The following is a 57344-nucleotide window of genomic DNA, read 5'->3' on the forward strand; positions in this document are numbered from 1 at the left end:
GGGGGGGGGGGGGGCGGGGGGGGGCGGCGGCGGGGCGGCGCCGGCGCCGGCCGCCGCCCGGGGCCCCGCCCCCCCCCCTTCGCCCGGGCCCCGGGACTCATTGGTTGTACGAGCGTGCAGGCAACGTATGGCGAACGACAAACAGCGAACAGCGCATGACGAATGGCCGGACCGATTCCACTCGGTCCGGCCATTCACCGTTCGGTGAGGCGATCTGAGCCCTCACCCCTTGTTCAGACGGATGGGGGAAGGAGATGGCGGTGCGGTCGGTTCGGCGCGGGCGCTTTTCCGCTCAACGGCGGTGCGACGCCCCGGTCGTAGCCGATCGGCTCTTCTGCGGCCGCTCTGCGCACCGTTTCGGAGTCCCGTCCTTGCTGTGATTGCGGACGGCTCCCGCCACAGTTCCCCGCTGAGGCTCAATCCATGGGAGCCATCTGGTCGCCGGCGGGCACCGATGCCTTGTTGTTGCAGGTAATTGAGGGCCCGACCTGAGTGGTTCCCGGATTGAGCAGTCCGTGCGCCGGAATCGTCACCGGCGTTGTCGGCACGCAGCTCTGCGTCTGGTCGAGGGTGTACCTGCCGTCTTCGTTAGCCCCGGTGGTTCTCTGGAGGCAGGTGACATTTCCCTGGATGTCGCGGGTGCACAGTCCCGTGGTGTCGGCGGCGTGTGCTTGGGGGGCAATGACGCCGGCCGCGGTGAGGCCACCCATCAGTGCCACGATGGCTGCGATCTTCTTCCGACTGAACATGTACTGCATTCCTTTGTGATCGATGCCCCGGCGCGATACACCGCGAACGGGCCCGCGCCCGAGCCCTGAGAATGCCGAAAAGGGTTCTGGTGCCCGGACCCGAAGGCCGGACACCAGAACCCCACCCAGCTACTTGCCGATGGAGTTGTTGCAACCGATACCCGAACCGATCGGGGTGGCCTGCGCGCCCGCCGAACCCTCTCCGTTGATCAGGTTGCTCGCCAGGCCGTTGAGGATGCCGACCTCGCCGAGGACGTCGACGTTCAGGTCGTGTGAACGGCACTGGGAGCCCTGGCCGGCGCCGAAGCCTCCCGCCCCACCAAGGGCGTACGAGGTGCCAGCACCGAAGAAGCCAACGCTGCCCAGAGCGACGGCCACGACAGCAACCTTGTGAAGCTTGCGCATTTCTTCTCCATGTGAGCGGAAGCGATCGAATACCGATCGATTTCGTGCAGTTGCTGGATAGTTAATACGAAAGATTCGCGGTTGCTGGGAGACGCGCCGGATGTTAGACGTTCACGAACGGACTTGACCCTTGTAACGATGGCAAGTTCCTGGTCAGTTGGGCATTCAACGGGCCGAGAGAGGCTCAAGCACTTCAGGGCGAACCACCCATTCGGCCGCACAGGGGCGACCCAATTGTTCAGACACAAACAAACGGGCCCTTCGGGAGGACATTCCCGAAGGGCCCGCGATCGATGTCGAATATGGTTGCCCGGCCGGCCTGGCCTTACCTTGCGAAGGCGTGATTGAACTGGCCGCAGGTGGTGCCCCAGGTCTCGGGAACGGCGAGCACGCCGATCGGGAGGTTGGCCTCGGCAAATGTCTGCGGGCTGCACTCCTGGTACGGGCGGAAGAGTTCGTTCTTGTGCAGCCTGCCGCCATCGTGAGCGTAGGCGGTACCGACACCGGCGCCGACGGCGGACAGACCGCCGGCCGCCGCGGCGACGATCATGACCTGCTGGAACTTACGCATGGAACCCTCGACCCTTCGTACCTCAACTTGAGCCCTAATTGCTGGCTGTGACTGCGCGCACACTAGCAGTAGCCAATCTGGGGGTTCCACTCCGTTGCGCGTCTTGTGTCGGAAGGCGAGGAAAGGCGTGCGAAGGAGCCCGAGTTCGCCATGTCGTTGCCGTTCCCATCCGCCTTAAGGGAACCCTGATAGTCACACCAGGGAAGACCGACCGGGTCGACAGGAACGCCGCCCGCATCGCATTGACGCCGACCCGGCGAGCGACCTCCCCGAATTCGTCGGCGGCGCCGACAGTAATGGCAAACGGGTGACTATCGGCCGCCCCCCGTACCCCTGCCGGGGGCCCGCCTCGTTCTTTCCCCGGAGAGGACGGAGAGGCGTGCGGCAGCAACGTCAACCAGGCCGCTTCACTGCCCACCGGACATGCCTTCGTTGTGCTCTATCGATCTCAAGTGGCTTGCTGCATTGGCTTGTTGAGAACCTTCGGGCGAATGTCCGGAGCGGTCCATGAGAGTTCGTCACCCATTGCCCGGGGCGCCGGAGCGCACCGCTAGCACCCCGTCACGGACGTAGAGGAGAGGGCCTCCTCTTGCGAGAACGACACGAAAAGTGTAGAGGGCGAAATGCGCGCTTGATTACGTTGAGTGTGCATATCCTCACACTTAGTAGTCGCGGCATCTTCCCCGTCCACGCAATCAAGGATCAAAGGTTCCATGCGCACACTTCAACGAGTTGCCATCGTCGTCGCAGCAGTCGGCTGCCTCTCCACCGCCGGGGCCGGAATCAGCTTCGCTGACGGGTCCGGCGGCCCGCAGGCCACCGCCTGGGCCGTCTCGGCCGCCGGGGCCTCTTCGTCCGGCGGTGAGCGCGGCGGCCAGGAGGCCGCTCCGCAGGCCGCCCCCCAGGCCGCTCCGCAGGCTCCTGCTCCTCAGGCCGCTCCGCCGGCGGCCGTTCAGCAGGCGCCCGCCCCTCAGGCCGCTCCGCCGGCGCCCGTTCAGCAGGCGCCCGCCCCTCAGGCCGCCCCCCAGATGCCGGTCCAGCAGGCACCGGCTCAGCTGGCGCCGGTCCAGCAGGCGCCGGCCCCGCAGGCCGCCCCCCAGGCGCCTGTTCAGCAGGCACCGGTCCAGCAGTCTTCCGAGAAGCGCCACGAGGACGTGAAGATCGGGCAGCACACCATGTGCCGGTCCCATGACCTGAACGTCGACGTCCTCGGCCAGGTCGGGCTGCTGAACGGTGTGTTGGGCAATGCGCTCAACGGCGAAGGCTCACCCGGCAACCAGGAAACCCGCCAGGGCTCGCACATGGGCTGCGACAACGCCGCCGCCCTTCGTAAGTAATAACCGCGGGGTTCTGGTGTCCGGCCTTCGGGTCCGGGCACCAGAACCCTTTTCGGCATTCTCAGGGCTCGGGCGCGGGCCCGTTCGCGGTGCATCGCGCCCGGGCATCGATCACAAAGGAACGCAGTACATGTTCAGTCAGAAGAAGATCGCAGCCATCGTGGCACTGATGGGCGGCCTCACCGCGGCCAGCGCCATCGTCCCCCAGGCACACGCCGAAGGAGGGAGCCATTGCAGCCGCGGCGTCGCTGGCGACAGATTCTGCGTCCACAAGCACGAGGCCGCCTACCGCACCAAGGACGGCGATCGCATCATCATCAAGCAGACGCAGCGCTGTTCGACCGCCGCCCGGCAGCGCGTGGTGTGGCCGGAGAGCGGCCTGCTGAGCAGGGGGACCACGGACATCGGCCCGCACATGAACTGCTCCAACCACTTTCCGCCGCCCAAGGGGTTCAAGCGGCCGCACGCCGACTTCTGAGTTCCACACGCTTGTTGACCGAGGAGGGGTAGCCCTGTCCCGGTAACGACTCCACGGGGTCGGCTCGCCCACCGGCGGCCGGCCCCGCTTTCGTGCGTTGGCGCTCTCGGCTTCGCCCGTTGGCGCTCTCGCTTTCGTACGTCAGCGCTCTCGCTTTCGCGGGTGGGCGCTCTCCGCTGCCTACCGTGCGGCAAGTGTGAGGGCTGCGGGCAGAGGGCTTCTGCTGCCTAACGTCGTTGGGGCTGCTGACTGTTGGGGCCCCGGCCCGATTTCCCGGTGCAGACATGAAAGAGTCCCGGCATCCACTTCGTCGAGTGGACGCCGGGACCCTTCCCGTTCCGGTTACTTGCTGAATGCGCCGTTGCTGCAGCCCATCGACGAGCCCATGTGGGTGGACTGCGCACCCGGCGAACCCTCGCCACCGAGCAGGTTGCCGCCGAGGCCGTTGGCGATCCCGACCTCGCCAAGGACGTCGACGTTGCTGTCGTGAGACCTACACGAGGAGCTCTGCTTGATGTCGAAGCGGTTTCCGCCGCGGCCGCCCTCCCCGCCGTCGGCCATGGCGGTGCTGACGCCGAGGATGCTCACGCTGCCGAGGACCGCAGCCACGACAGCAGCCTTGTGAAGCTTGCGCATTTCTTCTCCGGTGGATCGAACGGTTGAGGTCGTTATTTAACGACTTCGTACTGCCAGGGAGGCTAATAGGAAATGTTCGTCAAGTCGCGGAACGACGCGCCGGATTGTATAATCGTGGATTTTTCGCGAATTCCCTTGCCCTGCATGGGACTTGTGACGTCAACAGCCGGGATCCGGAGCGCATTCTCGGCAGGCATACCACCCATTCGGCCGTATTCCCTTGGACAAATTCTGCGAACCGCGGCATCGGCTGTTTTTCGGGGTTCCGGCGTTCCGACATTGCGGCGCTCCGGCGTTCCGCGCCTTGTGCGCGCATACCGCAATCGCGCGATCAGGTGATCGCTTGGCGTGGGCGGGGAAGTCTGCGAAGCGCCGGTGCCAGGGTGGCCTGTGCCAGTTGCCCGTCAACACGACGAAATGGAGCAGGAGCCGCTATGCGCCGTGCCCTTGCCACCCTTCTGGGAGCCCTCGCTCTCACCGGGGTTCTCTCCGTACCCGCCCACGCCGACGGAAACGACCCGGGGGTCGGTGGATTCCTCGGCAACCCCCTGAAGGTCGCCAGCGATATCGGTCCTCTGCATGTGGGCCGACTCCCGCTGCTCGGCTGATTGCCGGATTCTGGTCAGGGCGCCCCGATCCTGCTGCATTCGCAGGCGGTCCAGGGGCGCCCTACCAGAGGCGTGTGCAGGTCGCCTCACGACGCGATCCTCGCGTCTTTTCGGATTTTCTGATTCCGGGTTTTCGCGAGTTCAATTGGTGCACCGAGCCGGCTTTCTCCGGCTATTTTCCCGTGACCCGCTCATCGTGTGAGGCGCATCGCCATACAAACGTATCTACCTCCTCTCTCCACCGAGTAGGCATACACATCAAGCTGAAAGAGTGATCGAAATGGTGCATTCGGAGCTTTCTGCGTTCAGCGTCGTTGTGTGTTGTGCGGTCCGCGGATGTGACCGCACTGTCAAGGAGGAGTCACGTGATCAAAAAGGTCATTGCCGCTTCGGTTGCCACGGGCGGCCTGCTGCTCGCAGGAGCGGGAGCGTCCGCGGCCGACGCCGGAGCGGGGGGCACCGCTGCCGGATCTCCGGGTGTCATTTCCGGTAACCAGATCCAGGTGCCCGTTCACATCCCGGTCAATGCGTGCGGCAACACGGTGGACGTGGTCGGAGCGCTCAACCCCGCCTTCGGCAACCGCTGCGTCAACGTGTCGAAATCCCACGCGCGGCCCCACCACAAAATGAAGGAGCACAAGCCCCAGTTGCGCCGCGAAACCCCCGTGGTTCAGCACCATTCGCCGGCCGCTCCGGCCCCCGCCGCTGAGCACCGGCAGCACATGCAGCACATGCAGCACCCGCAGCACCCGCAGCACCGCCACATTCCGGTTCGCCCCCAGCTGGCACAGACCGGTGGTGCGGAAACCGGCATGGCGATCGCGACCAGTGCCGGGCTGCTGATGGGGGGCATCCTGCTCTACCGCCGGGGCCGCCGCACCGCTCGCAACTGAGCGGGAACAGCGGGAACCACCCGGAATCGCGGCGGTTGCGTACCCGTGCCGAGTGCAGCGCTCGGCACGGATGCAGATCTCGTCGCGGTACGGATCGCGGACGGCCGCCTCGTGCCGCACGAAGGCACCGAGGGGCGGCGCGTGTTCAGGAAGCGGAGCACGCGCAGGTAGCCCGGCCGTTCAGGGAGTGCCGGCCGCAGCCCGGGTCCTCGTGGCCCGGGCTACCGCTGGTCTTCGTCGGCAGTTCACCGCCGTCGGCGGTGAACTGCCCGTCAGCGGGCGTTCCGCTCGCCTCTCGCGCTGCTGACTAGGGCGGAGAGCGCCCGGCTCGGCGACGGAGCGTCAGTTGACGCCTCGATCGAGCCCGGCCCAGTAGGGCTGCCGCAGTTTGAACTTCTGGATCTTGCCGGTGGCGGTGCGCGGAATACTGTCCCGGAACTCCACCGAGGTCGGGGCCTTGTAGCCGGCCAGGTGCTGCTTGCAGTGGGCGATGATGTCGGACTCCTGGGCCGTCGCGCCTTCGGCGAGGACGACCAGGGCCTTGATGGTCTCGCCCCACTTCTCGTGCGGTACGCCGATGACGGCGACCTCGGCGACGGCCGGGTGGCTGAAGATGGTGTCCTCCACCTCGATCGACGACACGTTCTCGCCGCCGGTGATGATGACGTCCTTCTTCCGGTCGGAGATCGTCAGATGGCCGTCGGACTCGTCGAAGGTGCCGCCGTCGCCGGTGTGGAACCAGCCGTCCTCCAGTGCCTCCGCCGTCTCTTCGGGCTTGTTCCAGTACCCGTCGAGCACCGTGTTCGAGCGGGCCAGGACCTCGCCGGCGTCCGAGATCTTCAGTTTGACGCCGAGTGCCGGCACTCCCGCCCGGGAGAGTTTGCGGGCCCGCTCCTCAGCGGGGAGGGCCGCGTCGGCGGGGCGGGTGCGGTTGAAGGTGAGCAGCGGTGAGGTCTCGGTGAGGCCGTAGAGCTGGATGAACTCCCAGCCCAGTTCCTCCTCCACGCGCTGGATGGTCCTGGTGGGCGGCGGGGCGCCCGCGCAGACGATCCGTACGCGGTCCCGGCCGGGGATCTCGCCCGTCCAGGTCGCCGCCGCGTCCAGCACCATGTTCCAGACGGCCGGGGCACCGCACATGAGGGTGACGCCGTGTTCTTCGACGCGGCGGAGGATCTCGGTGCCGTCGACCTTGCGGAGCGCCACCTGCTTCACGCCCAGGCCGGCCATCACGTACGGCATGCCCCAGCCGTTGCAGTGGAACATCGGCAGCGTGTGCAGGTAGACGTCGCGTTCCCAGGCGCGGGTGTGCAGGCCGAAGGTCATGCCGTTCACCCAGATATTGCGGTGGGTCAGCTGCACGCCCTTGGGGCGGGCGGTGGTGCCCGAGGTGTAGTTGATCGTCGCGGTGGCGTCCTCGTCTGGGTGCGACCAGGGGCGCGGTTCCACGCCGAACCGCATCAGTTCGGTGTCGGTCTGCGTACCGAGGACGAAGCGGTGGCGCACCTTGATGTCGGAGAGTGCCCCGTCCAGTTCCGGGTCGACGAGGAGGACCGAGGAGCCGCTCTGCTCCACGAGGTAGGCGACCTCTTCGGGCTTGAGCCGGAAGTTCACCGGGACGCAGACGCGGCCGCTCATCGGTACCGCGAACAGCAGCTCCAGCAGGCGTGCGGAGTTGTGGCTGACCACCGCCACCCGCTCGCCCTCGCCGACGCCGAGGGCGTCCAGACCCGCCTGCCAGGCGCGGATGCGTTCGGCGAACCGCCCGTAGGTCGTCTCGGGCACCGGCGGGGCGGGCTGATGCGGTTCGTCGACCACTCCTGGACTGTGGCGGAATCCCCACTCCGCCCGGTCCAGGAAGTCCGCGATCGTCATCGGTGTCCGCATGCTCTCTCCTGTGCTCGATGTACCCGGGACAAACACGTCTGCAAGGTGGAACGGAGTCTGGCAGTTGTGGCCGCTGGCAGGGGTTCCAGCAGCGGTTTTTCGTCAGGAAACGATCATGTGGGCGGCCGGGAGGGGCGTCGTGCGTCGCCCGTGGTGCGGGGTCGGGGCGTGCGTCGTCGGGGCGTGCGTGGTCGCGGCTGCCAGGTTCGTCGTCCGTCCGCTGTCGTCTGCCGTCCTCCTCGTTGCTGCGATGTCAGGGGCCATCGTGTAAGCGGGGGCGGAGGTCTCACCACCCCCTGTTGGGGGGGGAAGCGGAGGCATCGGTGTGCGGCGCGGGTCGGGGGCGGGTGATTCCCGGTGCGGTGGTGGCGGGGTTGCTGCCGTGATGCCACCGGGCCCGCGGGGGGGGACGTGCCGGGTGGGTCAGCGGCAGACGGCCGTCGTGCCGCTCTCCCCCGCGGCCGCGCAGGCCCGCAGCAGCAGGTCGACGCCGTCGGGCGGGTCGGCGCGGCGGACCACGAGGGAGGTGGTCAGCTCCATGCCCGGGTTGCGGAACGGCAGGTACGTCACGCCGGGCGCGGGCAGCCGCCGGGCGTAGGTGTCGTAGACGACGGTCCACATCCCGGCGGCCGCGGTGCAGGCGCCGATCGCGGTGAGGGCGGCGTCCAGCGAGCCGTGCCAGGGGCCCGGTACGGGGGTGAAACCGGCGTCGTGGCAGGCGGTGGCGACCAGGTCGACCAGCGGCGGGTTGTCGCGGCGGTCGGTGAGGACCAGGGGGACGTCGGCGAGTTCGGCGAGGCTGAGGGTGCCCGGGGAGGCGGCCAGCGGGTGCCGGGCCGGGACGGCCGCGACCAGGGGGTCCTGCCAGAGCGGGACGTGGCGGAGCCCGTCCCGGGCGGCTCCGGGGGCCGGGCCGCGGACGAACGCGGCGTCCAGGGCGCCGGACCCGACCAGGGCCGGCCGCTCCGGGGCCGGTGCGGTGACCGGTTCGACGGTGAGCTGCGGGGCGGTCCGGGCGAGCGCGGCCAGTACCCGGTCCAGGCGCCCGGCCAAGCCCGGGCTGGTGCCCAGGCGCAGGGTGCGGGCCGGGGTACCGGGGGTCGCCGCGACGGCGGTGCGGTGCGCGAGCACGGCGCGGGCGCGTTCCTCCGCGGCGAGCAGCACCCGGGCCTCCGGGAGGAACCGTTCGCCGGCGGCGGTCAGTCGCGGCTGCGGCAGCGCGGGGTCGAACAGCGCGGTCCGCAGGTCGCGTTCCAGCCGGCGGATCCGCTGCTCCACGGCCGACCGCACCAGGCCCAGGCGCTCGGCGGCCCGCCCGAGCTGGCCTTCCTCCGCGACCACGACGAAACAGCGCACCTGTTGGAGTTCCACGCCCGCCCCTCCCCGGCCCTTCGGGCCACGGCGCCCGTGTGCCACCGGCTCCAACAGTGGCGGCGCCGGGTCAATTCCGTTGCCGCGCCGGCCGCGGCGCGGCAATCATCTCCCCATGATCGATGCCACCGCCCTCTCCGAGAAGCCGGTCCTCGAAGGCGACCGGATCCGACTGGTCCCGCTGTCCGACCGGCACGCGGACGCCTTCCACGCCACCTTCCAGGACCCGGAGACCAGACGGCTGACCGGTGCCCATCACGACTGGACCCGGGCGGAGATCGGCGCCTGGATCGCCGAGTGCACGGGCCGCTCCGACCGACTGGATCTGGCCATCGAGGACCGGAACACCGGCGGTTACCTCGGCGATCTGGCGCTGAACCGGATCGACCGGGACAACGACCACGGCACCTTCCGGATCGCTCTGACCTCCGCCGCCACCGGCCGCGGCCTGGGCCCGGAGGCGATCCGGCTGCTGCTCGGGTACGCCTTCGACCGGGTGGGCCTGCACCGCGTCCAGCTGGAGGTCTTCGCCTACAACGAGCGGGCCCGGCGCGCCTACGAGGCGTGTGGTTTCGCGGTGGAGGGCCGGCTGCGCGAGGCGCTGTACTGGGACGGGGCCCGGCACGACGTGCTGCTGATGGCGGCGCTGCGACCGGCGCGACCGGCCCAGCGGACGGCTCAGCAGTCCTCTCAGTAGTCCTCCCCGGTGAACGGCAGCCGCTCGGTCTCCAGGGCGGCGTCCAGGCGGCGGACCGCACTCGGCGTGTGCTCGTCGGCCAACCCCGCCCGGACGAGCCGGCGCAGCGGGACCCCGCCCAGGTAGCAGGCCGCCAACTCCCGTACGTCCAGCCCGACATCGGCGGTGTCGGTGGTCGGCGTCCAGGTGGCGGCGGTGCCGGGCCGTCCGGCGGTCAGTCGGAACCGTCCGTCGTTGGCGGGCAGGACGGTGTCCCGGACGTCGAGGACGAGGTCCACCGGGGCGGCCCAGGAGCGGGCGGTGAGGGCGGCGCCGATGTCCACCAGCCGCAGCCACAGGCAGGGTTCCTGGCGGGTGACCCGCACCTGGTCGCGGTCGGCGACGAAGAGCAGCAGGGGGTCGTCGACGGGCCGGGCGTGGGCGTGGACGGTGGTGGTCAGGTCGATGCCGGCGAGGTAGGTCCACAGCGCGGCGGCGGCCGGGGCCGAGGTGGCCGCCAGTTCCTGGACGTCGACCGCGCCGGGGCCGTGGTCGTCGGCGCCGCGGGTGCGGTAGAGGGCGTAGCCGCCGGGCGGCTCGCCGGCGGCGCCCAGCACCACCACCCGCAGTGGGCCGTAGTCGTCCTCGTCGTCCTCGGAGTCGTCCAGGCCGAGCACGTGGGTGCGCCACCACTCCGGTTCACGGCCGAACTGCCCTGCGCTCAGGGACAGTTGTGTTTCGTGGAACGGTCCTAGCACGGCCGGCGCCTCGGCCGGGTCGAGCAGTCGCAGCGGGCGGCCGTCGGGGGTGATGCGGAGCGCCAGCGGACGGCTGGAGTCGATCTCCAGGCGGTACGCCTCGGTGGCGGCGCCGAAGCCGAACCGGCCGTAGATCGCGCTCTCCGAGGCCCAGAGGCAGGCCAGCGGCAGTCGTTCGGCGGCGCACCGCCGCCACATCTCGTCGAGCATCGCGGTCAGGGCGCCGCGCCGCCGGTGGGTGGCCGCGACGGAGACGAAGTCCAGTGCCGCGCAGGGGAGTTGGGTGCCCGGTACGGCGAGCCGGAGGCGGTGGGCGGCGGCCATACCGGCCAGCGTCCCGCCGTCGTAGGCGCCGATCCGGACCGCGCGGCGCAGCACCTCGCGCTGGTGGGCGCGGCCCTTGCCGTCGAACTTCAGGTGGAAGGAGAGGGCGGTGAGCTCGACCGCCTGGTCGAGGTCCGCGTCCGGGATGTCGCGGAGGGTCAGTTCCGTACGGTGATCCGTTGTCACGGGGGGACGCTAACCGGGCGGGTCCGCCGCCCTCATCCCGTTTTCCGCGGCGGCGGTGCGTTTCGGCCCCGTATCACCGCTTCGCCGACGCGTCCCCCTCCTCGTCCCCGTCGCCCATCAGCAGGTCGCCGCGCTCGGTGCGCCGGTACACCACCCGCCGTCCGACCCGCGTCCCGACGACCAGCCCGGCGTCCCGCAGGACGGCCAGGTGGCCGCCGACGGTGCCCAGGGACTGCTGGAGCCGGGCGGCGAGTTCGGTGCTGGTGGCGGGCTGCCGGAGGGTGTGCAGGAGGCCGGCGCGGCCGGTGCCGACGAGGCGTTCCAGGGCGCGGCCGGGGCCGGTGGCGGTCGTCGGAGAGGCGGTCGCGGCGGGGGTCGCGACGGCGGCGCCGCGGGCCGGGTAGACCTGGGCGTAGTGGCCGGGCGGGCCCTCGCAGAGCCAGGTGCCGGTGGCCAGGCTCACCGGCACGAAGAGCATGCCGGTGTCGCCGATGACGCGGTCCGGGCCCGGGCGGTGGCCGAAGCGGATGGCATCCGGGCCCACCCAGGTGCTGTGACGGCTCATCTGGTCCAGGGCGCCGGGCCAGCCCCGGGTGGCGAGCAGTCCGGCCCGGTGGGCGATGTCGCGTTCGAGGAGGGTGCGGCGGCGCGGCCAGTCCGGGGCGATGTGCGCGGTCCACAGGGCGTGCAGCAGGTCGGCGGTGCGGGCGGCCCAGTCCTGTCCGGTGAGCCAGGGCAGGTCGTGAGGGCGGCGGTGACGGGCGGCGTACCGGGGGTGCGGGTGGGCCAGGGACGTCTCCAGTTCGGCGCGGAAGTCGGCGTCGGGGACGGCGCGGACGGCAGCCAACTCGCCGGCGAGGGTGGTGCGCAGGCCGTCCGGCGGGGGAATCGCCACGAAGCGGGGCAGCCAGGTCGTGGAACTGACCAGTCCGATCAGGCCGGCGGCGAACGGGTCGACGTCCAGGGCGGCGGTGAAGGCCGGGAGTCGGCGGGCGTGCCAGGCCGCGTGCCAGGGGGCGGGTCCGGGCCGCGCCAGCGCGATCACCGTGCCGAGGGTTTCGGCCAGCGGTGACAGCGCGAAACGGGAGCGGGAGAGGGCGAGGGGGGTCAGGCGCAGTACCGCCATCCGGTTCCACCTCCCTCCGGGCCGTGCGTGTGCGGTCGTCACCGGACCGTCTGTGTGCGGTCGTCACCGGGCCGTCCGGATGTGGTCGTCGCCGGTCGGCCCGTGCGCGGTCGTCGCCGGGCCGGGCCGAGTGCCGGCGGGCCGGACGTCGCCGGGCCGCGTCAGGTCGGGCCGGCCGTCGCCGGACCTTTCGGCTCCGACCGAAAGCATAGGTTTCCGCGTCGCGCCCCGCAGACTCCCGCCCATGGACTCCGCCCCCGCCTCCGCCCCCGTTCCCCGGCCGGGACCACCCGCCCGGAACCCCGCACCGCCCCTCTCCCACCCCGGTTTCCGCTGGTTCCTGGCCGGTCAGGCGGTGTCGCTGCTGGGCAGTGCGATGGCGCCGGTGGCGCTGGCGTTCGCGGTGCTGGACGGCTCGGGCGGCCGCCCCGGCGACCTCGGGATCGTACTGGCCGCCCGGATGCTGCCGCTGCTGACGTTCCTGCTGGTGGGCGGGGCGACCGCGGACCGGTTCCGGCGCCGGACGGTGCTGGTGGCCGCGAACCTGGGCTCGGCGGCCGCCCAGGGCGCGGTCGCCGGGCTGCTGCTGACCGGGCACTACGCGCTGCCGTCGGTCGCCGGACTGGAAGTGCTGGGCGGGGTGTGCGCGGCCTTCACCAGCCCGGCGTTGCGCGGTCTGGTCCCGGAACTGGTCGGGACCGCGGCGCTGCGGCCGGCCAATGCGCTGCTGAGCACGGTGCGGAACGCCGCCAAGGTGCTGGGGCCGAGCCTGTCGGGACTGCTGGTGGTGGCGGTCGGCAGCGGACCGGCGATCACCTGCGACGCGGTGAGCTACGCGGTCGCCGCCGGATGCCTGGCCCGCCTGCCGGGCGGCGCGGGTGGGCACGCGCGGGTGCCGGTCGCCCTGTGGTCCGGGATCCGCGATGGCTGGCGGGAGTTCCGGCGGGTCCGGTGGGCGGGGCCGGCGACGCTGTCGTTCTTCGTCATCAATCTGGTGCAGACCGGGACCTGGCAGATCCTGGGCCCGGCACTGACCGAACGGACCGCCGGCCGGGCCGCCTGGGGGCTCGTGCTCAGCGCCCGCGGCATCGGGCTGCTGGTGAGCGGGGCGGTGCTGTACCGGCTGGCGGTCGGCCGACTGCTGGCGCTGGGGCAGGCGGCGAGCGCGTTGGGGGCGGTGCCGCTGCTGGTGCTCGGCGCGCGGTGGGACGCGCCGTGGTTGATCGCGGGCGGTTTCGCCGCGGGACTCGGGGTCTGTGTGACGGGCATCGCCTGGGACACCTCGCTCCAGGAACACGTTCCGGCCCGTGCGCTGTCCCGGGTCGCGGCCTCCAGCGAACTGCTGTCGTACGCGGCGATCCCGGTGGGGCAGCTGTGCGTGGGGCCGCTGGCCCGGGCGTACGGCGGGTTCCGGGTGGTGGCGGTCGCCGGGGTGGTGTCCGCGGTCGCCGCGGTGCTGCCGCTGGCGTCGGGGGCGGTGCGCGGGCTGCGGCACGCCCGGCCGGCCGGGAACGGCGAGGGCCCCGTGACCGCGGCACCCGGCGCGTAGGACCGGGTGCCGCGGGCACGGGGCGCCGGCGCGGATCAGCTCACAGCCACTCGTCGAAGCGGCGGATGTACCACCGCTTCACCCCCTGGGTGAGCAGGCAGTACGCCGCCAACGTCGCGGCCAGCCACGGGAAGTAGGCCGACGGCAGCGCCTGCATGCCCAGCGCCCCGGCCAGCGGCGAGAACGGCAGCCACAGGCCGACGCCCATCACCAGCACGGTCATCAGCAGCACCGGCCAGGTGGCCCGGGACTGGACGAAGGGGATCCGCCGGGTCCGCAGCATGTGGACGACCAGGGTCTGGGTCAGCAGGCCCTCGACGAACCAGCCGGACTGGAACAACGCCTGGTGGGCCTCGCTGTCGGCGCCGAAGACGTACCACATCAGCGCGAAGGTGGTGAGGTCGAAGACGGAGCTGGTCGGGCCGAGGACGAGCATGAAGCGGCGGATGCCCCGGGCGTCCCACTTGCGCGGGGTGCGCAGGTAGGCGGCGTCCATCCGGTCCCAGGGCGTGGCCAGTTGGGAGATGTCGTAGCAGAGGTTCTGTACCAGCAGTTGGAGCGCCAGCATCGGCTGGAACGGGATGAACGCGGAGGCGGCGAGCACCGAGAAGACGTTCCCGAAGTTCGACGAGGCGGTCAGCTTCAGGTACTTGATGGTGTTGCCGAAGGTCAGCCGGCCGCGCAGGACGCCCTGGCCGAGGACGGTGAGGTCCTTCTCCAGCAGGATGATGTCGGCGGACTCCTTGGCGATGTCGACGGCGGTGTCGACGGAGATGCCGACGTCGGCGTCGCGCAGCGCGGCGGCGTCGTTGATGCCGTCACCGAGGAACCCGACGGTGTGTCCGTCGGCCTGGAGGGCGCGCACGATCCGGGCCTTCTGGACCGGGTTGACCTTGGCGAACAGCGTTGCCGTACGGGCCCGGGCGAGCAGTTCCAGGTCGTCGAGGGCGTCGATCTCGGCGCCGGTCACGGGAGTGCCGGGGTCGATGCCGACCTGCTCGCAGACCCGGGCGGCGACCAGTTCGCCGTCGCCGGTGACGACCTTGACCGCGACGCCGTTGTCGGCGAGCGCCCGCAGCGCCTCGGCCGCGTCCCGCTTCGGCGGGTCGAGGAAGGAGAGGAAGCCGATCAGGGTGAGCTCGGCCTCGTCCGCGACGGTGTAGCCGGTGGGGTCGCCTCCCGTGCCGTGGGGGACGGTGGCGGGCACGGTGACGGGCACGGTGCGGGTCGCCACCGCCAGCACCCGCAGGCCCTGCCGGCTGTGGTCCTCGGCGGTGCGCAGCACGGTGTCCCGTAGCGCGTCGGTGAGTTCGACGGTGTCGCCGGCGTGGACGACCCGGTCGCATCGGTCGAGGACCTCCTCGACCGCCCCCTTGGTGATCAGGAGGTGTTCGGCGGCGGGGCCGTCGAGGTCGTTGCGGCGCAGCACGACCGACATCCGACGGCGCGCGAAGTCGAAGGGGATCTCGTCGACCAGCGTGAAGCGGGCGTCGACGACAACCTCCTCGGCCTCGTGCATCCGGTCGATGACGGCCTGGTCCATCAGGTTGCGCAACCCGGTCTGGAAGTGGCTGTTGAGGTAGGCGTGTTCGAGGACCTCGGTGTCGGACCGGCCGTGCACGTCGAGGTAGCGGTCCAGGACGATCCGGTCCTCGGTGAGGGTGCCGGTCTTGTCGGTGCACAGCACGTCCATGGCGCCGAGGTTCTGGATGGCGTTGAGGTGCTTGACGACGACCTTGCGGCGGGACAGCGCGACCGCGCCGCGCGCCAGGTTGGTGGTGACGACCATCGGCAGCATCTCGGGGGTGAGGCCGACCGCGACCGCCACCGCGAAGGTGAACGCCTCCGCCCAGTCGCCCTTGGTGAGCCCGTTGATGAGGAACACCACCGGGACCATCACCAGCATGAAGCGGATCAGCAGGAAGCTGACCTTCCTGACGCCGATGTCGAAGCTGGTCTCCGGGCGCTCGCCGACCAGCGAACCGGCCATGGAGCCGAGGTAGGTGTCCGCGCCGGTGGCGACGACGACCCCGGTGGCGGTGCCGGAGGTGACGGAGGTGCCCGTCAGGACGAGGTTGTCGGCCTCGACCGGGTCGCGGGTGGAGTCCTGGCCGCGGTCGGTGGCCAGCCGGGCGTCGGCCTTCGCGACCGGCAGCGACTCGCCGGACAGCGCGGCCTGACTGACCATCAGGTCCTTGGCGGTGAGCAGCCGCAGATCGGCCGGGACCAGGTCGCCGGCGGCCAGCTTGACGAGGTCGCCGGTGACCACGTCGGCCATGGGGACCTCGATCGCGGCGGGCAGCCGGCCGCGGCCCGCCCGGCGCTGCACCGCGGTGGTCGTGGTGACCAGGGCGCGCAGCGCGGCGGCCGCGGCGCCGGAGCGGTGCTCCTGCCAGAACCGCAGTCCGGCGCTGATCAGCACCATCGCGCCGAGGATGGCGACCTTCGGGTCGAACGGCTCGGTGTCGGCGACCTGAAGCCACTGGCCGTACATCACGGCGACCAGGACGACGAGCACCAGGATGAACGGGTTCCAGAACGCCTTGGCGAGCTGCATGTACCAGCGCGGCGGACGCTCCTGGGCGATGGCGTTGGCACCGTTGCGCTCCCGGCGGTCCGCCGCCTCGCGGTGGGTGAGGCCGGCCGGGGTGCCGCGGAGGTCATGGAGGACCTGCTCGGCGGGGCAGGCGCTGAACTCGGCGAGCCGGCCGGCGATGCGCCGGGTGCGGGCCTCCAACTCAGCGGCCCGGCGCTCCCGGCGGGGGCGCCGGCCCGGAGGAGCGAGGCTCTCGGGGGTGGGCGGTGTGGTCGGCGTAGGCGGTGTGGTCGGTGTGGTCGTCGTGGTCATGACGAAGCCTCCTGACGCGCATGCGGGCAGGCCGGACCGACCGCCGTCGAACCGCGAATACAGGAATACGGAAATCTCGGGTTCGGCGACGGAATTGTTTTCGGGCAGGCCGAAATGGCCGGTGCGCGCGGGCGCTGAGAATTACGGAAAATTACCGGAAAATACCGAGAAGAGGAACGCACCGGCAAAAAGGCGGCACGGAAGGGCCGTTAAGGAAATACGGTTCGACCCGGTCCGACGGGCGGCATGAAGCGCCCGGGAATCACCGGTGAGTGCGCACAGCAGTGCGGAGAATAGCCGCGATCACGCGGAGCACAGAGGTGATCGCGCGATCAGCAGAAAGCAGCGCTGCGGCAAGGACTTCCTTCGGGACTCATCCCGATCACCTCCTCGCTCGCGCGGACATCGCCGGGCACCTCTCAGAAGGGCGCCCTCGATGCCCCATCCTGCCATACGTTCACCGGTCGCCCGTCATTCTTTCGGCCCATTCCGTCAATTCGGAGTGTGAGGTGCGTCGCGTCGTTCCCGGGCGATCCGTTCGTCATAAGCGGACCGGGCCACGGCAATTTCGTTTTGGTGTTCCTCGGTCCAGGTGACCAGGGACTGAATGGTGTCGTGCAGGGTCGCGCCCAGCGGCGTCAGTTCGTAGTCCACCCGCGGCGGAACCACCGGGTGGACGGTGCGGCGGACCAGGCCGTCGCGCTCCAACTGGCGCAGGGTGACGGTCAGCATCCGCTGGCTGATGCCGTCGATCTCCCGGCGGAGTTCGGTGAAGCGCAGCACCCGCCGGTCGAGCAGGGCAATGGCCAGGAGCGACCACTTGTCCGCGACCCGGTCGAGGATCTGGCGGACCTCGCAGCCCTCGCGGACGTCCCACTGGCGGGCGTCGTAGTCGCATTCGCCGTCATCAACACCGCCATCGACACCGCCATCGACACCTACACCGATGCCGGCACCGGCGCAGTCGGCGGGAGCGGTGGCCGGTTTCCCGCCCATGGTTCCTCCGGAGTAACCGGGTGACTTCACAGTGCCTTCTTCCATGATCCCCCACGGTGCCGCACGATGCGGTCAGTAACAAGAGGTAACCGGCACGGCACGCGTCATGGTCATGTGAGGAGCACCGCTATGTCCCGGTCCCCGGCAGCGTCCCGGGCGCTGCTGCTCGTCCTCTGCGGGGCGATCTTCCTGGAGGGCATCGACATCGGCATGCTGAATGTCGCCCTGCCCCCGATCCGAGCCGAACTGGGGCTGTCCACCGGCGAGTTGACGTGGGTGATGAGCGCGTACGTGCTGGGTTACGGCGGGTTCATGCTGCTCGGCGGGCGGGCCGCGGACCTGTTCGGGCGGCGCCGGATGTTCCTGGTGCCGCTCGCGGTGTTCACGGTCTTCTCGGGGCTCGGCGGGCTGGCGACCGAGGGCTGGACGCTGATCGGGGCGCGCTTCGTGACCGGGGTGTGCGCGGCGTTCATGGCCCCCGCCGGGCTGTCCATCATCACCACCGGATTCCCGGCCGGGCCGCGCCGCGACCGGGCCCTGCTGATCTACTCCGGGACCGCCGGCGGCGGATTCTCGGCCGGACTCATCGCGGGCGGGCTGCTGACCGCCGTCGACTGGCGCTGGGTCTTCTTCGCGCCGATGGTGCCGGCGCTGCTGGTGCTGATCGGCGGGCTCCGCCTGGTGCCGCGGGACGCCGTGCGCGACGGCGCCCGGCCGCCGGTCGACGTGGCCGGCGCGCTCACCGTGACCGGTGCGGTGCTGCTGCTCGTCCTCGGCGTCGAACAGGCCGCGCACGCACCGGTGTTGCGCACCGCGGCGGTGCTCGCCGCGGGGGTGGCGCTGCTGACGGCCTTCGTGGTGATCGAGCGGCGGTCCGCGGCACCGCTGGTGCGGCTGGGCATCCTGCGCTCCTGGCCGCTGGTCCGGGCGAACGGGATGGGGCTGCTGTTCACCGCGGGGTTCTTCGGCTTCCAGTTCGTCGCGGTGCTCTACTTCCAGGAGCTGCGCGGCTGGTCGGCCGAGCGGACCAGTTACGCGATGCTGGCGATGGGCGCCGACGCGGTGCTGGCACCGGTGCTCACCCCGCGGCTGGTGCGGCGGTTCGGGCACGCCCGGGTGATCGTCACGGGCCTGCTGTGCGCCGGGGTGGGCTATGCGCTGTTCCTGCCGGTGCGGGCGGACTGGCCGTACCTGGCGATGTTCCCCAGCATGCTGCTGATCGGCGTCGCCTTCGCGCTGGTCTACGGGCCGCTGACGATCGTCGCGACGGACGGTGTCGCGGCCGCCGAACAGGGCCTGGCCGGTGGCCTGTTGTACACCTCGTTCCAGTTCGGTGCGGCGTTCGGGCTGTCGGCGGTGACCGCGGTGACGGTCGCGGCGACCGGGGCCGGCGGCACGCCCGGCGCCGTGCTCGCCGGCTATCACGCGGGGCTGACCGTCCCGGCCGGGTTGGCGGCGCTGGCGCTGCTGGTGGGGGCGGTCGGACTGGCGCGGCATCGTCCCGCCGCGCCGCCGGACCGTCCGGACGGCCCCGGCGGGCGGCCGGACGCGAACCGGCACGGGCGCGGCCCCCACACTGCACCGCGCCCGTGCCGTGGCGAACCACAGGTCCGCCCTCCCTCGGGTCCGGCGGCGTCAGGTACGCCGGTCCCGTAGGTCTGGTAAATCCAGTAGATCCAGATGACCGTCTTGGGTCTCGTAGGCCCCGTCGACCCCGTCGGTCTTGTGGGCCCCGTCGACCCCGTAGGTCTTGTCGGTCCCGTTACGGCTCGGGGGCGGTGTCCCGCGCACCAACAGGCGTCGCGTACACCGACCTTGACGGACCGTCAGGCCACTTCCCCGATCCGTCCAACCGATCGGGGCGACTCGTGGTGGATGGGGGTGTGGGCGCCGGTCAGCGGGGCGCCGGTGCCGCCGCGGCGGTTGGCGACGATCTCGGCGGCGATGGAGAGCGCGGTCTCCTCGGGCGTCCGGGCGCCCAGGTCCAGCCCTATGGGCGAGCGCAGCCGGTTCAGCTCGATCTCGGTGAGTCCGATGTCGCGCAGCCGCTGCTGGCGGTCGAGGTGGGTGCGGCGGGAGCCCATCGCGCCGACGTAGGCGACCGGGAGCCTGAGCGCCCGCTCCAGCAGGGGGACGTCGAACTTGGCGTCGTGGGTGAGGACGCAGAGCACCGTACGGGAGTCGAGCTGCTGGGAGTCGAGGTAGCGGTGCGGCCAGTCGATGACGATCTCGTCCGCGTCCGGGAAGCGGGTCCGGGTCGCGAAGACGGGGCGGGCGTCGCAGACGGTGACGTGGTAGTTGAGGAACTTGCCGACCCGGACCAGCGCGGACGCGAAGTCGATGGCACCGAAGACGATCATCCGGGGTGCGGGGACGGAGGATTCGACGAGGAGGACGACCGGCTGACCGCACTGCGAACCGTCCGCGCCGATCTCCAACGTGGTGGTCCGTCCGGCGTCCAGCAGGGCGCAGGTCTCCTCGACCGCGGTGCGGTCCAGGGCCGGGTGGCCGCCGAGGCTGCCGGTGTGGCTGCCGTCGGGGCGCACCAGGAGGGCGCGGCCGAGCAGGTCGGCCGGCCCTTCGATGATCCGCGCGACCGCCGCCGCCTCCCCCGAGGAGGCGGCGGTCAACGCGGCGGCGAGCGTTGCGGCGTTGCTGTCCACCACGTCCCCCGCGGGGCCGCCGGCGGCGGCGCCGGGGGAGCTCGCCCGTACCGGAGCGATGAAGATGTCGATGATTCCGCCGCAGGTCAGACCCACCGCGAAGGCATCCTCATCGCTGTACCCGAAGCGCTCCAGGACCGGCTGGCCGGTCTCCAGGGCCTCCTGGCACAACTCGTAGACCGCCCCCTCCACACATCCTCCGGAGACCGAACCGATCGCCGTACCGTCACTGTCGACGGCGAGCGCGGCGCCGGGCTGGCGGGGTGCGCTGCCGTTGGTGGCCACGACGGTGGCCACCGCGAACGTGCGTCCCTGCTCCACCCACCGGTTCAGCTCTTCGGCGATGTCCAGCATGTCGGTCTCCTTACGGACGGATGGGGGTCCCCCCACTCCGAGTAAAGCCGAGAGTGGGGGGAGGCGGGCGTTACTTGACGCCCAGCCACTGCTCGATCGGATGGAGCGAGAAGTAGACCAGGAAGATGCCGGTCAGCACCCACATGAAGGCACCGATCTCGCGCCACTTGCCCTGGGCCGCCTTGATGGCGGTGTAGGCGATGACGCCGGCACCGACGCCGGTGGTGATCTGGTACGTGAACGGCATCAGAGCCACGGTGAGGAACACCGGGATCGAGGTCGCCCGATCGCTCCAGTCCACATGGCCGGCCACACTCATCATCATCGAACCGATGACGACCAGTGCGGCAGCGGCCACCTGGGCCGGCACGAGCTGGGTGACCGGGGTGAAGAACAGGCAGGCCGCGAAGAGCAGACCGGTGACGACGGACGACAGTCCCGTACGGGCACCCTCGCCGACGCCGCTGGCCGACTCGATGAACACGGTCTGGCCGGAGCTGCCGGTGAGACCACCGATGGCTCCGCCGGCGCCGTCCACGAACAGCGCCTTGGACAGACCCGGCATCCGGCCCTTGTCGTCGGCCAGCTTGGCCTCCGTGCCGACGCCGATGATGGTGGCCATGGCGTCGAAGAAACCGGCCAGCACCAGGGTGAAGACGATCATGCCGACGCTGAGGGCGCCGATGGAGCCCCAGCCACCGAACTGGACATGGCCGAAGAGCCCGAAGTCCGGCATCGACACCGCGCTGCCGTTCAGCGCCGGAGGCGTGCCGCCCCAGTCCTTGGCGGTCAGGCCGCCGAGCTTGGTGGCGGCGATGGAGAACACCGAGCCGACGACGATGCCGATGAGGATGGCGCCGGGGACCTTGCGGGCCTGCAGCATGAAGATGAGCAGCAGGGTGAGGCAGAAGAACAGCACCGGCCAGCCGGAGAGGTTGCCGGTGGCGCCGAGGGTGACCGGCGTGCCGATGCCCTTGCCGACGAACCCGGCCTTCACCAGGCCGATCAGGGCGACGAACATGCCGATGCCCATGGTGATCGCGTGCTTGAGGGCGAGCGGGATGGCGTTCATGACCATCTCCCGCAGGCCGGTGACGACCAGCAGGCAGATGACCACGCCGTACATCACGCACATGCCCATGGCCTGCGGCCAGGTCATGTTGGGGACGACCTGGGTGGTCAGGGCCGCGGAGACGTTCAGGCCCGCGGCGAGCGCCAGCGGGACCTTGCCGATGAAGCCCATCAGCAGGGTGCATATCGCGGCGCCGAGCGCGGTGGCGGTGACCAGGCCGGCGTGCGCGAGGGTGTTCTTGTGGATGTCCTGTACCGAACCCAGAATCACCGGGTTGAGCAGCAGGATGTAACACATGGCCATGAAGGTGGTGATGCCGCCGCGCATTTCCCGCGCGATGGACGACCCTCTGTCGGAAATGTGGAAGTACCGGTCGAGCCAGGACCGGCCGGCGGGCTGACGCGAGCCGTCGCCCGCGTCTTCCGCCGTCGTCGTCGTCGGCTCAGTGGACTGCTGGGTCATGGTGCCTTACTCCCAAGGTTCACAGGGGCACTCGCTCGGGGGCGAGATTTGGGATGGAACTTCGGCTGCACGACCCGGGGGACGGCCCGAGACGAACGGGGTGCTGCCGGCCCCTTGCTGGAGCAGGTCAGCTACTGCGTGGTGCGGGGAGAACTCCGGGCGATGCGCTGAGGAGGACGGACAGGACACCCCTTGGTGCGCACCGCCCGGAGGATTTGGGGGCCTGGGGAGGCGGCCCCCAGGCGGTTCTCCGTTACGTACCTGTCAGGTGCTCAGGGCGTACCGGAGTCTTGTTGAGCTCCAACCCGGTCGCGTTCCGGATCGCCGCGAGGACGGCCGGAGTTGACGACAGGGTGGGGGCCTCGCCGATGCCGCGCAGCCCGTAGGGGGCGTGCTCGTCGGCGAGTTCGAGCACATCGACCGGGATGGTCGGGGTGTCGAGGATCGTGGGGATCAGGTAGTCCGTGAAGGACGGGTTGCGCACCTTCGCGGTCTTGGGGTCGACGATGATCTCCTCCATCACCGCCACGCCCAGGCCCTGGGTGGTGCCACCCTGGATCTGGCCGACGACGGAGAGCGGGTTGAGCGCCTTGCCGACGTCCTGGGCGCAGGCCAGTTCGATGACCTTGACCAGGCCCAGCTCGGTGTCCACCTCGACGACCGCACGGTGCGCGGCGAAGGAGTACTGGACGTGGCCGAAGCCCTGGCCGGTGGTGAGGTCGAACGCCTCGGTGGGCCGGTGCCGGAACTCCAGCTCCAGGTCGATCGACTCGCTCTCCAGGACGTCGACGAGATCGGCCAGGACCTCGCCGCCGTCGGTGACGACCTTGCCGCCCTCCAGCAGGAGTTCGGCGGTGGCCCACGCGGGGTGGTACGTGCCGAACTTGCGGCGGCCCAGCTCCAGGGCCTTCTCGCGCACCGCCTCGCAGGTGTTCTTCACCGCGCCGCCGGTCATGTACGTCTGCCGGGAGGCGGAGGTGGAGCCGGCGGAGCCGACCTGGGTGTCGGCGGGGTGGATGGTGACCTGCTCGACGCCCAGCTCGGTGCGGGCGATCTGGGCGTGGACGGTGACGCCGCCCTGGCCGACCTCCGCCATCGCGGTGTGCACGGTGGCCACCGCTTGGCCGGCGATGACCTCCAGGCGCACCCGGGCGGTGGAGTAGTCGTCGAAGCCCTCGGAGAAGCCGACGTTCTTGATGCCGACGGCGTAGCCGATGCCGCGGACCACGCCCTCACCGTGGGTGGTGTTGGACAGGCCGCCGGGCAGCGCCCGGACGTCGGCGCCCTCGCCGGCCGCCAGCCACTGCTGCTCGGGCGGCAGCGGCATCGCCTTGATCCGGCGGAGCAGTTCGGCGACCGGGGCCGGGGAGTCGACCGGCTGGCCGGTCGGCATGATGGTGCCCTGCTCCATGGCGTTGAGCTGCCGGAACTCGACCCGGTCCATCCCGAGCTTGTCGGCCAGCTTGTCCATCTGCGCCTCGTAGGCGAAACACGCCTGGACCGCGCCGAAGCCGCGCATCGCGCCGCACGGCGGGTTGTTGGAGTAGAGCGCGATGGCCTCGATCTCGACGTCGTCGATCACGTACGGGCCCATCGAGAGGGACGAGGCGTTGCCGACGACGGCCGGGGAGGCCGAGGCGTAGGCGCCGCCGTCCAGGACGATCCGGCACTTGGCGTGCGTGATCTTGCCGTCCTTGGTGGCGCCGTGCTCGTACCAGAGCTTCGCCGGGTGCCGGTGGACGTGCCCGAAGAAGGACTCGAACCGGTTGTAGACGATCTTGACCGGCTTGCCGGTGCGCAGGGCCAGCAAGCAGGCGTGGATCTGCATCGAGATGTCCTCGCGGCCGCCGAAGGCACCGCCGACGCCGGAGAGCGTCATCCGGACCTTCTCCTCGGGCAGGCCGAGGACCGGGGCGATCTGCTTGAGGTCGGAGTGCAGCCACTGGGTGGCGACGTAGAGGTCCAGGCCGCCGTCCTCGCCGGGCACCGCGAGACCGGACTCCGGGCCGAGGAACGCCTGGTCCTGCATGCCGAAGACGTACTCGCCGGAGACGATGACGTCGGCCTTCTTGGCGGCCTCGTCGGCGTTGCCGCGGATGATCGGCTGCCGGTGGACGATGTTGGGGTGCGGGACGTGGCCGATGTGGTGGTCGTCGCGGCCCTCGTGGATCAGCGGCGCGTCCGGCGCGAGCGCGCTGGCCTCGTCGGTGACGACCGGCAGCAGCTTGTAGTCGATCTTGATCTTGGCTGCGGCGCGGCGCGCGGTCTCCGGGTGGTCGGCGGCGACGATCGCCACCGGCTCGCCGTGGTGCCGCACCTTGCCGTGCGCCAGAACCGGCGTGTCCTGGATCTCCAGGCCGTAGTTCTTGACGTCGGTGGGCAGGTCGTCGTAGGTGAGGACGGCGTAGACGCCGGAGGTCGCCAGCGCCTCGGAGGTGTCGATGGAGACGATCTCGGCGTGCGCCTCGGTGGAGCGGAGCGTGAAGCCCCACAGCATGTCCTCGTGCCACATGTCCGAGGAGTAGGCGAACTCGCCGGTCACCTTGAGGGTGCCGTCCGGGCGGAGCGTGGAGGCGCCGATACCGGCGTCGGTCTTGCCGCCCTGGGTGAGGTTGGTGGGTGTACGGGTGGCACCAGCCATGATCAGGCCCCCTGTCCCGCGGTCTGGTTCTCGCCGCGGGCGGCTGCCAGCCGGACCGCGTCGAGGATCTTCTCGTAGCCCGTGCAGCGGCACAGGTTGCCCGACAGTGCCTCGCGGATGTCGGCGTCCGACGGGGAGGCGTTGCGCTCCAGCAGCTCGTCGGCGGCGACCAGCAGGCCCGGGGTGCAGAATCCGCACTGGACCGCGCCGGCGTCGATGAACGCCTGCTGGATCGGGGCGAGTTCGCTGTTCTCGCCGGTCTGCGAGTCGGCCGGCTTGGACTGCCACTGCTTGGCGGCGTCCAGGGTGGTGCCGCAGGCGCCGCTGGCGCAGCCCTCGGCGCGCTGCTTGGCGAAGTCGGCCAGGCCCTCGACGGTCACCACCTCGCGGCCCTCGACCTGACCGGCCGCGACCAGGCAGGAGCACACCGGCACCCCGTCCAGGCGGACCGTGCAGGAGCCGCATTCGCCCTGCTCGCAGGCGTTCTTGGAGCCCGGCAGGCCCATCCGCTCGCGAAGGACGTACAGCAGGCTCTCGCCTTCCCAGACGTCGTCGGCCTCTTGCTTGCGGCCGTTGACGGTGAAGTTCACGCGCACTGTGCGCCTCCCTTTGTGCCATGGGGGTTACCGCGGTAGGACTCCCAGGTCCAGCCGAGGGTGCGGCGCGCCATGATGCCTACGGCGTGCCGGCGGTACTTGGCGCTGCCGCGCACGTCGTCGATCGGGTTGCAGGCCCCGGAGGCAAGCTGCGCGAACTGCTTGGCGACGGACGGCGGGATGATGTTGCCCGACTCCCAGAAGCCGCCCTCGTCCAGCGCCGCGGCGAGGAACTGCTCGGCCTCCTTAGCCCGAACGGGGGTGGGTGCGGCCGAACCGATGCCGGTGCGGACCGTTCGGGTCTCGGGGTGCAGCGCGATACCGAAGGCGCACACCGCGATGACCATCGCGTTGCGGGTGCCGACCTTGGAGAACTGCTGCGGGCCGTCGGCCTTGGGCAGGTGCACCGCGCGGATCAGCTCGTCGGCCTGGAGCGCGTTGCGCTTGACGCCGAGGTAGAACTCGTCGATCGGGATCATGCGGACGCCGCGCTCGGCGGACTCGACCTCGACCTCGCAGCCGGAGGCGAGCAGGGCGGGGTGGGCGTCACCGGCCGGCGAGGCGCAGCCGAGGTTGCCGCCGACGCCGCCGCGGTTGCGGATCTGCGGGGAGGCGACGGTGTGCGAGGCCAGGGCCAGGCCCGGCAGCTCGACCCGCAGGTTCTCCATGATCTTGGTGTACGGGACGGAGGCGCCCAGGCGTACGGTCTTCTCCCCGACCTCCCACTCGCCCAGGTCACCGATACGGTTCAGGTCGAGCAGGTACTCCGGGCGGCGGTGGTCGAAGTTGATCTCGACCATCACGTCCGTACCGCCCGCGATGGGCACAGCGGTAGGGTGCTCTGCCTTGGCGGCGAGCGCCTCCTCCCAGCTGGCGGGGCGAAGGAAGTCCATGGTTGGCCTCTTCTACTTCTACGAAATCGGGTCGTTCGCTGCTCATGGTCGGGACCTCGGGCCCTCGTCGCCATGGCGCCGTTCATGTCTTGTTAACGCGGTTGGGCTTAGTGAACGCGCTGTGGGCCCGCCCGGTGCAGTCACCGAAACCATGAAGCGGTTGGCTGGCCACGGTGTGCGTCTTGTAGATTCGAACGAAAGACGAGGGATCAAAACCTCGCGGTATTCCACCGGCAACACGAGACAGCACAGAACGGCGGGCGAGGTCATGCGGCTCCGCGCACTCCTGGACACACACTCTCTGGGCCTGAAGCTCCTCGGGGGCGAGGAGGAGCTGGACCGTACCGTCCGTGGCGTGATGACCACCGACCTGCGGGACCCCAGCCGATACCTCACCGGCGGGGAACTGGTCCTCACCGGCCTGGCCTGGCGCCGGGAAGCGGAGGACTCCGAACGGTTCGTCCGCATCCTGGCCGCCGCCGGCGTCGCCGGGCTCGCGGCCGGCGAGGCCGAGCTGGGCGCCATCCCCGACGACCTCGTCCTGGCCTGCTCCCGGCACCGGCTACCACTGTTCTCGGTCGACGAGACGGTCTCGTTCGCCTCGATCACCGAGCACGTGGTCCGGCAGGTCTCCAGCGAACGGGCCGGCGACCTGGCCGCCGTGGTGGACCGGCACCGGCGGATGATGACCTCCGGACCGGCCGGCGGCGGCCCCGAAGTGGTCCTGGACCTGCTCGGCTCCGACCTGGACCTACGGGCCTGGGTGCTCTCCCCCACCGGCCGGCAGATCGCCGGCTCCAGCCTGGCCGGCGCCGGGCCGGAGCTGCCCCCGGAGCTGGGCGCCCGGCTGGCCGGCGAGCACCTGGCAGCCGCCCGCAGCGGCCGCCGTGGCCCGCACCGGATCGCCCTCGGCGGCGCCACCTACTCGCTCTTCTCGATCCGCTACGAGAGCCGTGACCTGCGGCAGACGCTGCTCAGCGACTGGCTGCTGGCGGTCGAGGCGGACGCCGGCGACTGGTCCGAGGAGCGGCTTGACCTGCTGCACGGCGTCACCCAGCTGATCGCCGTCGAACGGGACCGCCGGGACGCCGCCCGTACGGTCCGCCGCCGGCTCGCCCAGGAGGTCCTGGAGCTGGTCCAGACGGGTGCGCCGCCGGCCGAGATCGCCGCCCGGCTGCGGGTGGCCGCGCCGGTCCTGCTGCCCGGTCTGGGCGCCGCCCCGCACTGGCAGATCGTGGTGGCCCGGGTCGAGTGGGAGGGCAGCGACGTGCCCGGCGGCCCGGTGGCGCAGAGCCTGCTGGAAGAGGTGCTGGTCGACCCCGGCACGTTCGGCCCCGAGCCGTCGGACCGGATCGCGGTGGCGCACACCGGCGACGAGGCGGTGGCGCTGGTGCCGCTGCCCGCCGTCCTTGAGGACTCCGCCGACACCGCCACGACGGACGGCCTGCACGCCGAACAGCTGCTGCGCATCGTCCAGGAACCGCTCGGCCGCGGGCTGGCCGACGACGGCCGGCTGACCGTCGGCGTCAGCGCCTCGGTGCACTCGGCCGAGGGGCTGCGCGGCGCCCTGGAGGAGGCCCGGCACGCCCGCCGGGTCGCGGCCGCCCGCCCCGGCCGGGTCTGCGCCGCCGGCCACGAGGAGCTGGCCTCGCACGTCCTGCTGCTGCCGTTCGTCCCCGACGACGTCCGCCGGGCCTTCACCGCCCGGCTCCTGGACCCGCTGCGGGACTACGACCGCCGCCACCGCGCCGAGCTGATCCCCACCCTGGAGGCGTTCCTCGACTGCGACGGCTCCTGGACGCGCTGCGCGACCCGCCTGCACCTGCACGTCAACACCCTCCGCTACCGAGTGGGCCGGATCGAGCAGCTGACCGGCCGCGACCTCTCGCGCCTGGAGGACAAGCTGGACTTCTTCCTCGCACTGCGGATGAGCTGACGATGAGCGGACCATGACCTGACGACCCATCAGGTCGACTTAAGGCCGGGCCCGGTGCGGATTCCGTACCGGGCCCGCGCGGTGCGCGACCACCGCCGGCCGCACACCGGCCGTACGCCGTCCGGGGTACCCCGTTCGAGGGGCGTCACGTCAACGGCGTTGCCGCACCGGGCGATCGGACCGCCCCGCACCACGGCCGAACCACCGCATACCGGCCACCTGGACCGCCCCGCGCGATTGTGAAAACTTTCACCCATCCCCTTGGCCCGGCGACGGGATTCATGCTGAGATGCGCCCACAGCATCCTGCATTCCCGTCTCAACGGCGCGCTCGGGGAGGGCACTGTGGCGGATACCGCCATGTCCGGATCCGCGGAACCCGCGGATTCCATGAGGTCCGCGGATCAGCTACCGGTCCCGGCACCACGGCCGGGATCCGCACCGATGGCAGCCGGCCCCGCAGGGGACGACCCCCTCGACCGCGCCGTGTGGCGGCTGCGCTCCCGCGGCTGCTGGCTCGACGCGGCCGCCCTCCTGGAGCCACACGCGACCCGGCAGGCGTCCGCCGCCCTGCGCCGCGCCGCACTGCTGGTCGAGCGCTGCATGTTCACCGCCGCCGGCTGGGCCGAGGCCGAGGACGCGCTGCGCACCGCGGAGGCGCTCGCCGGCGACGACGACGAACGCGGCGGCGCCGCCTGCGAACGCGGCCAACTTGCTTACACCTCAACGGTGTTGGGCGTCCGCGACCGGGCCGACGAGGCACGTTCGGCGCTGGGCCGGGCCGCCGCGCTGCTCGCCCCCGGCACCGCCGGCCGCCCGCTGCTGGACTTCCGGCGCGGCCTGATGGCCGAGCACGTCGCCGACAGCCCGGACGCCGCCCGCGCCGCCTACCGCCGCGCGCACGCCGGCGCCACCGCCCACGGCGACGCCCTGCTGCTCTCCTTCACCTGGCGCCACCTGGCCGGACTGGCGCTGCGCGACGGGGAGTTGGCGGAGGCCAGGCACGGTTTCACGGAGTCCCTGCGGATCCGCGAGGAGCTGGGTTTCCTGGTCGGTACCGCCCCGGCGCTGGCGGCCCTGGCAGACGCCGCCCCGGAGGACGAGGCGGTCCGCCTGCGCACGGAGGCCGCCCGGCTGTTCCGCCTCATGGGCGGCGTCCCCACCTGGCTCGCGGGCCAGCTCCCGCCGCCCCTGCCGGAGGAGACAGCGGGGGCGGAGGCGACGGCGGGCTAGGGCCGGCCTGTCCGACCTTGATCCACCGGGCGGCCCCTAAGGTCCGTCCGGCGCCCGGGGCCGGGCCCCGGTCGGCGGGCCGGCCGTCAACCCCCCGACCTCGGCCATGCCGTCCCCCCGGCCGAATGGCCGGATCCGGGCCCTGCCGACAGCGGATCGGCCGGGCCGCGGTGGCTGCCCCGGGCGGCCGTCCGCCGACCGGTCGGTAGCGCCTCACCCCACCTGCCCCGAGAATGGCCACAAGTCGCACTGCGGCCCGGCGGCGCGGCCTGGATGCTGGTCCGCGACCAGCTCCCAATGGCAGAGCCTTCAGGAGGCCCACCGTGGCAGGAGTGACCCACACCAGCACCGGAACCGACTGGGGCAAGGCGCATTTCGAGGCGATCTACAACTGCCCTGATCCGCGCCGGTACTTCAGCACGCTGCAACCCCTGGAGTACCAGATCCCGCACCACGGCCAGGCGGTGTTCCGCGCGCTGGCCGACACCCTCCAGCGCCACCGCGGCGACCGCCCACCGCTCCGCGTCGTCGACCTCTGCTGCTCGTACGGGGTCAATGCGGCGCTGCTCAACCACGACGTGACCCTCGACGACCTCTACCGCCGCTACACCGGAAGCGGGCCGGACGCCCCCGAGGGCGACCGCCTGGCCCACGCGGACCGGGCCTTCTACGCGGCCCGCCGCCGGCCCGGAGCGGCCCGGGTGACCGGTATCGACGCGGCGGAGCACGCGGTCGGCTACGCGGTGGCGGCCGAACTCCTCGACCAGGGCTTCGCGGAGAACCTGGAGGCCGACGCCGCCAGCCCGGAGCTGTGCCGGGCACTGGCGGGCACCGACCTGATCACCGTCACCGGCGGCGTCGGCTACATCACCGCACGCACCTTCGCCCGGCTCTTCGACTGCGTCACCGCGCCGCCCTGGGTCGCCGCGTTCGTGCTGCGCACCGTGTCGTACCGGCCGGTCTCCGCGCTGCTGGCCCGGGCCGGGCTGGTGACCGAGCGGCTCACCACGCGGTCGTTCCGGCAGCGGCGGTTCGCCGACGACGCCGAGCGGCGGGCGGCCTTCGAGGCACTGGCGGCCCGCGGACTGACCGTCGGCGGCAAAGAGGCCGACGGCTTCTACCACGCCGAGCTGTACGTCTCCCGGCCCGCCGCCGACGTCGCGGCGCTGCCGCTGGCGGAGCTGCTGCCCGTCTTCTGACCCCGCCCGGCCGCTCCCCCGACGGCCGCCGCACCGCCTCAGTGCCGGTGCCGCGCCGTCTCAGTGCCGGTGCCGGGCCGCCGACAGGTGCGTGCGGGCGATCCGTTCGACGACCGCGTACTCCTGGGCGATCAGCGCGTCGAGCAGGGCGGTGTGCTCGGAGGCGTCGGCCAGCAGATCGGCCGTGCGGGGCCGTCCGCCGCCGCCCGCCGACCACTGTGCGCGGCGCAGCAGATCACCGGTGACCTGGGTGAGCCGTCGGTTCCCGGTGAGCGCGATCAGCGCCTGGTGGAAGGCGTGGTCGGCCTCGGCGTAGCCGGCCCGGTCGCCCCGGGCGGCGGCCGCCACGCCGTCCTCGGCCAGCGGGCGCAGTTCCTCCCAGCGCTCCGCGGGCACCGCCCGGGCGAGCCGGAGGAGCGCGGGCAGCTCCAGCATGGTGCGGACCTCGGAGAGCTCGGCGAGGTCGCGGGAGCTGCGCTCGCAGACCCGGAAGCCGCGGTTGGGCGCGACCTCGACGGCGCCCTCCCCCGCGAGCTGCTGCATGGCCTCACGGACCGGGGTCGCGGAGACGCCGTACCGCTCGGCGAGGACCGGTGCGGAGTAGACCTCGCCGGGGAGCAGTTCCCCGGCGGTCAGCGCCCGGCGCAGGGCGTCCAGGACCTGGCCGCGCACCGAGTGCCGGCGCGGCCGTGGTCGGGGCGGCCGGGCGCAGGGCGCGGCCGCCGCCGGGACGCCGTCGTGGTCCCGGGCGCCGTACGGCTCGGCGGAGGCGGCCTGCGCGGGCAGCCACATCCGGGTCTCCGGCTGCGGCTCCGCTGTGCCCTGCTCCATGACGCTTCCTCCTGCTGACGGCTGCCAGCACCATAAGCGTCCGCAGCGTCGGTTCACACCTCCGCCGGCACGGGTAGGGATGTCGGATAAGGTAAGGCTTACCTGCTAACGATCGCGATTCGGTGGTCTCCCGCATGCCCCCTGCCGTTGCTGCCGCGCCCGCCGCCCCCGCCGCCCCCCACCCCGCCGGGGACGCCTACGCCCGGCTCGCCGAGGTGTTCCCGGACCTGCGGGTGACGCTCTGGGACCCCACACCGCCCGACGGCGACGGCTGGTTGGACGCGGCCGCGCTGGCCGCCGCCGGGCCGGCACTGGACGCCTTCCTCGCCGACGAGGCGGCCCGGATCGCCCGGGACTACGGGCAGACCGCCCGCCCCGACGTGGTCGCGAGCTTCGCGCTGCACCGCTACGCCTGGCCGGCCTGCCTGCTGATCACCGTCCCGTGGTTCCTGCACCGCCGGGTGCCGCACCTGTCCGCGGGGGACGTCCGCTTCCACCGCGAGCTGGGCCGGATGGCGGTACGCGCGAACTCTTTCGGATGCCTCCCGGACGATCCGGCAGCCGCCCTGCCCGGCGCCCGGGTGGTGCCGGACGAAGAGGCCCTGCGCGCCGAGGTCCGCACCGCGGTCGCCGACCACCTGCGGCCCGTCCTGGACGGCTTCCGCACCCGTATGCGGCGCGGTCCGCGGGCGCTGTGGGGCATGGCGTCCGACGAGATCGTCGAGGGGCTCTGGTACATCGGGCACCTGCTCGGCGAGGAGCGGCGGGCGGTGACCGAGCTGACGCGACTGCTGCCGGGCGCCACCGCGCCGTACGCGGCCGGCGCCGGGTTCCGCGAGCTGACCGGGCCGGACGGCGCCGCCCTGCCCACCCGGGACCGGGCCAGCTGCTGCATGTACTACACCCTGCGCCCCGAGGACACCTGCGTCACCTGCCCGCGCACCTGCGATACGGAGCGCATCAGCCGCCTCACCGCAACCTCCTGACCCGTCCGCCACCCACACGGGCGACCGCGCCTCGTACACAACCACCCCGCACAGCAAGGCAGTTCGAACCCCGGGTCATGCAACTGCCCACCCCGGTACCCCTTGGCGTTCTCTTGCTCCGAAACCCCCTGCGGCCAGGGCCGGTTCCGCCAGGATGGCGCGCGCACTCGCGAATCCGCGAAAGTGCCGCAACTGAGCAAGGGATCCCGGAATGAGAATGACCGACATATCGCTGAACTGGCTGATTCCGGCGTTTCTGCTGCTCGCCGGGGCCATGACCACCGCCGCCCTCGTGCGGCGCGGCCGCCGCACGGACCGGCGGGCCGGCGCCGACGACTCCTGGGAACGCACCGAGGAGCGCCGCCGCCGCAAGGAGACCGTCTTCGCCTCGGCCTCCTACGTGCTGCTGTTCTGCTGTGCCGCGGTCGCCGCGGCGCTCTCCTTCCACGGCCTGGTCGGCTTCGGCGTGCAGAACCTCGGCCTCACCGGGGGCTGGGAGTACCTGGTGCCGTTCGGGCTCGACGGCGCGGCGATGTTCTGCTCCGTCCTGGCGGTGCGCGAGGCCAGTCACGGCGACGCGGCGCTCGGCTCCCGGATGCTGGTGTGGACGTTCGCCGGCGCCGCCGCGTGGTTCAACTGGGTGCACGCCCCGCGCGGCCTGGACCACGCCGGCGCGCCCCAGTTCTTCGCCGGGATGTCGCTGTCGGCGGCGGTCCTCTTCGACCGGGCGCTGAAGCAGACCCGCCGGGCGGCGCTGCGCGAACAGGGCCTGGTACCCCGCCCGCTGCCGCAGATCCGGATCGTTCGGTGGCTGCGGGCGCCCCGCGAGACCTTCGCGGCCTGGTCGCTGATGCTGCTGGAAGGCGTCCGCACGTTGGACGAGGCGGTCGAGGAGGTCCGCGAGGACAAGCGGGAGAAGGCCCAGAGCCGGCTCCGCAGGCGGGAGCAGGGCAAGCTCGACCGGGCCCGCATCAAGGCCCTCAACCGGCAGCACCGCTCCTGGGGCAAGAGCCGCGGACATCAGATCGCCGTCACGATGGGCACACCGGCGGTACCCGCGGCACCCGCCGCGGAGGCGGCCCCGCCCGCCGGTCCGGACGCCCCCGGACCGGCCGACCCGGCGCCCCGGCACCACGGCGACCCGACCAAGCGGCCCCGGCCGGCCCTCAAGGCCGTGACCGGCGCCGAGCCCGAAGGGGCCGCGCCCGGCCGTCAGGGCTCCGTCGACCTCGCCGCCGAGGACGACACCCAGACGACCCCCCGGCTGGACTCCCTGGAGGAGAAACTCGCCGAGATCGAACGGCAATTCGGCTGACCGGTGGCGGACCGCGCCGACCCACACCCCCGGCTTCGCGTCAGGCCGGTCCGCCGCCCAACTCGAACCACACGCACTTGCCGACCCCCTCGGACCGGATGCCCCACGCGTCCGCCAGGGCCCGGACCAGCGTCAACCCCCGCCCCGACGTCCCGTCGACCGACGGCGCACGCGGCTCGGGACATCGTGCGGCGAAGTCCCGCACCTCCACCCGCAACCGGTCGGTGACCCGCGCCGTCACCACCGCCCCGCCCTCGGTGTGCAGCAGGGCATTGGTCACCAACTCGCTGGTCAGCAGCGCCGCCACCTCCGGATCCGCCGGTGCCCCGCCGTCCGGCGGCGCCCAGCGGCCGAGTAACTCCCGCAGCTCCCTGCGGAGCTCGCCGACGGCCTGGAGATCGGCCTGTCGCACCTTCCGTTCCAGCACGCCGGGTGCCCGCACCGCGACCGCCCCGCGCTCGTTCCCCCCGTCCGCTCGCTGCCGTCTGTTCCGGTCCTCGCGTCGCACAGGCTGACGCATGCTCTCCCCCGCCCCCAACGAACCACCGGCGCCCTGCCTCGAACAGCCTCACGGTCAGCATTCCCATCGGGCCCGCCGCCATGCTTCCGCTTGCCGTCCACGGCCGGGCGGCCGGCACCGCGGGCCGGGCGGGGCGGTCTGCGACACCCCCGCGGAACGGGCCCCGACGGGCCGGGGCGGGTACACGTTCCGCGACCGCCCGGAGCGGACCGGTCCGCGGGCCGGCGCCGGTCCGCGGGCCGTACGAGCGTGAGGAGCCGCCGTGCACGACGACCGACTGCTGGTGGAGGGGCGCCTCACGCGGGCGCTCGGGCAGCGCATCCGGCCCGCGCAGTACGCGGCGCGGCGGCCGCTGCGGCTGGAGGTGTGGCACGTACCGGGCGAACCGCGGCCGGCGGCCGAGGCGCCGGCGGCCGCGTACGAGCCGTTCGCGGTCGGGGACGTCTGGGGGCCGCCGTGGTCGACCAGTTGGTTCCGGCTCGCCGGTGAGGTGCCCGCGGAGTGGGCCGGGCGCCGGGTGGAGGCCGTCATCGACCCGGGCTTCACCGGCGACGGGCCGGGCTTCCAGGCGGAGGGGCTGGTCCACGACGCCGCCGGCGTGCCCCTCAAGGGCATCCACCCGCGCAACCGGCACGTTCCCGTCGCCGCCCCGGCGCGCGGCGGCGAGGAGGTCCGGCTGCTGCTGGAGGCCGCCGCCAACCCCGCCGTGCTGCGGGACTCCCGCCCCACCGACCTCGGGGACGTCCGTACCGCCCCGCGCCGGCCGCTCCACCGCTTCGCGGCGGCCGACCTCGCGGTGCTCGACGAGACCGTCTGGCAGTTGGTCCTCGACATCGAGGTGCTGTCGGAGCTGATGCACGAGCTGCCCACCCACCGCCCCCGCCGGCACGGCATCCTGCGGGCGCTGGAGGACCTGGTGGACGCGCTCGACCTGCACGACGTCGCCGGTACGGCGGCCGCGGCCCGGGCCGCCCTGGTGGACGTCCTCAGCCACCCGGCCGCGGCCAGCGCACACCGCGGCTCGGCCACCGGGCACGCGCACATCGACTCCGCCTGGCTCTGGCCGCTGCGCGAGACCGTCCGCAAGGCGGTCCGCACCTTCGCCAACGTCACCCAACTCGCCACGGAATACCCGGAGTTGGTGTTCTCCTGCTCGCAGGTGCAGCAGTACGCCTGGGTGCGGGACCACCAGCCGCACCTCCGGACCCGCGTCAAGGAGGCGGTGCGGAACGGGAACTGGGCGCCGGTGGGCTCGATGTGGGTGGAGTCCGACGCCAACCTGCCCGGCGGTGAGGCGCTGGCCCGGCAGCTGGTGCACGGCAAGCGGTTCTTCCTGGAGGAACTGGGCGTCGAGACCGAGGAGATCTGGCTGCCCGACTCCTTCGGGTACACCGCCGCCTTCCCACAGCTGGCTCGGTTGGCCGGCGCGAAGTGGTTCCTCACCCAGAAGCTCTCCTGGAACCAGACCGACCGGATGCCGCACCACACCTTCTGGTGGGAGGGCATCGACGGGACCCGGATCTTCACCCACTTCCCACCCGTCGACACCTACAACTCCCAGCTCCACGGTCACGAACTCGCCCATGCGGAACGGAACTTCGCCGAGCAGGGCCGGGCCACCCGCTCCCTGGTGCCGTTCGGCTGGGGCGACGGCGGCGGACCCACCCGCGAGATGCTGGAGCGGGCCCGACGGCATGCCCCACAGGGCTCCTCACATCCGGGTCACACCCGGGGGATGTTCCGGAGGTTGGACCGGGCCATCTGCACCATCCGGCCCACCCCGCCGTCCAGCACGATCTTCCCGGCGGAGAGCGCGAAGCCCGACACCATCTCCGCGCTGATCTTCGGCGGGATGGACAGCGCGTTGGGGTCGGTGACGACGTCGACCAGCGCCGGCCCCTTGTGCCGAAATGCCTCGCGCAGCGCCCCGCGCAGCTGCTTGGGCTTCTCCACCCGCACGCCGTACGCCCCGGCCGCCCGGGCGATCGCCGAGAAGTCGGGGTTCCGGTTGGTGGTGCCGTACGCCGGCAGGCCCGAGACCATCATCTCCAACTCCACCATTCCCAAGGAGGAGTTGTTGAAGAGCACCACCTTCACCGGCAGGTCGTACTGGACCAGGGTCAGGAAGTCGCCCATCAGCATCGAGAAGCCGCCGTCCCCCGACATCGAAACGATCTGCCGGCCGCGGTCCGTGAACTGGGCGCCGATCGCCTGCGGCAGCGCGTTGGCCATCGAGCCGTGGCTGAACGAACCGATCACCCGTCGGCGGCCGTTGGGCGTGAGGTAGCGGGCCGCCCAGACGTTGCACATCCCGGTGTCGACGGTGAAGACCGCGTCGTCGGCGGCCTCCTCGTCGAGTACCGAGGCCACGTACTCCGGGTGGATCGGGACGTGCTTCTCCACCTTGCGGGTGTACGCCTTGACCACCCCCTCCAGCGCCTCCGCGTGCTTCTTCAGCATCCGGTCCAGGAACCTGCGGTTGTTCTTCTCCCGCACCTTGGGGAGGAGGCACCGCAGCGTCTCCCGGACGTCGCCCCAGACGGCGAGGTCCAGTTTGGTGCGGCGGCCGAGGTGCTCGGGCCGGACGTCCACCTGGACGATCCGCACGTCGTCGGGGAGGAACGCGCTGTACGGGAAGTCCGTGCCGAGCAGGATCAGCAGATCGCATTCGTGGGTGGCCTCGTAGGCCGCGCCGTAGCCCAGCAGCCCGCTCATCCCGACGTCGTACGGGTTGTCGTACTGGATCCACTCCTTGCCGCGCAGGGCGTGGCCCACCGGCGACTTCACCCGCTCCGCGAACTCCATCACCTCGGCGTGCGCGCCCGCCGTGCCGCTGCCGCAGAACAGCGTGACCTTGCCGGCCTCGTCGACCATCCGGGCCAGCGCGTCGATCTCGTCGTCCCCGGGGCGGACCGAGGGCCGGCTGGTGACCAGGGCGTGCTCGATGGCGCGTTCGGGCGCCGGTTCGGCGGCGAGGTCCCCGGGCAGGGAGACGACCGCGACTCCGCTCTGCCCCACGGCGTGCTGGATCGCGGTCTGCACCACCCGCGGCATCTGCTTGGTGCTGGAGATCAGCTCGCTGTAGTGGCTGCACTCGGAGAACAGCCGGTCCGGGTGGGTCTCCTGGAAGTAGTTGGTGCCGATCTCGCTGGACGGGATGTGCGAGGCCAGCGCGAGCACCGGGGCCATGGAGCGGTGCGCGTCGTACAGCCCGTTGATCAGGTGGAGGTTCCCGGGCCCGCAGGACCCCGCGCAGGCCGCCAGCTTCGCGGTGAGCTGCGCCTCCGCGCCGGCGGCGAACGCGGCGGTCTCCTCGTGCCGGACCTGGATCCAGTCGAGGGCGGAAGTGCGGCGGATGGCGTCCACCACCGGGTTCAGGCTGTCTCCGACGACCCCGTAGAGCCGCCGGACGCCGGCCCGCACCAGGATGTCGATGAACTGCTCGGCTACGGTCTGCTTGGCCACGGGAAGAGCCTCCTCGAAACGACGACGAACGGCCGCGTGGACGGTGGCTGACGGCTGGCTCTTTCCCATCAGCCCATGGCCCATGGCCCATCAACCCATGGGGGGACGTGTGCCGCCTCCGGGGGGCAGGTTTTTCCCCGCCGCCCACCCCCCTTCGGGGGGTGGGCGGGTAAGGACAGGTGACGGGTAAGGGGCGGGTGAGGGATAAGGGGCAGGTGACGCGGATAAGGCGCGGGTGAGGATCGGCCGCTACGACTCCCACACCGCTACCGCCGTGCGGTCCTCGGCGTCTCCCGTGCCGCGGGGCTGGACGGCCGTGAGGAAGTCGGCCAGGTCGGGCGGCCCGGGGACGGACCACGCGGCGGCGAGCCGGGCGGCGAAGTCCGGGTCACCGCTCAGCGGCGCCGCCAGACCGGTGCCGCACAACAGCAGCACGTCCCCCGGGCGCCCCGACAAGGTGCGGAAGCGGAACGCCGCCGGGCGGAACGACACCGAGCGGAACGCCTCGCCATCGGGCCCGTGCGGCACGGCCGGGGTCGGCACAGCCGGGGCGGGGACAGCCGGGGCGGTGGCGGCCGGGGCGGTGGCGGAAAGGCCGTCAGAACGGCCGTCAGCGGCGTCCTGGGCGGCGTACGCGGCCGGGGCGGGGTACGCCTCCGCCGGCGCGACGGTGGGCTCCAGGTCCTCCCAGCCGCCGTCGCGCAGCCGGAAGAGCCCGCCCCCGCTGACGCCGAAGAACACCCGCGTCCGGCAGTCCGGGTCGGCGGGCAGCAACAGGCAGCGCAGCGCGGCCGGGTGGGCGTACGGCGCCGCCCCCGGTTCCGCGGTCCGGCCGCGCAGCTTGCCGTAACCGCGGTCGGTGAGACGCCGCAGCCCCGCCTTGAGCGCGTCGTGCCGGCCGGTGCGGAGGTCCTGCGCCAGTTGGGTGGAGTTGCGGCCAACGGTGTCGCCTGCCCAGGCGCAGGCGTGGCGGGCCGCACGGTGGGCGGCCTCCCCCGTGCCGCACAGTCCGACGACGACGGCCACCAGGAGCAGCGCGTCCCGGCCCGCCCCGAACCGGGCAGTGAAAAACGCCTCGCCCCGCACGTCACCCCGTTGGCGGGCGTCGTCGCCGCGCTGCGAGACCGCCCGGACGGCAACGGAGCCGAACCGGGCGCCGTCCAGGACGGTGTCGGGCACCAGGTCGTCGAGGGCGCCCGGACCCGCCACCGGGAACGCGGAGGCGACGGGGCGTGAGGAGGGTGAGGGGACGACGGGGAGTGCAGGTGCGGCGGCGGGCGGTGGAGCGACGGGGTCGGCGCCCGTCCCGTCGTCCCGCGGCACGGCGGCCTCCGTGGTTTCCCACGGGGCGGGGGACGACGGCGGGGGAAGGGGCGGGGCAGAGGGCGGAGACGGAGGTACGGCGGGGGCGGGGCGCGGCGCCGGAGCCGTGGCCGGGCCCGTGGCGCGGAGGGGGAGCGGTTCCGCAGGGCCGGGCGGGGTCGGCACCGGCCGGCCGGGCAGCTCCCAGGGCCGCGGCTCCCACGCACTCGGCTCCCACGGCCGGGGCTCGAACACCCGCGGGACGAAATCCCCGACCGCCGGGGTTCCGACCGCCTCGGGCGCGACATCTCGCCGGGCGGTCGGATCACCGGTAGTCGGACCCCCAGTGGTCGGCCCCCCGGCGGTCGGACCCCCGTCGGTCGGTACGACACGTGAGTCCGGCACCGCCCGTTCGACGGGCGGATCTGTCACCCCCGGTACGACGCGCGGATCCGGCGCCCCCGGTGCGACGGGCGGCTGTCGCTGGTCCGGGCCGGGTGGCGGTGTGCCGTTGGGGCCCGGCGGGTCCGTGGCCGGGCGCCTCCCCACCGTCCGCAACGCGGACTCGATCCGGTCGTCGAGGGTGTCGGAGGCGGCGGGCGGCGGGCCCGCTCCGTCCTCACCGCCCGCGTCGGGACCGTCGCCGTACAGCTCTCGCCACCACCAGTCGTCCTCCCTGCCGCGGCCCGCCCCCTGCTGTTTCATGGGCCGTATTGTCCCGTGGCGTACGCCACCGAAACAGGGCGCGAAAAGGGCATTCCAGGAAGCGCGTCCCGGCCGTGTCCGGCAGGCTTGGGCCATGCGGGCCGTGAGAGAGCGCAGCGTGCGAGCCGTCGTCGGGCGCGCGCCGCTCCGGGCGCGGCCGTGCGCCGGCGCCTCCGGGGCCGGCGCATGAATGCCTGGCAGTTGATCGCCGTCGGCCTCGTCCTGCTGCTCGGAGTGTTCGGGGTGTTGGTCCCCGGCCTCCCGGGGCCGCTGGTGGTCTGGGCGGGGCTGCTGTGGTGGGCGACGGCGGAGCGGTCCGCCCTCGCCTGGACGGTGTTGATGGCCGGCACCGCCGTCCTGCTCCTCAACCAGGTGCTCAAATGGCTGCTCCCGGCCCGCAATCTGCGCGACGCGGGCGCGCCCTACCGCACGCTGGTCCTCGCCGGCGTGGCCGGTGTCGCGGGGTTCTTCCTGGTCCCCGTCATCGGGTGCCCGTTGGGCGCGCTCGGCGGCCTCTACGCCCTCGAACGCGTCCGCCTCGGCAGCCACGGCGACGCCTTGGCCTCCACGCGTACGGCCTTGCGCGCCATCGGACTGAGCGTGCTGGTGGAACTGTTCGCCTGCTTGTTGGTGGTGGGCGCCTGGGTGGGGGCGGTGATCGCGAGCTGACGCTCGGAGTCACCGCCCCGATGCCCTGGTGCCCCGATGCCCCGACGGGGTCGGGTCCGTGACGGCGTTACACAACGGCGTCCTGTAACGGCGTTACACGTGGCGAGCGGGCCTTACCGGGGCCGGGACCGGGACCGGGGTCAGGACCGGGGTCAGGACCGGGGTCAGGACCGGGGTCAGGACCGGGGTCAGGACCGGGGTCAGGAACCGGCGCCCGGCATCCAGGATCCCGGATCCGGGCTAGCGCCCCGACCTCCGCTCGACGCCCTGTCCCCGCTTCCGTTCCATCATGTGCCGCCCCAGGGCCTGCTTCTGCTTCCAGTCGCGCCGGATCTCCGCGCGCAACCGGGCGTCGGTCTTGGCCACGATCCGCTGGTTCTCGCGCCGCAGCTTGCGGTAGCTCTCCAACCGGCGAGGCGCCAACTCGCCGTGTTCCACGGCATCTTGGACCGCACAGCCCGGTTCGGCATCATGTGCGCAGTCCTGGAACCGGCACTGCCGGGCCAGTTCGTCGACGTCGGAGAACGTCCGGGCCAGCCCGCCCTCCGCGTCCCACATGCCGACGCCGCGCAGCCCCGGCGTGTCGATCAGCACGCCGCCCCCGGGCAGCACCAGCAGATCGCGGGTCGTGGTGGTGTGCCGCCCCTTGCCGTCCTGGTCGCGGACCGCCCGCACGTCCTGCACGTCCGCCCCGACGAGTGCGTTGGCCAGGGTGGACTTCCCGGCACCGGACCGCCCCAGGAGGACGGAGGTGGCACCGGCCGATACGGCGGTCAGGGTGTCGATGCCGTCCCCGGTTGCCGCACTGACCGCCAGCACCTGCACGCCGGGGGCGGCGGCCGAGACGTCGTCGACGAGGTGGCCGAGCGCGACCGGGTCCGCCACCAGGTCCGCCTTGGTGAGCACCACCAGCGGCTGTGCCCCGCTCCCCCGGGAGGGTGCGGACGGGTGCACCGGTACCGCACCCGACGAGCTGGACAGTGCGAGCGCGAGGAACCGCTCGATCCGCCCGAGGTCCAACTGCTCCGCGAGCGACACACAGATGACGATGGTGTCGACGTTGGAGGCCAGCACCTGGCCCTCTGAACGCTTCGACGAAGCGGACCGCACCAAGGCCGTACGCCGTGGCAGCAACGCCCGCACCACGCCGTCGACATGGTCGCCCACCCGACCGTTCGCGAGGTCGATGACGGCCCAGTCACCGGTGCACGGCACCCGCATCGGGTCGCTCGTCGCCACCAACCCGGTGCCTGCCAGAACAGTCCGGATGCCCGCGCCGTCCGGCACGACCACGTCCACGCGTCCGCGATCCACGCGGACGATGCGGCCGGGCACGAACCCCTGCCCGGCAAAGGGGGTGAAACTCTCCGCGAACCCGGTGTCCCAGCCATAGGACATCAGCGGATGCGCAGCAGAAAAATCGAGGTCGAACAACGGGATGACCCTTCGGAAAGGAGCGGTCCCGGCCACGTGCGCACCGCACGAGAAAAGGTGGAAAGTCGATTCAGCCGGAGACCACGGAGGTGGAAGTGATGAACTTCTGGATGCGGGCAGCGCCCCTCGCCATGACAGTCATTCAGCGCTCACCTCCCGGATTCCTCAACAGCCGACGACAGCAGCCCCGGGCCGCTGTCAGAACGTCGCCGAGCCTAGGACAGCCCCGGGCAACAGTGCCAACCATTTTCCAGCGCCGTTCCTGCGCCGAGATGACGGCCTTTCCCCACACCCGTCAGCGCGTTCAGCGGTCGGCGCACGCATCGAGTCCCGCGAGCGCCTGCGCACGCTCCTCGGGGTGTGCGTCGGCTCCGGGCAGGGCGAGCGCGGTCCGGAACTGTTCCCGTGCCTCGGCGACGCGGCCGGCCGCGGAGTAGGCGCGGCCCAGCCGGGCCCGGATGTCCATCTCCAGCCGGTCGCGGTGGGGTTCCGTACGGGGGCACAGCGTCCGGTGCTGGGAGAGGGCCTGGTGGTGGAGGTCCGCGGCGGCGTTCAGGTTTCCCTCGCCGTGCTCCGCCGTGCCGTGTCGGGTCAGGATGATCGCGTGCAGGAGGACGTCCCCGACCTGCTGGGCCAGGTCGGCCGCGTGGCGGTAGAGGGCCTTGGACCGGCCGTGCGCGCCGAGGGCGAGATGGACGTCGGCGGTGCAGGTCAGCACCTTGCTGATCATCCGGGGCCGGCCGTTGGTCTCGGCGTGGGCGAGGGCTGCGGCGTAGCAGGTCAGCGCCTGGTCGTACCGCCCTTGGACGTGGTGGGCGGTGCCGAGGAGGACGAGCCCCTGTGCGGCGAGCCAGTGGGCATCGAGCCGTCGAGCCGCCTCGACCGCCGCGGTGACCGCGGGAATCACCTGTTCCGGCCGGCCCAGGTTCAGTTCGACGGCGCCCAGCCCGCACCGGGCCCCGGCCTCTTCGTACCGGTCCGCGTGGTGGCGGCTGAGGTGCAGCGCCTCGGTGAACCAGGCGCGCGCCTCGGCGTAGCGGCCCAGGTAGAGGTCGGTGAGGCCCATGCGGTTCCGCAGTGCGGGGGCCATCCGTCGGTCGGTGGCCCGGTCCGCGTGCGCGAGCGCGGTCTCCAGGGCCGTTCGGCACTCGTGGTAGCGGCCCTGCCGGGCGAAGTAGTCGCTCAGTGCCTCGGCGATCCAGCACGCGTGGTCGACCTCGCCGAGCGCCACCGCGTGCCCGACGACGTCGACGAGCTCGCCGCCGGCCGCCTCCAACCAGCCGGCCGCCTCCTGCCAGTCGGCGAACGGCGCCGCACCGGGCCGCGGCCCGGTGGGGAAGCCGTCGGGGCCCCAGTCACTGGTGACCCGGCCCGCGTCCAGGTAGAGGCGCAGTGCGGCGGTGCGGCCCTCGTCGCCTTCGGTGGGTGCGGCTTCCGCGAGCCGCCGCGCATGCACCCGCACCAGGTCGTGCAGGCGGTAGCGGCCCGGTCGCGGTTGCTGCAACAGACTCGCGTCGACCAGGCTCTCCAGGATCTCCTCCGCCTCGCGGTACGCGCACCCCAGCGCGGCCGCCGGTGTCAGCGGGTCGAATTCGACCGTCGGCGACCGGCCCAGGGTGCGGAAGCCGCGTTGCTGCTCCGGGGCCAGCTGGTCGTACGACAGGCGGAAGGCCGCCTCCACGCTGCGGTCCCCGGCGCTCAGTTCGCCGAGGCGGTGCTCGTCGCCCGCCATCCGGTCCACCAAGTACGCGAGCGTCCAGGCAGGTCGGGTCTGGAGCCGCGCCCCGGCGATGCGCAGGGCCAGCGGCAGCCCGTCGCAGAGGTGGACCAGCTCGCGCGTCGCGTCCGGTTCCCGGTCCGCGCGCTCGCTGCCCACGATGTGCCGGAGCAGGGACAGTCCGTCGCCGGTCTCCAGCGGCTCCAGGGTGACCCGTCGGTCGGTGTCCAGTCCGGCCAGCCGCCGCCGACCGGCCACCAGCACCGTGCTGCCGGGCCCGGCGGGCAGCAGCGGCCGGATCTGTTGCGCGCTCAGGACGTCGTCGAGCACGAGGAGCAGTCGCAGCGAGCTGGTCGCGGCCCGCCATGCCGCGGTCAGTTCGTCGAGGTCGTCGGGCGCCTCGCCGTCGGCCGCGCCGAGCGAACGCAGCAACCGCCGCAGGACCCGTTGCGGCGGGAGCGCCCGCTGTTCCGTGCTGTGGGCGCGCAGGTCCGTGAACAGGCAGCCGTCCGGATGGTGGGCGCGCAGCGCCCTGGCCGCGTGGACGACGAGCGCGGTCTTGCCGACTCCGGCCGTGCCGTCCACCGCCACGACCGCCACCGACCCGGGCGGCGGGGGCGCGGTCAGCAGGGCCAGTTCGTGCTCCCGCCCGATGAGGCGACCGGTGTCGCCCGGCAGTTCGTTGACCGTGCGGCGGGGCGGGCGCGACGGAGCGGGCGAGCGGGCCGGCGCCGGGCCGAGCAGCAGTTCGTCGTCGCGGCGCAGCACCGCCTGGTGTGTCCGGCGGAGTTCCTCGCCGGGATCGACCCCGAGCTCGTCGCGCAGCCGCGCCCGCACGTCCTGATAGGCGCCGAGCGCCGCCGCCTGGCGACCGCTGCCGTACAGCGCACGGATCCGCAGCGCCGCCAGCGGCTCGTCGTACGGGTCCGTGGCGGCGAGCGCGGCGAGGTCGTCCAGGGCGTCGGCGGACCGGCCGAGGCGGACCAGGCACTCCAGCCGCTCCTGTTGGAGGGTGCGCCGGAGCCGCGTCAGCCGCCGCCGCTCGCCCTGTGCGAACGGCCCCGGCAGCCCGGCCAGGGGCTCACCGCGGAACAGGGCCAGCGCGTCGGCCAGCCGGTCCATGGCGGTGGCGGGGTCATCGGATGCCTTCGCGTGCTGCGCCGCCCCGACCCGCTCGGCCAACTCCGCGGTGTCGAGCCGCACTCCGTCGCCGACGAAGCGGTACCCGCCGCGGACGCTACGGATCACCGACCCCGCCGGTCCGGCGCCCGCCGTGTCGAGCGCCTTCCGCAGCGGGTAGACGTAGCTCGGCAGTACCCGGCGACCGGAGCCCGGCGGCTGTGCGCCCCATACGTCGTCGAGGAGCTGTTCATGGCTGACCAGCGTGCCCGGACGCAGCGCCAGCGCGGCCAGCACCGCCTGCCGCCGCACCGGCCCCACGTCCAGCGGCGGCCCGTCGTACCAGGCCCGCACCGGCCCCAGCACGGCGATCCGCAGCCGTTGCGCGCCTGCCCCGTCCACCCCGAAGCCCCCGCTCCCGCACCGCACCGCTGTCCGCCTCATCGAGAATTCACCGGCATTTCAGCGCCTCCCGCAACCGTTGGCAAATCCGCCGAGAGCTGCGCCGCCGACCCACCCGCGCGTTCCTCAGCACGCGGACCGTTCGTGCCACGTCCCGACCAGGAACACCGGCCCCCGGAACTGGGAGACGTTCCACATGGCCCAACTGCTCCCGTGGGTCGAGGCGAACTTCCGGACCTACGCCGAGTACGACGGCCGGGCCGTTGCCGGGTTCTCGATGGGTGGCTTCGGCGCGCTGAAGTACGCGGCCAGGTATCCCGACCGCTTCGCGTCGGTCAGTGCCCACTCCGGCCCGCCCAGCCTGCGCCGCGACCTCGGCGCGGTCGCCCACTGGGCCAACGTGTCCGCCGCGGCCCTGGACCTCGCCGGCGGCACGATCTACGGCGAGCCGTGGGACGAGGCCAAGGTCAGCGCCGACAACCCGATCGAGCATGTCGAGACCTTCCGCACCAAGCGGGTCTTCCTGGTCGCCGGCACCAGTCCCAGCCCGGTCGACGCGTTCGACCTGCTCAACGAGACCGAGGTGCTCGCCGGCCAACGGGAGTTCCGGGCCCGCCTCGGCGAGGCCGGCATCCCGCACGAGTGGCACGAGGAGCCCGGGGGCCACTTCGTCCGCCCCGAGATGGCCCTCCGTGACCTGGACGGCATCGTCGCCCGGCTCCGGCAGGCGTAGCGGCAGCCGCGTTCCCGGCGCGGGGTGCGCGACACTGGGCGGATGACGAGTGATTCCCCGGAGCAGGAACCGACCATCATCTGGGAGGGCGCCGGACCGTCCGGTCCCGATGGCCTCACCGTCGGCCGGACGGCCGCGCTCGTCGGGGTCAGTGTGAAGACGCTGCACCACTGGGACGCGATCGGTCTGGTGCGCCCGAGCGGCCGCACCTGGGCCGGGTACCGGGTGTACTCCGCTGACGACGTGGCCCGGATCCATCGGGTCCTGGTCTACAAGGAGCTCGGGTTCCCGCTCGCCCAGATCGGCCGGCTCCTCGACGATCCGGACGCCGATGCGCGCGACCACCTGCGCCGGCAGCGGTCGCAGCTCGTGGAGCGCATCTCCCGCCTGGAGAAGATGGTCGGCGCGGTCGACCGCATGCTGGAGGCGTCGCGGACCGGTATGCGGCTGACGCCGGAGCAGCAGGTCGAGATCTTCGGCGACGACTGGCGGCCGGCCTGGGTGGACGAGGCCGAGGACCGCTGGGGCGACACCGCGCAGTGGAGCCAGTACGCCGAGCGGGCGGCCAGGATGACACCGGAGGACTGGAAGGAGGTCGCGGCCGCGACCGACGCGCTGAACGTCGACCTCGGTGCCGCGCTGCGCGCCGGCGTCGCCGCCGGCTCCGACGAGGCGAACGCGCTCGCCGAGCGGCACCGCGCCCTGCTCTCGCGGTATTTCGACTGCACCCACTCGATGCACGCGTGCATCGGGCGGATGTTCGTCGACGATCCCCGCTACGCGGAGTACTTCGACACCGTCGCGCCGGACCTCACCCGCTGGCTGCACGATGTGATCTTCGCGAATGCCCGGACCCACGGTGTCGATCCGGAGTCGGCGACCTGGGAGTGACCGGCGCCGTCCGGCACGTACGGCGCGGACGGCCCGTACAGCACCGCCACGCACGGCCGCGGCGACACGGCACGGCTCACCGCCCGGCCGGCTCACCGTCGTAGGCGAGGACCGCGTCGAGGTATTCGCCGATGGCGTCCCGGTTGCGGACCAGGCAGGAGATGCGGTCGGTCATCCGGTCGCGTTCGCCGACCAGCGTGGCGATCATCTCCGGGGTCGCGTCCGGGAAGTGGATGGCCCGGGGCTGGTCCAGGCAGGGCAGGATCTGCTTGATGATGACGCGGCGTCAGTGGCGTCGTGGCGTCAGTGCACAGTCACGGCGACGGTGGACGAGTGCGTCTTGCCGTGGGCCACCCGGAGCTTCTCCTTGCCCTTCTTGCTGAGCTTGACCTTGACGCTGTAGTTGCCGCCGTGCTTCGTCTTGGTGTTGGCGTGCAGCGTGGTCCACTTGCCCTTGTTCAGGTGCTGCACGGTGAGCTTGCTGCCCATCGCGATGTTCTTGGTCCGGCCGCTGAGCGTGACCGCCTGGCCGGCCTTGACGGACTTCGCACTCGCCTTGACGCTGATCCCCTCGTGCGTCTTGGCCACGGCCGTGGCGACGGTGGCGGAGTGCAGGTCCGGTACCGCGTTCGGCACGGCGACCGCGGTACCCGCCCCGCCGGCGAGCAGGGCGGCGCACGCGGCGCCGATGGTCGCGATCCGCCAGCGGTAGGACTTCTTGGTGGTCGCCATGGAAATCACCTCACCTGGATTCGCCCGTGTTCCCGGTCGTGTTCCGGTTTTGCGTTCCGGTTCGTGTCCCGGGTCCGGTCCGGCTCCCTGCCGGTTCCCGGCCAGTATGCGGAGCGGTTCGTGAGGCCACCGTGTGGGGCGGATGTGAGTCCTCACATCCGCTCGGCGCGCAGTCCCGGAGGTGCCCCCTCGCCTCCACCCCTCCCTCGTGCGGCCCTCAACCGCTGGTCACGGGGGTCGGGTTGAGCAGCCGGTAGCCGGCGCCGCGGACGGTCTCCAGGTGGGACGCCTGGCCGCCGCGGTCGATCTTGCGGCGCAGGTAGGCCACGTACTGGTCGACGACGTTGGACACCCCGTCGCAGGGGAAGTCCCAGACGTGTTCCAGGATCAGGGTCCGGGTCAGTACCTCGCCGGGGTGCCGCAGGAACAGCTCCAGCAGCGCGAACTCCTTCGGCGACAGGCGGAGTTCGGTCCCGCCGCGCCAGGCGCGGCGGCTGGCCGGGTCCAGCCGCAGATCGCCGACCGCCATCAGGGACGGGCGGGCGTGTGCACCGCGGCGGGACAGCGCCCGCAGCCGGGCGTACAGCTCGGCGAAGCTGAAGGGCTTGGCCAGGTAGTCGTCGGCGCCGGCGTCCAGTCCCCGTACCCGGTCGCTGATCTCGTGGCGGGCGCTCAGCACCAGGACCGGTGGCCAGCAGCCCGCGGCCCGCAGCCGCCGACAGACCTCGAAGCCGTCGTAGCCCCGCAGCAGCACGTCGAGGACGATCAGGTCGTACGGCACCTCGCGGGCCCGCCAGACCGCCTCCGGGCCGGTCACCGCCAGGTCCACGACGTAGCCCTCCTCGGTGAGGCCGCGCCGCAGCAGGACCGCCGTGCGGGGCTCGCCGTCGACCACCAGGACGCGCATGCCTCCACGGTAGGAGCTCTCGGGGCGGACGACATGTGGAGCGGGGCGCACGGAGCGTGGTGCCGGCGCCGCGCCGCCCGGCCGCCGGTGAGGCGACCCTGCTGGGCGTGCCCGGCGTCCGAGGCGTGGGGCAGCTGCGGATGCGCTGGATCGGCCGCACGCTGCGGGCCGAGGCGGACATCGTCCTGGACCCGCGGCTGACGGTGGCCGGGGGCACCGGTTAGCGGTGGCCGCCGAGCACGCGCTGATCCACGGCGTACCGCGACTGACGGCGGCCACCGTCCACCTCGACCACACTCCGGAGGACGGCGGCGCGGACCCGCACGCGGCCCTGACCCACCACGCCCCGGCCACCTGACGGCCGGTCCGGGTCCGCTCACACTCACACCAGGATCGGGATGAGCCCCAGTCCGAACACCGCGTAGAACCCGGCCGCCACCGCCAGCCGGCCGGGGGTGAGCTTGTGCGCGCGCATGGTCAGCAGGAGGTAGCCGATCGCGGCCATGGTGATCAGGCCGGACCACACCAGGGCGGTGTCGAAGTGCCAGCCGGTGAAGAGCAGGCCGAGGCCGCTGGGGACGGTGGCCTGGATCATCATGGCGCCGGAGATGTTGGCCAGCGCCAGCTTGGTCTTGCCCTGGCGCACCCAGATCACCGCGTTCATGATCTCCGGCAGTTCGGTGGCGATCGGGGACAGCAGCAGCGCGGTGACCGACGCGGAGAGTCCGAGCATCGGGCCGATGGCGTCCAGCTGGTGGACGAAGAGCTGCGAGGCGAAGAAGATCACCGCGAGGGTGGCCAGGGTCTGGGCGATCACCGCCCAGGTCGCCGGGGAGGCGGCCTTGGGCTGGAACTTCAGCGGCTCCAGCTCGACGCCCTCCTCGTCCTCCTCGTGGTCGCCGCGGATCTCGCGCCAGAAGTAGACCGCGTACACCGCGAAGAACGCGAGGCCCAGCACCGGCTTGAAGGCGAAGGCGACCAGGCCGAGCGCGACCTTGACGACGAACACCGGCAGGAACCAGCTCTGGTCCTTGGCCAGCCGCCGCAGGTCCCGCTCCGAGCCGAGCGCCTGCTCCGCGCCGCGGTCCGCCTCCGGTCGCGGCGCGGTGCCGGCCGCGCCCGCCGGGACCGCGGCGCGCCGCTTGCGCCGCTGGAGCAGCAGCATCGCGCCGGTCACGCCGTACGCCACGGTGGCAAGTGCCAGCGGACCGCCCATCGCGGCGCCGACGCCGATGTTCTTGGCTTCCGGGGTGGCGCCGGTGGTCACCGCGACCAGGGTCACCACGGACTCGGGCAGGGCGGTGCCGAAGGCGGCCAGGATGGTGCCCACCGCCATCCGGCCCACGTTGAGCCGCTCACCCAGCCATTCCACGGCATTGACGAACCACTCACAGGAGAGATAGATCGCCACCGCACACACGATGAGCAGAACGAAATGCAGCACGCTGATCGTCAGCCTTTCCGCTCCGGCGGGCCTCGACGACGACCGGCGTGGGAGCGGCGGCACGACTTCGACCCCGCCGACGCGTTCGAAGTCGTCGACAAAGGGCCGAAGGTCTCGCCCGCCCGCACAGAGACTGCGCGGGCCCGGCCACCGGGAGCCGAATGCGGCTCCAGTGTGTCGACGACCGGTTTGCGGGGCTACTCCCCTTCGCGGCCCCAACCCTACACACCACGGGCGCGGGGGCACGTCGACGGGGCAACGGGGGTGCCGGCGGCCTCAGGCTGACTGTTGGAGCCGCTGGAGCGACTCGACCAGCTGGTCCACCTCCTCCGGGGTGTTGTAGAGGGCGAGCGAGGCGCGGGCCGCGCTCGTCAGGCCGTAGTGGGCCAGGGACGGCTGGGCGCAGTGGTGGCCGGCGCGGACGGCGATGCCGTCCTGGTCCAGCCAGTCGGCGATCCGGGCCGGGTCGTGGCCCGCCAGAGTGAAGGTCAGCACCGCGATCCGGTCGGGGGCGGAGCCGATCAGGTCCAGTCCGGGGACCGCGGCCAGGGCCTGCTGGGCGTAGCCGAGCAGTTCGGTCTCGTAGGCGGCGACGGCGTGCCGGTCGAAGCCGGTCAGCCAGTTGATCGCGGCGAGCAGACCGACGACGCCGGCGATGTGGCCGGTGCCGGCCTCCAGGCGGTGCGGGACGGGTGCGTAGTGGGTGCGGTCGAAGGAGACGGATTCGATCATGTTGCCGCCGCCCTGCCACGGCGCCATCGCTTCGAGGATCTCCGGCTTGGCGTACAGGGCGCCGATGCCCGTGGGGGCGAACAGCTTGTGGCCGGAGAAGGCGTAGAAGTCGGCGTCGAGGTCCGCCACGTCGACGGGGAAGTGGGCCACCGCCTGGGCGCCGTCGACCAGGACCTTGGCCCGGTAGCGGTGGGCGAGCGCGGTCATCTCCCGGAGCGGCGGGACGGTGCCGAGGACGTTCGACGCCTGACTGATCGCGACCAGCCGGGTCCGCATGGAGAGCCGGTCGGCATAGGCGTCGAGGTCGATCTGCCCGTCCGGCCGCAGGGGGACGGGGACCACCCGGGCCCGGGTCTCCTTGGCGACCAGCTGCCAGGGGACGATGTTGGAGTGGTGCTCCAGCACCGGTACGAGGATGTCGTCGCCGGGGCCGAGGTTGGCCCGTCCCCAGCTCTGGGCGACGAGGTTGATCGCCTCGGTGGTACTGCGGACGAAGACGATCTCGTCGGGGGACGCCGCGCCCAGGAACCGGGCGACCGCGGTCCGGCCCGCCTCGTACGCCTCGGTGGCCTCGCGGGCCATGGTGTGCGCACCGCGGTGGATGTTGGAGTTGCCCGCCCCGTAGAAGCCGGACACCGCCTCGATGACCTGGCGGGGCTTCTGGGTGGTGGCCCCGTTGTCGAGCCAGACCAGCGGTTTGCCGTTGACGGTCCGGTGCAGGATCGGCACGTCACGGCGCGCCAACTCCGGGGTGAAGGTGGGCTGTTGGGAACGTCGGGAAAACTGACGGCCCGTCGGATCGGTGGCGGGGCGGGCCGCGGTGGTGGGCTCGGCCGTCGGCGTCGGGGTGCCTGCGCCCGTCCCCGGCGCGGTGCCGGCGGCGTCCGGCAGCGGCATCGCTGCTGCGGTGGGGATTCCCGTCGTGGTGGGTGCGGTCAGCGGGAATCCCAGGACGTCAGGCGTAGTCATGGTAACGGGACACCTCGACGTTCTGGAGGACGGCGAGGGCGTCCTCGACGAGGACCGCCGCGTTGAAGTACGCGGTCATCAGGTACGAGGTGATGCCCTTCTTGTCGACGCCCATGTTCCGCATGGACAGGCCGGGTTCGATCTCGTCGGCGACGCTCGCCGGGCGCAGTCCGACCACGCCCTGCTCGGCCTCGCCCATCCGCATCAGCAGGATCTCGGTGGTGCCGGTGTCCGAGCCGCCGGAGAAGCGCACCTTGTCGGAGGGGAGCAGCGGCACACCGCGCCAGGTCAACAGCGGGCTGCCGAAACTGGTGTCGATCACCGGGGGCACGCCCCGGCGGGTACATTCCCGGCCGAACGCGGCGATGGTGCGGGGGTGCGCGAGGAAGTAGCCGGGCTGCTTCCAGACCCGGGTGAGCAGTTCGTCGAGGTCGTCGGGGGTGGGGGCGCCGTGCCGGGCCTGGACGCGCTGGCCGGGGGCGACGTTGCGGAAGAGGCCGTGCTCGGGGTGGTTGAGGAGCACGTCCTCCTGGCGTTCGCGGAGCGCGTGGGCGGTGAGGTTGGCCTGGGCGCGGGTCTGGTCGATGGGGCCGTTGTAGAGGTCGGAGACCCGGGTGTGGACGCGCAGCACGGTCTGGGCGAGGTTCATGTGGTACTCGCGGGGCTCGTCCTCGTAGTCGACGTAGGTCGCCGGCAGGTCGGGTTCGCCGACGTGCCCGGAGCTGAGGTCGACCGGCACCTCGCTGCCCGGCAGCACACCGTCCGCCGCGAGGTAGGCGTCCATGGCGGCGCGCAGCGACGGGGCGCGGTCGACCAGTCGGGCCAGGGCGGCACGGTCGAGGCAGAGCGCGGTGCCGGGGGTGAGCGCGGTGACCCGGTACGGCATCGGGTCGGCGCGGGTCCAGGCGTCGAGGTCGAAGAACTGGCCGTCGCCGACCACTTCGAGGAGCGCGTCCTCGCCGTAGCGACCGCGGGCCCGCTTCTCGGCGCGGCCCTGTGCGATGACGAGCAGCCGCTCCGACACCGCGCCGCCCTCCGCGAGGACTTGGCCGGTGTCGAAGGACACCGCCGTGAAGGCTCCGGCGAGTTCGGTCAGGAACGCGTCGTCCGCCTCCCGCAGGTACGGGAGTTCGCGCAGGTCGCCGGGGATGACGCGGTGGGTGTCGCCGTCCTGGTAGGTGGCGAGGCGGTCGTCGCCGAGGACGTAGGTGCGGCGGCGGTTGACGCGGAAGACGCCGGATTCGACGTCCACCCACGGCAGGGCGCGGAGCAGGTAGCGCGGGGTGATGCCGCGCATCTGGGGGGCGGTCTTGGTGGTGGTCGCGAGTTGCCGTGCGGCATCCGGGGCGAGCGTCATCCGGTCGTTCACTGGAGCCTCCTGACGGGACCAACGGCATGCCGGCCGGCCGGCACGGGCCGGTGGCATGCGGGACATTCGGGATCGTCGGGCCGGGAATCGGCGGCCCGCAACGGCCCGTTGGCGGACCTCCGGCCGGAAACGCTCGTCGCCCTCCCCGCAACTCCGAATAGCCGTGCGACTACCTTGTGTCGCGCGACCGCTACACCGCGTGGAATCGGGTCCAATAGGGCACGCGTGGGCGCCCGGACGCTCCGACGCGGCGACCGACCACTTCCCACATCCGACCAAATTTGCGCTCATAAAGCCGCTTTGTCATTCCGAAAGGAACGCTTATGACGTCGGCGCAGCTGATCGCTATGCAGGGGCGCACAATGCTAAATATGGCGCGTGATGGAAAATTTCGGGCGAAAGAGATATTCCAGGCGTGAGGTCGGGCGCCGTCTTCGCTCGGTGCTGAGCGTGCACAGCGTCGCGGGCCAGGTGCTCGCGTTGCAGCTCGCCCTGGTGGTGCTGCTGGTCGTGGCAGCCGGGGTCGCCCTCGCCCTCCAGGCCCAGCAGGCGAGCCTGGAGGAGGCCGAACAGCGCTCGGCCGTCGCCGCACTGGCCTTCGCGCACGCGCCGGGGACCGCCGCCGCGATGCAGTCCGCCGACCCCACCGCACGGCTCCAACCCCGGGCCGAGGAGGCCCGCAAGGAAGCCGGGCTCGACTACCTCGTCGCGTTCAGCCCGGCCGGGATCCGCTGGACCCACCCCAACCCGCAACTGATCGGCAAACAGGTCCCCGGCGGCTACGGTCCCGCGCTCGCCGGCCGGACGGTCACCTCCACCTCCACCTCCGCCTTCGGTCGCGCCGTGGACACCACAGTGCCCGTCAAGGACCCCGACAGCCGGGTCGTCGGACTGGTCGCCGCCGGCATCAAGGTGCAGCGGACCAACGAGTGGGCACTGCAACGGCTCCCGCTGCTGATCGGCAGCGCGGCCGGCGCACTGGTCATCGGGGTCGGTGGGGTCGCCCTGGTGAGCCGTCGGCTCCGCCGGCAGACCCACGGCCTGGACCCGGCCGAGATGACCCGGATGTACGACCACCACGACGCCGTCCTGCACGCCGTCCGCGAAGGCGTGCTCATCATCGGCAGCGACGGACGGCTGCTGCTCGCCAACGACGAGGCCCGCCGGCTGCTCGACCTGCCCGACGACGCCGAGCACCGCCGGGTCACCGAGCTGGGCCTGGAGCCGGGCACGGCCGCCCTGCTGGCCTCCGGGCGGGCCGCGACCGACGAGGTGCACCCCGCCGGCGACCGGCTGCTCGCGGTGAACATCCGCCCCACCGCCCCCTACGGCGGCCCCGCGGGCACCGCCGTCACCCTGCGGGACACCACCGAACTCCAGGCACTGACCGGCAAGGCCGAGGTCGCCCAGCGGCGCCTGAAGCTCCTCTACGACGCGGGGATGCGGATCGGCAGCACGCTGGACGTGGCCCGCACGGCGGAGGAACTGGCCTCGGTCGCCGTCCCCCGCTTCGCCGACGTGGTCTCCGTCGAGCTGCTGGAGCCGGTGCTGCGCGGCGACGAGCCGACCGGGGAGCACGCCCCGATGCGACGGCTGGCGGTCCGCGGCGTCCCGGAGGACTCGGCGGTCTACCGCGTCGGCGAGCACATCCGCTTTGTCCCCGGCAGCCCCATCACCGCGGGCATCGCCGGCGCCCGCCCGGTCCTCGTACGCGATCTGCGCGCCGAACACGCATGGCGGGCCCAGGACCCGGTCGACACCCAGCGGATCCTGGACAACGGCATCCGCTCGCTGATCGCGGTGCCGCTGCGGGCCCGGGGCGTGGTGCTGGGCCTGGCCAACTTCTGGCGGGCCGAGACCTCCGAGGTGTTCGGCGCGGAGGACCTGTCGTTCGCCGAGGAACTGGCCGCGCGGGCCGCGGTCTCCATCGACAACGCCCGCCGCTACACCCGCGAGCACGCCACCACCATCACCCTCCAGCGCAGCCTCCTGCCCCGGGCGCTGCCCGAGCAGTCCGCCCTGGAGGTGGCGCACCGCTACCTGCCCGCACAGGCCGGGGTGGGCGGCGACTGGTTCGACCTCATCCCGCTGCCCGGCGCCCGGGTCGCCCTGGTCGTCGGCGACGTCGTCGGCCACGGCCTGCACGCCGCCGCCACCATGGGCCGGCTGCGCACCGCGGTCCTCAACTTCTCCGCCCTGGACCTGCCGCCCGACGAACTCCTGGGGCACCTCGACGAACTCGTCAGCCACATCGACACGGACGAGGCCCGCACGGGCGGCATGGGAGCCGACGGCGAGGGCGGCGAGCCGGCGAGCCGGCCGAGGGACCGCCCGCGCCCGACGGGAACCACAGCTGACGGAGCATCAGCGGACGGAGCCGCCGGAGCCGCCGGCGGGACGGGCCCCCACGCCGTGCCGGGTCCGGACGGATCGCCGACCCCGGACACGTCCCCGGACCTGTCCCCGGCCGCGTCCCCGGACCCGGACCCGGACACCTCGCCACTGGGTGACGAGACGCTGGTCGGGGACAGCAGCGCCGGCATCACCGGCGCCACCTGCCTCTACGTCATCTACGACCCGGTCGCCGGCCGCGTCACGCTGGCCAGGGCCGGGCACCCCGGCCCGGCCCTGGTCCGCCCGGACGGATCGGTCTCCTTCCCCGACGTACCGGTCTCCCCGCCGCTCGGCCTGGGCGGCGGGCTGCCGGTGGAGACCGTCGACCTGACCCTGCCCGAGGGCTCCCGGCTCGTCCTCTACACCGACGGGCTCATCGAAGACCGCGAGCGCGACATCGACACCGGCCTGGAACTGCTGCGCAGCACCCTCGCCGACGCCCCGGACCGCTCGCCGGAGCAGACCTGCACGGCCGTCCTGGACGCCATGCTGCCCCAACACCCCAGTGACGACATCGCCCTGCTCGTGGCCCGCACCAAGCTGCTCACCCCGGACCGGATCGCCGAATGGGAGGTCCCCTCCGACCCGGCGGCCGTCGGCCCCGTCCGCGCCGCCTGCATGCGCACCCTGGAGACCTGGGGACTGGACGAGATCGGCTTCACCACCGAGCTGATCCTCAGCGAACTGATCACCAACGCCATCCGCTACGGCGCCCAGCCCATCCGCGTCCGCCTCCTCCACGACCGCGCCCTGATCTGCGAGGTCTCCGACGGCACCAGTGCTTCCCCGCACCTGCGGCGCGCCGCCACCACCGACGAGGGCGGCCGCGGGCTGTTCCTGGTCGCCCAGTTCGCGCAGCGCTGGGGAACGCGCTACACCCCCAGCGGCAAGGTGATCTGGACCGAGCAGACCCTCGACGGGATGCGGACCCCGGGCGGCCCCGAGAACGGCGGTATCGACACCCTCCTCGACCAGTGGGACGAACCGGCGCTGTGACCCACGGACGGCACCGGCGGGGCACCGACGCACCGGATGCAGCCCCGGCCACCCCTCGCTAACCTCGTTCGAAGGGCCGCGGAAAGGCCCGCCCCGCCCGCCCCGTACGCGTTCCCCGCGCCCGCGGCGCGCCGAGGACACCCGCCCACGACGCCATCCCGACCAGCGGTCCCCTCTCCCCGGCCCGGATCTGACGGATCCGACCTCTGGAGGCCCCCATGATGCAGCTGCCCGAACCGCGCGACATCGCTCCTCGCCTGGCCAGTGGCTCGTTCATCCTCAACGCCGGGCTCACGATGTGGAAGTCCGACCGGGAGGCCGCCGAAGCGGTGCACGGCATGGCATCCGCGGCGTACCCGTTCCTGTCGAAGCTGCCCCCGGAGCGGTTCACACGGCTGCTGGCCGCCTCGGAGATCGCGGTCGGCGGCGCGCTGCTCGCGCCGTTCGTCCCGACGCGGCTGGCGGGGGTCGCCCTGACCGGGTTCGCCGGCGGCCTGCTCGGCCTCTACCTGCGGCTGCCCGGTATGCACCAGCCGGGCAGCCTCCGCCCCACCCAGGAGGGCCTCCTGCTCGCCAAGGACGGCTGGCTGCTCGGCATCGGCCTCGGCTTCCTGAGCACCCCGTGCAGCTCCCGGGCCCACCGCTGCCACGGCACGCATCACCACCACGGGGCCCATCGCTGCCGCCGGGCCCGTCGCTGCCCCTTCCCGCGCGCCCTGCGCGGACGCTGATCCGGACGGCCGGACGGGTCGAGTTGATCGGCTTGGACAGCTTGATCGGTATGGACGGCTTGATCGGTATGGACGGCTTGGACGGCCTACGACGTCACACCGGCGCCGTTCCGGCGGCCCACCGATGTCACCCGGCGCCGCCGCGTACGGTCCGCGCCGCCCGTACGCCCCGTACGGCCGCCGCGCAGACCGCTCCGGCCAGCCCCGCCCCCGCGAGGACCCAGAGGCTCGTCCGGTCGGTCTGCTGCCAGGCCAGTTCCGCGCGCTGGTGCACCACGAAGCCGTCGAAGAACATCCAGGAGACCAGGACGACGGCGGGCACCAGACGGGGCCGGGCCGCCGCGGCGATGGCGACGGTCAGCAGCGCGAACGCGGCGAGCGAGAGCCACAGGTGGCCGGCCTGACCGGTCACCAGCAGGGCGGTCACCGCGACCGCGGTGACCGCGGCGCCGACCGGCAGCGCGAGATCACGACCCAACTCGTCGACGGGCGGCACCGCACCGAGGGCCCGCCCGCCCGAGGCCGTCCGTCCGCCGGC

The 57344-nt window shown here is 72.3% G+C and carries 43 protein-coding genes and 4 pseudogenes (1 of these 47 running past the window's edge); 19 read left to right on the forward strand and 28 right to left on the reverse strand.

What is annotated here, in order from left to right; translation table 11 throughout:
- Positions 1-416 precede the first annotated feature (416 nt).
- The 3 genes from ACFVT2_RS29715 to ACFVT2_RS29725 all read right to left on the reverse strand — a co-directional run bounded on the left by ACFVT2_RS29715 (position 417) and on the right by ACFVT2_RS29725 (position 1725).
- On the reverse strand, positions 417-749 hold the full coding sequence (locus ACFVT2_RS29715; RefSeq protein ID WP_390022772.1) for a hypothetical protein: 333 nt from the start codon (positions 747-749) through the stop codon (positions 417-419).
- A gap of 129 nt (positions 750-878) precedes the next feature.
- Entirely contained in the window at positions 879-1154 is a 276-nt protein-coding gene (locus tag ACFVT2_RS29720; RefSeq protein WP_390022774.1) for a hypothetical protein, read from the reverse strand.
- A gap of 325 nt (positions 1155-1479) precedes the next feature.
- Complete coding sequence (locus tag ACFVT2_RS29725) at positions 1480-1725, reverse strand: hypothetical protein (RefSeq protein ID WP_390022776.1); 246 nt, start codon at positions 1723-1725, stop codon at positions 1480-1482.
- A 713-nt stretch (positions 1726-2438) separates the two neighbouring features.
- Here ACFVT2_RS29725 and ACFVT2_RS29730 point away from each other — a divergent pair.
- Entirely contained in the window at positions 2439-3062 is a 624-nt protein-coding gene (locus ACFVT2_RS29730; protein ID WP_390022871.1) for a hypothetical protein, read from the forward strand.
- A 130-nt stretch (positions 3063-3192) separates the two neighbouring features.
- The gene (locus ACFVT2_RS29735) at positions 3193-3540 is read left to right on the forward strand and encodes a hypothetical protein (RefSeq protein WP_390022777.1); all 348 of its coding nucleotides are present in this window, start codon (positions 3193-3195) and stop codon (positions 3538-3540) included.
- Positions 3541-3882: 342 nt separating this feature from the next.
- Here the strand turns inward: ACFVT2_RS29735 and ACFVT2_RS29740 are convergent, their stop codons facing one another.
- Complete coding sequence (locus tag ACFVT2_RS29740) at positions 3883-4176, reverse strand: hypothetical protein (RefSeq protein WP_390022778.1); 294 nt, start codon at positions 4174-4176, stop codon at positions 3883-3885.
- A gap of 434 nt (positions 4177-4610) precedes the next feature.
- Here ACFVT2_RS29740 and ACFVT2_RS29745 point away from each other — a divergent pair, with 434 nt between their 5' ends.
- Positions 4611-4784, forward strand: coding sequence for a hypothetical protein (locus ACFVT2_RS29745; protein WP_390022779.1), 174 nt, complete (start codon positions 4611-4613; stop codon positions 4782-4784).
- Between the two features lie 365 nt (positions 4785-5149).
- Positions 5150-5377, forward strand: a pseudogene (locus ACFVT2_RS29750) (chaplin); the annotation flags it as partial.
- Between the two features lie 642 nt (positions 5378-6019).
- Here the strand turns inward: ACFVT2_RS29750 and ACFVT2_RS29755 are convergent.
- Both ACFVT2_RS29755 and ACFVT2_RS29760 read right to left on the reverse strand, forming a co-directional pair.
- Positions 6020-7561 carry an AMP-binding protein gene (locus ACFVT2_RS29755; protein ID WP_390022781.1) on the reverse strand — a complete coding sequence of 514 codons (1542 nt, stop codon included), beginning with the start codon at positions 7559-7561 and terminating at the stop codon, positions 6020-6022.
- Between the two features lie 423 nt (positions 7562-7984).
- Positions 7985-8932 (reverse strand): LysR substrate-binding domain-containing protein, encoded by a 948-nt coding sequence (locus tag ACFVT2_RS29760; protein WP_390022782.1) that lies wholly within the window; start codon positions 8930-8932, stop codon positions 7985-7987.
- 115 nt (positions 8933-9047) lie between these two features.
- Between ACFVT2_RS29760 and ACFVT2_RS29765 the strand changes: the two genes are divergently transcribed.
- Complete coding sequence (locus tag ACFVT2_RS29765) at positions 9048-9629, forward strand: GNAT family N-acetyltransferase (protein ID WP_390022784.1); 582 nt, start codon at positions 9048-9050, stop codon at positions 9627-9629.
- On the opposite strand, the gene ACFVT2_RS29770 is transcribed toward ACFVT2_RS29765, so the two are convergent.
- Together ACFVT2_RS29770 and ACFVT2_RS29775 are read right to left on the reverse strand one after the other, a co-directional pair.
- Positions 9623-10876 carry a GNAT family N-acetyltransferase gene (locus ACFVT2_RS29770; RefSeq protein ID WP_390022785.1) on the reverse strand — a complete coding sequence of 418 codons (1254 nt, stop codon included), beginning with the start codon at positions 10874-10876 and terminating at the stop codon, positions 9623-9625. The genes ACFVT2_RS29765 and ACFVT2_RS29770 overlap by 7 nt on opposite strands.
- Before the next feature lie 73 nt (positions 10877-10949).
- Positions 10950-12002, reverse strand: coding sequence for a helix-turn-helix domain-containing protein (locus ACFVT2_RS29775; protein ID WP_390022787.1), 1053 nt, complete (start codon positions 12000-12002; stop codon positions 10950-10952).
- Between the two features lie 244 nt (positions 12003-12246).
- Between ACFVT2_RS29775 and ACFVT2_RS29780 the strand changes: the two genes are divergently transcribed.
- Positions 12247-13551, forward strand: a complete 1305-nt coding sequence (locus tag ACFVT2_RS29780; protein WP_390022789.1) for an MFS transporter — start codon at positions 12247-12249, stop codon at positions 13549-13551.
- 40 nt (positions 13552-13591) lie between these two features.
- Here the strand turns inward: ACFVT2_RS29780 and mgtA are convergent, their stop codons facing one another.
- Together mgtA and ACFVT2_RS29790 are read right to left on the reverse strand one after the other, a co-directional pair.
- A complete protein-coding gene (mgtA, locus tag ACFVT2_RS29785; RefSeq protein WP_390022790.1) occupies positions 13592-16399 on the reverse strand; it encodes a magnesium-translocating P-type ATPase in 2808 nt (935 codons plus the stop codon).
- 492 nt (positions 16400-16891) lie between these two features.
- Positions 16892-17440 carry a winged helix-turn-helix transcriptional regulator gene (locus ACFVT2_RS29790; protein WP_390022792.1) on the reverse strand — a complete coding sequence of 183 codons (549 nt, stop codon included), beginning with the start codon at positions 17438-17440 and terminating at the stop codon, positions 16892-16894.
- Positions 17441-17524: 84 nt separating this feature from the next.
- Between ACFVT2_RS29790 and ACFVT2_RS29795 the strand changes: the two genes are divergently transcribed.
- Complete coding sequence (locus ACFVT2_RS29795; RefSeq protein ID WP_390022793.1) at positions 17525-19051, forward strand: MFS transporter; 1527 nt, start codon at positions 17525-17527, stop codon at positions 19049-19051.
- A gap of 170 nt (positions 19052-19221) precedes the next feature.
- On the opposite strand, the gene ACFVT2_RS29800 is transcribed toward ACFVT2_RS29795, so the two are convergent.
- The 5 genes from ACFVT2_RS29800 to ACFVT2_RS29820 form a co-directional block, all read right to left on the reverse strand.
- Positions 19222-20412, reverse strand: a complete 1191-nt coding sequence (locus ACFVT2_RS29800; RefSeq protein ID WP_390022795.1) for an XdhC family protein — start codon at positions 20410-20412, stop codon at positions 19222-19224.
- Positions 20413-20482: 70 nt separating this feature from the next.
- Positions 20483-21946, reverse strand: coding sequence for an NCS2 family permease (locus ACFVT2_RS29805; protein ID WP_390022796.1), 1464 nt, complete (start codon positions 21944-21946; stop codon positions 20483-20485).
- A gap of 253 nt (positions 21947-22199) precedes the next feature.
- Complete coding sequence (locus ACFVT2_RS29810; protein WP_390022798.1) at positions 22200-24587, reverse strand: xanthine dehydrogenase family protein molybdopterin-binding subunit; 2388 nt, start codon at positions 24585-24587, stop codon at positions 22200-22202.
- A gap of 2 nt (positions 24588-24589) precedes the next feature.
- Positions 24590-25183: a (2Fe-2S)-binding protein gene (locus tag ACFVT2_RS29815; RefSeq protein ID WP_390022800.1), complete on the reverse strand. Its 594-nt coding sequence runs from the start codon at positions 25181-25183 to the stop codon at positions 24590-24592.
- Complete coding sequence (locus tag ACFVT2_RS29820; RefSeq protein ID WP_390022802.1) at positions 25174-26076, reverse strand: FAD binding domain-containing protein; 903 nt, start codon at positions 26074-26076, stop codon at positions 25174-25176. Before ACFVT2_RS29820 ends, ACFVT2_RS29815 begins: the two co-directional genes overlap by 10 nt.
- A gap of 268 nt (positions 26077-26344) precedes the next feature.
- Between ACFVT2_RS29820 and ACFVT2_RS29825 the strand changes: the two genes are divergently transcribed.
- The 3 genes from ACFVT2_RS29825 (at position 26345) to ACFVT2_RS29835 (ending at position 30443) form a co-directional block, all read left to right on the forward strand.
- Positions 26345-28012: a PucR family transcriptional regulator gene (locus ACFVT2_RS29825; RefSeq protein ID WP_390022803.1), complete on the forward strand. Its 1668-nt coding sequence runs from the start codon at positions 26345-26347 to the stop codon at positions 28010-28012.
- Between the two features lie 359 nt (positions 28013-28371).
- Positions 28372-29244 (forward strand): hypothetical protein, encoded by an 873-nt coding sequence (locus ACFVT2_RS29830; protein ID WP_390022804.1) that lies wholly within the window; start codon positions 28372-28374, stop codon positions 29242-29244.
- Positions 29245-29576: 332 nt separating this feature from the next.
- On the forward strand, positions 29577-30443 hold the full coding sequence (locus tag ACFVT2_RS29835) for a hypothetical protein (RefSeq protein ID WP_390022861.1): 867 nt from the start codon (positions 29577-29579) through the stop codon (positions 30441-30443).
- A gap of 60 nt (positions 30444-30503) precedes the next feature.
- Here the strand turns inward: ACFVT2_RS29835 and ACFVT2_RS29840 are convergent, their stop codons facing one another.
- Positions 30504-31274: a GntR family transcriptional regulator gene (locus ACFVT2_RS29840; RefSeq protein WP_390022806.1), complete on the reverse strand. Its 771-nt coding sequence runs from the start codon at positions 31272-31274 to the stop codon at positions 30504-30506.
- A gap of 134 nt (positions 31275-31408) precedes the next feature.
- Here ACFVT2_RS29840 and ACFVT2_RS29845 point away from each other — a divergent pair, with 134 nt between their 5' ends.
- Both ACFVT2_RS29845 and ACFVT2_RS29850 read left to right on the forward strand, forming a co-directional pair.
- Positions 31409-32260, forward strand: a complete 852-nt coding sequence (locus tag ACFVT2_RS29845; RefSeq protein ID WP_390022808.1) for a (2Fe-2S)-binding protein — start codon at positions 31409-31411, stop codon at positions 32258-32260.
- Positions 32261-32471: 211 nt separating this feature from the next.
- On the forward strand, positions 32472-33575 hold the full coding sequence (locus ACFVT2_RS29850; RefSeq protein WP_390022810.1) for a DUF2637 domain-containing protein: 1104 nt from the start codon (positions 32472-32474) through the stop codon (positions 33573-33575).
- A 40-nt stretch (positions 33576-33615) separates the two neighbouring features.
- Here ACFVT2_RS29850 and ACFVT2_RS29855 read toward each other — a convergent pair whose 3' ends face one another.
- Entirely contained in the window at positions 33616-33999 is a 384-nt protein-coding gene (locus ACFVT2_RS29855) for an ATP-binding protein (protein WP_390022863.1), read from the reverse strand.
- Positions 34000-34357: 358 nt separating this feature from the next.
- Between ACFVT2_RS29855 and ACFVT2_RS29860 the strand changes: the two are divergent.
- Positions 34358-35794: pseudogene (locus ACFVT2_RS29860) on the forward strand (alpha-mannosidase); the annotation flags it as partial.
- A 23-nt stretch (positions 35795-35817) separates the two neighbouring features.
- Here the strand turns inward: ACFVT2_RS29860 and ACFVT2_RS29865 are convergent.
- Positions 35818-37560 carry a pyruvate dehydrogenase gene (locus ACFVT2_RS29865; RefSeq protein ID WP_390022812.1) on the reverse strand — a complete coding sequence of 581 codons (1743 nt, stop codon included), beginning with the start codon at positions 37558-37560 and terminating at the stop codon, positions 35818-35820.
- A 249-nt stretch (positions 37561-37809) separates the two neighbouring features.
- Positions 37810-38883: a protein phosphatase 2C domain-containing protein gene (locus ACFVT2_RS29870; RefSeq protein ID WP_390022814.1), complete on the reverse strand. Its 1074-nt coding sequence runs from the start codon at positions 38881-38883 to the stop codon at positions 37810-37812.
- Between the two features lie 870 nt (positions 38884-39753).
- On the opposite strand from ACFVT2_RS29870, the gene ACFVT2_RS29875 reads away from it, so the two are divergent.
- Complete coding sequence (locus ACFVT2_RS29875; RefSeq protein ID WP_390022815.1) at positions 39754-40236, forward strand: DUF456 domain-containing protein; 483 nt, start codon at positions 39754-39756, stop codon at positions 40234-40236.
- Between the two features lie 240 nt (positions 40237-40476).
- Here ACFVT2_RS29875 and rsgA read toward each other — a convergent pair whose 3' ends face one another.
- Together rsgA and ACFVT2_RS29885 are read right to left on the reverse strand one after the other, a co-directional pair.
- Positions 40477-41634, reverse strand: a complete 1158-nt coding sequence (gene rsgA, locus ACFVT2_RS29880; protein ID WP_390022817.1) for a ribosome small subunit-dependent GTPase A — start codon at positions 41632-41634, stop codon at positions 40477-40479.
- Between the two features lie 340 nt (positions 41635-41974).
- The gene (locus tag ACFVT2_RS29885) at positions 41975-44950 is read right to left on the reverse strand and encodes a BTAD domain-containing putative transcriptional regulator (protein WP_390022819.1); all 2976 of its coding nucleotides are present in this window, start codon (positions 44948-44950) and stop codon (positions 41975-41977) included.
- A 37-nt stretch (positions 44951-44987) separates the two neighbouring features.
- Between ACFVT2_RS29885 and ACFVT2_RS29890 the strand changes: the two genes are divergently transcribed.
- Together ACFVT2_RS29890 and ACFVT2_RS29895 are read left to right on the forward strand one after the other, a co-directional pair.
- Positions 44988-45641, forward strand: a complete 654-nt coding sequence (locus tag ACFVT2_RS29890) for an alpha/beta hydrolase (protein WP_390022821.1) — start codon at positions 44988-44990, stop codon at positions 45639-45641.
- A gap of 42 nt (positions 45642-45683) precedes the next feature.
- Positions 45684-46532, forward strand: a complete 849-nt coding sequence (locus ACFVT2_RS29895; RefSeq protein WP_390022822.1) for a MerR family transcriptional regulator — start codon at positions 45684-45686, stop codon at positions 46530-46532.
- Positions 46533-46608: 76 nt separating this feature from the next.
- On the opposite strand, the pseudogene ACFVT2_RS29900 reads toward ACFVT2_RS29895, so the two are convergent.
- From ACFVT2_RS29900 to ACFVT2_RS29910, 3 genes and pseudogenes are all read right to left on the reverse strand, one after another.
- A pseudogene (locus tag ACFVT2_RS29900) lies at positions 46609-46809 on the reverse strand (MerR family transcriptional regulator); the annotation flags it as partial.
- A gap of 26 nt (positions 46810-46835) precedes the next feature.
- A complete protein-coding gene (locus tag ACFVT2_RS29905; protein ID WP_390022824.1) occupies positions 46836-47264 on the reverse strand; it encodes a hypothetical protein in 429 nt (142 codons plus the stop codon).
- Between the two features lie 217 nt (positions 47265-47481).
- Positions 47482-48171, reverse strand: a complete 690-nt coding sequence (locus ACFVT2_RS29910; protein WP_390022826.1) for a response regulator transcription factor — start codon at positions 48169-48171, stop codon at positions 47482-47484.
- A gap of 92 nt (positions 48172-48263) precedes the next feature.
- Between ACFVT2_RS29910 and ACFVT2_RS29915 the strand changes: the two are divergent.
- Positions 48264-48529, forward strand: a pseudogene (locus ACFVT2_RS29915) (cation transporter dimerization domain-containing protein); the annotation flags it as partial.
- Between the two features lie 24 nt (positions 48530-48553).
- On the opposite strand, the gene ACFVT2_RS29920 reads toward ACFVT2_RS29915, so the two are convergent.
- From ACFVT2_RS29920 to ACFVT2_RS29930, 3 genes are all read right to left on the reverse strand, one after another.
- The gene (locus ACFVT2_RS29920; RefSeq protein ID WP_390022828.1) at positions 48554-49615 is read right to left on the reverse strand and encodes a sodium:calcium antiporter; all 1062 of its coding nucleotides are present in this window, start codon (positions 49613-49615) and stop codon (positions 48554-48556) included.
- Positions 49616-49891: 276 nt separating this feature from the next.
- Positions 49892-51316 carry a SufS family cysteine desulfurase gene (locus ACFVT2_RS29925; protein ID WP_390022830.1) on the reverse strand — a complete coding sequence of 475 codons (1425 nt, stop codon included), beginning with the start codon at positions 51314-51316 and terminating at the stop codon, positions 49892-49894.
- Positions 51303-52685, reverse strand: coding sequence for a family 2B encapsulin nanocompartment shell protein (locus tag ACFVT2_RS29930; protein ID WP_390022831.1), 1383 nt, complete (start codon positions 52683-52685; stop codon positions 51303-51305). Before ACFVT2_RS29930 ends, ACFVT2_RS29925 begins: the two co-directional genes overlap by 14 nt.
- Before the next feature lie 381 nt (positions 52686-53066).
- Here ACFVT2_RS29930 and ACFVT2_RS29935 point away from each other — a divergent pair, with 381 nt between their 5' ends.
- Together ACFVT2_RS29935 and ACFVT2_RS29940 are read left to right on the forward strand one after the other, a co-directional pair.
- Positions 53067-56075, forward strand: coding sequence for a SpoIIE family protein phosphatase (locus ACFVT2_RS29935; protein ID WP_390022865.1), 3009 nt, complete (start codon positions 53067-53069; stop codon positions 56073-56075).
- A gap of 218 nt (positions 56076-56293) precedes the next feature.
- Entirely contained in the window at positions 56294-56806 is a 513-nt protein-coding gene (locus ACFVT2_RS29940; RefSeq protein ID WP_390022833.1) for a hypothetical protein, read from the forward strand.
- Between the two features lie 127 nt (positions 56807-56933).
- On the opposite strand, the gene ACFVT2_RS29945 is transcribed toward ACFVT2_RS29940, so the two are convergent.
- A protein-coding gene (locus ACFVT2_RS29945) for a hypothetical protein (protein WP_390022835.1) crosses the window boundary here: on the reverse strand, positions 56934-57344 show its 3' portion. It continues 93 nt past the right edge of the window; the window shows 411 of its 504 coding nt (coding positions 94-504); its start codon lies beyond the right edge, outside the window; its stop codon occupies positions 56934-56936.

Source organism: Streptomyces sp. NPDC058000 (assembly GCF_042886435.1).
In the GTDB taxonomy this organism is placed as follows: domain Bacteria; phylum Actinomycetota; class Actinomycetes; order Streptomycetales; family Streptomycetaceae; genus Streptomyces.

Excerpts from the sequence above, each read along its gene's own strand:
- ACFVT2_RS29715 (WP_390022772.1), bottom strand. The coding sequence starts at position 749 with ATGTTCAGTCGGAAGAAGATCGCAGCCATCGTGGCACTGATGGGTGGC.
- ACFVT2_RS29720 (WP_390022774.1), bottom strand. The coding sequence starts at position 1,154 with ATGCGCAAGCTTCACAAGGTTGCTGTCGTGGCCGTCGCTCTGGGCAGC.
- ACFVT2_RS29725 (WP_390022776.1), bottom strand. The coding sequence starts at position 1,725 with ATGCGTAAGTTCCAGCAGGTCATGATCGTCGCCGCGGCGGCCGGCGGT.
- ACFVT2_RS29730 (WP_390022871.1), top strand. The coding sequence starts at position 2,439 with ATGCGCACACTTCAACGAGTTGCCATCGTCGTCGCAGCAGTCGGCTGC.
- ACFVT2_RS29735 (WP_390022777.1), top strand. The coding sequence starts at position 3,193 with ATGTTCAGTCAGAAGAAGATCGCAGCCATCGTGGCACTGATGGGCGGC.
- ACFVT2_RS29740 (WP_390022778.1), bottom strand. The coding sequence starts at position 4,176 with ATGCGCAAGCTTCACAAGGCTGCTGTCGTGGCTGCGGTCCTCGGCAGC.
- ACFVT2_RS29745 (WP_390022779.1), top strand. The coding sequence starts at position 4,611 with ATGCGCCGTGCCCTTGCCACCCTTCTGGGAGCCCTCGCTCTCACCGGG.
- ACFVT2_RS29755 (WP_390022781.1), bottom strand. The coding sequence starts at position 7,561 with ATGCGGACACCGATGACGATCGCGGACTTCCTGGACCGGGCGGAGTGG.
- ACFVT2_RS29765 (WP_390022784.1), top strand. The coding sequence starts at position 9,048 with ATGATCGATGCCACCGCCCTCTCCGAGAAGCCGGTCCTCGAAGGCGAC.
- ACFVT2_RS29775 (WP_390022787.1), bottom strand. The coding sequence starts at position 12,002 with ATGGCGGTACTGCGCCTGACCCCCCTCGCCCTCTCCCGCTCCCGTTTC.
- ACFVT2_RS29780 (WP_390022789.1), top strand. The coding sequence starts at position 12,247 with ATGGACTCCGCCCCCGCCTCCGCCCCCGTTCCCCGGCCGGGACCACCC.
- mgtA (WP_390022790.1), bottom strand. The coding sequence starts at position 16,399 with ATGACCACGACGACCACACCGACCACACCGCCTACGCCGACCACACCG.
- ACFVT2_RS29790 (WP_390022792.1), bottom strand. The coding sequence starts at position 17,440 with ATGGAAGAAGGCACTGTGAAGTCACCCGGTTACTCCGGAGGAACCATG.
- ACFVT2_RS29795 (WP_390022793.1), top strand. The coding sequence starts at position 17,525 with ATGTCCCGGTCCCCGGCAGCGTCCCGGGCGCTGCTGCTCGTCCTCTGC.
- ACFVT2_RS29800 (WP_390022795.1), bottom strand. The coding sequence starts at position 20,412 with ATGCTGGACATCGCCGAAGAGCTGAACCGGTGGGTGGAGCAGGGACGC.
- ACFVT2_RS29805 (WP_390022796.1), bottom strand. The coding sequence starts at position 21,946 with ATGACCCAGCAGTCCACTGAGCCGACGACGACGACGGCGGAAGACGCG.
- ACFVT2_RS29810 (WP_390022798.1), bottom strand. The coding sequence starts at position 24,587 with ATGGCTGGTGCCACCCGTACACCCACCAACCTCACCCAGGGCGGCAAG.
- ACFVT2_RS29820 (WP_390022802.1), bottom strand. The coding sequence starts at position 26,076 with ATGGACTTCCTTCGCCCCGCCAGCTGGGAGGAGGCGCTCGCCGCCAAG.
- ACFVT2_RS29825 (WP_390022803.1), top strand. The coding sequence starts at position 26,345 with ATGCGGCTCCGCGCACTCCTGGACACACACTCTCTGGGCCTGAAGCTC.
- ACFVT2_RS29830 (WP_390022804.1), top strand. The coding sequence starts at position 28,372 with ATGTCCGGATCCGCGGAACCCGCGGATTCCATGAGGTCCGCGGATCAG.
- ACFVT2_RS29840 (WP_390022806.1), bottom strand. The coding sequence starts at position 31,274 with ATGGAGCAGGGCACAGCGGAGCCGCAGCCGGAGACCCGGATGTGGCTG.
- ACFVT2_RS29845 (WP_390022808.1), top strand. The coding sequence starts at position 31,409 with ATGCCCCCTGCCGTTGCTGCCGCGCCCGCCGCCCCCGCCGCCCCCCAC.
- ACFVT2_RS29850 (WP_390022810.1), top strand. The coding sequence starts at position 32,472 with ATGAGAATGACCGACATATCGCTGAACTGGCTGATTCCGGCGTTTCTG.
- ACFVT2_RS29875 (WP_390022815.1), top strand. The coding sequence starts at position 39,754 with ATGAATGCCTGGCAGTTGATCGCCGTCGGCCTCGTCCTGCTGCTCGGA.
- rsgA (WP_390022817.1), bottom strand. The coding sequence starts at position 41,634 with ATGTCCTATGGCTGGGACACCGGGTTCGCGGAGAGTTTCACCCCCTTT.
- ACFVT2_RS29885 (WP_390022819.1), bottom strand. The coding sequence starts at position 44,950 with ATGAGGCGGACAGCGGTGCGGTGCGGGAGCGGGGGCTTCGGGGTGGAC.
- ACFVT2_RS29895 (WP_390022822.1), top strand. The coding sequence starts at position 45,684 with ATGACGAGTGATTCCCCGGAGCAGGAACCGACCATCATCTGGGAGGGC.
- ACFVT2_RS29905 (WP_390022824.1), bottom strand. The coding sequence starts at position 47,264 with ATGGCGACCACCAAGAAGTCCTACCGCTGGCGGATCGCGACCATCGGC.
- ACFVT2_RS29910 (WP_390022826.1), bottom strand. The coding sequence starts at position 48,171 with ATGCGCGTCCTGGTGGTCGACGGCGAGCCCCGCACGGCGGTCCTGCTG.
- ACFVT2_RS29925 (WP_390022830.1), bottom strand. The coding sequence starts at position 51,316 with ATGACTACGCCTGACGTCCTGGGATTCCCGCTGACCGCACCCACCACG.
- ACFVT2_RS29935 (WP_390022865.1), top strand. The coding sequence starts at position 53,067 with ATGGAAAATTTCGGGCGAAAGAGATATTCCAGGCGTGAGGTCGGGCGC.
- ACFVT2_RS29940 (WP_390022833.1), top strand. The coding sequence starts at position 56,294 with ATGATGCAGCTGCCCGAACCGCGCGACATCGCTCCTCGCCTGGCCAGT.